Origin of the sequence: Thauera sp. 27 (assembly GCF_000310125.2) — a bacterium.
Classification (GTDB): Bacteria; Pseudomonadota; Gammaproteobacteria; order Burkholderiales; family Rhodocyclaceae; genus Thauera; species Thauera mechernichensis.
On the sequence record NZ_AMXB01000007.1, the window covers coordinates 1 to 54,682 of the forward strand.

Annotated in this window: 63 protein-coding genes (1 of these 63 cut by a window edge); 22 read left to right on the plus strand and 41 right to left on the minus strand. The window is 64.1% G+C overall.

Features of this window, described 5'->3' with window-relative positions; all coding sequences use genetic code 11:
* The 4 genes from mutS to B447_RS04915 all read left to right on the plus strand — a co-directional run.
* The coding region (gene mutS / locus B447_RS04900) for a DNA mismatch repair protein MutS (protein ID WP_002937246.1) at window positions 1-1,620 on the plus strand (1,620 nt) is incomplete at its 5' end.
* Between the two features lie 17 nt (window positions 1,621-1,637).
* Window positions 1,638-2,408 (plus strand): fused MFS/spermidine synthase, encoded by a 771-nt coding sequence (locus tag B447_RS04905; RefSeq protein ID WP_002937247.1) that lies wholly within the window; start codon window positions 1,638-1,640, stop codon window positions 2,406-2,408.
* A 140-nt stretch (window positions 2,409-2,548) separates the two neighbouring features.
* Window positions 2,549-2,752, plus strand: coding sequence for a (Na+)-NQR maturation NqrM (nqrM, locus tag B447_RS04910; RefSeq protein ID WP_002929903.1), 204 nt, complete (start codon window positions 2,549-2,551; stop codon window positions 2,750-2,752).
* A 15-nt stretch (window positions 2,753-2,767) separates the two neighbouring features.
* Window positions 2,768-3,175 carry a CBS domain-containing protein gene (locus B447_RS04915; protein WP_002929900.1) on the plus strand — a complete coding sequence of 136 codons (408 nt, stop codon included), beginning with the start codon at window positions 2,768-2,770 and terminating at the stop codon, window positions 3,173-3,175.
* 17 nt (window positions 3,176-3,192) lie between these two features.
* On the opposite strand, the gene dnaQ is transcribed toward B447_RS04915, so the two are convergent.
* Genes dnaQ through B447_RS04930 form a run of 3 tightly spaced genes read right to left on the minus strand, consistent with a single transcriptional unit; the run spans window position 3,193 to window position 5,159 of the window.
* A complete protein-coding gene (dnaQ, locus tag B447_RS04920; RefSeq protein WP_002937249.1) occupies window positions 3,193-3,918 on the minus strand; it encodes a DNA polymerase III subunit epsilon in 726 nt (241 codons plus the stop codon).
* Window positions 3,919-3,972: 54 nt separating this feature from the next.
* Complete coding sequence (rnhA, locus tag B447_RS04925; protein WP_002929896.1) at window positions 3,973-4,431, minus strand: ribonuclease HI; 459 nt, start codon at window positions 4,429-4,431, stop codon at window positions 3,973-3,975.
* Window positions 4,431-5,159: a class I SAM-dependent methyltransferase gene (locus B447_RS04930; protein WP_037982403.1), complete on the minus strand. Its 729-nt coding sequence runs from the start codon at window positions 5,157-5,159 to the stop codon at window positions 4,431-4,433. Before B447_RS04930 ends, rnhA begins: the two co-directional genes overlap by 1 nt.
* Before the next feature lie 252 nt (window positions 5,160-5,411).
* Here B447_RS04930 and B447_RS04935 point away from each other — a divergent pair, with 252 nt between their 5' ends.
* Window positions 5,412-5,564: a hypothetical protein gene (locus B447_RS04935; protein ID WP_157384635.1), complete on the plus strand. Its 153-nt coding sequence runs from the start codon at window positions 5,412-5,414 to the stop codon at window positions 5,562-5,564.
* 3 nt (window positions 5,565-5,567) lie between these two features.
* Here B447_RS04935 and B447_RS04940 read toward each other — a convergent pair whose 3' ends face one another.
* From B447_RS04940 to B447_RS22500, 3 genes are all read right to left on the minus strand, one after another.
* Window positions 5,568-6,026: a hypothetical protein gene (locus tag B447_RS04940; RefSeq protein ID WP_002937254.1), complete on the minus strand. Its 459-nt coding sequence runs from the start codon at window positions 6,024-6,026 to the stop codon at window positions 5,568-5,570.
* A gap of 82 nt (window positions 6,027-6,108) precedes the next feature.
* On the minus strand, window positions 6,109-6,909 hold the full coding sequence (locus B447_RS21755) for a phage regulatory protein/antirepressor Ant (RefSeq protein WP_002937255.1): 801 nt from the start codon (window positions 6,907-6,909) through the stop codon (window positions 6,109-6,111).
* Complete coding sequence (locus B447_RS22500; protein WP_157384636.1) at window positions 6,906-7,082, minus strand: hypothetical protein; 177 nt, start codon at window positions 7,080-7,082, stop codon at window positions 6,906-6,908. The genes B447_RS21755 and B447_RS22500 overlap by 4 nt, the downstream gene beginning before the upstream one ends.
* 103 nt (window positions 7,083-7,185) lie before the next feature.
* Here B447_RS22500 and B447_RS22070 point away from each other — a divergent pair, with 103 nt between their 5' ends.
* Window positions 7,186-7,767: an Arc family DNA-binding protein gene (locus tag B447_RS22070; RefSeq protein ID WP_198291748.1), complete on the plus strand. Its 582-nt coding sequence runs from the start codon at window positions 7,186-7,188 to the stop codon at window positions 7,765-7,767.
* Here the strand turns inward: B447_RS22070 and B447_RS04960 are convergent.
* Together B447_RS04960 and B447_RS22075 are read right to left on the minus strand one after the other, a co-directional pair.
* A complete protein-coding gene (locus B447_RS04960) occupies window positions 7,698-8,057 on the minus strand; it encodes an antA/AntB antirepressor family protein (RefSeq protein ID WP_002937260.1) in 360 nt (119 codons plus the stop codon). The genes B447_RS22070 and B447_RS04960 overlap by 70 nt on opposite strands.
* Window positions 8,054-8,221, minus strand: a complete 168-nt coding sequence (locus B447_RS22075; RefSeq protein WP_083491420.1) for an Arc family DNA-binding protein — start codon at window positions 8,219-8,221, stop codon at window positions 8,054-8,056. The genes B447_RS04960 and B447_RS22075 overlap by 4 nt, the downstream gene beginning before the upstream one ends.
* 121 nt (window positions 8,222-8,342) lie before the next feature.
* On the opposite strand from B447_RS22075, the gene B447_RS04965 reads away from it, so the two are divergent.
* Entirely contained in the window at window positions 8,343-8,804 is a 462-nt protein-coding gene (locus B447_RS04965) for an Arc family DNA-binding protein (protein WP_083491421.1), read from the plus strand.
* Window positions 8,805-8,839: 35 nt separating this feature from the next.
* Here B447_RS04965 and B447_RS04970 read toward each other — a convergent pair whose 3' ends face one another.
* From B447_RS04970 to tnpA, 32 genes are all read right to left on the minus strand, one after another.
* Window positions 8,840-15,949 (minus strand): LPD38 domain-containing protein, encoded by a 7,110-nt coding sequence (locus B447_RS04970; protein WP_002937265.1) that lies wholly within the window; start codon window positions 15,947-15,949, stop codon window positions 8,840-8,842.
* Between the two features lie 77 nt (window positions 15,950-16,026).
* Window positions 16,027-17,241 (minus strand): hypothetical protein, encoded by a 1,215-nt coding sequence (locus tag B447_RS04975; RefSeq protein WP_157384637.1) that lies wholly within the window; start codon window positions 17,239-17,241, stop codon window positions 16,027-16,029.
* A gap of 48 nt (window positions 17,242-17,289) precedes the next feature.
* On the minus strand, window positions 17,290-18,264 hold the full coding sequence (locus B447_RS04980; protein WP_002937269.1) for a hypothetical protein: 975 nt from the start codon (window positions 18,262-18,264) through the stop codon (window positions 17,290-17,292).
* A gap of 2 nt (window positions 18,265-18,266) precedes the next feature.
* Window positions 18,267-19,658, minus strand: coding sequence for a hypothetical protein (locus B447_RS04985; protein WP_157384638.1), 1,392 nt, complete (start codon window positions 19,656-19,658; stop codon window positions 18,267-18,269).
* Between the two features lie 476 nt (window positions 19,659-20,134).
* On the minus strand, window positions 20,135-21,745 hold the full coding sequence (locus tag B447_RS22835; RefSeq protein WP_157384639.1) for a sialidase family protein: 1,611 nt from the start codon (window positions 21,743-21,745) through the stop codon (window positions 20,135-20,137).
* A complete protein-coding gene (locus B447_RS04990) occupies window positions 21,732-22,718 on the minus strand; it encodes a hypothetical protein (protein ID WP_002937277.1) in 987 nt (328 codons plus the stop codon). Before B447_RS04990 ends, B447_RS22835 begins: the two co-directional genes overlap by 14 nt.
* Window positions 22,718-23,254 carry a glycosyltransferase family A protein gene (locus B447_RS21765; protein ID WP_157384640.1) on the minus strand — a complete coding sequence of 179 codons (537 nt, stop codon included), beginning with the start codon at window positions 23,252-23,254 and terminating at the stop codon, window positions 22,718-22,720. Before B447_RS21765 ends, B447_RS04990 begins: the two co-directional genes overlap by 1 nt.
* Window positions 23,251-23,694: a hypothetical protein gene (locus tag B447_RS05000; RefSeq protein ID WP_002937281.1), complete on the minus strand. Its 444-nt coding sequence runs from the start codon at window positions 23,692-23,694 to the stop codon at window positions 23,251-23,253. Before B447_RS05000 ends, B447_RS21765 begins: the two co-directional genes overlap by 4 nt.
* 12 nt (window positions 23,695-23,706) lie before the next feature.
* Window positions 23,707-24,213 (minus strand): hypothetical protein, encoded by a 507-nt coding sequence (locus B447_RS05005; RefSeq protein WP_002937282.1) that lies wholly within the window; start codon window positions 24,211-24,213, stop codon window positions 23,707-23,709.
* A complete protein-coding gene (locus B447_RS05010; protein WP_002937283.1) occupies window positions 24,210-25,445 on the minus strand; it encodes a hypothetical protein in 1,236 nt (411 codons plus the stop codon). The genes B447_RS05005 and B447_RS05010 overlap by 4 nt, the downstream gene beginning before the upstream one ends.
* A 71-nt stretch (window positions 25,446-25,516) precedes the next feature.
* On the minus strand, window positions 25,517-26,446 hold the full coding sequence (locus tag B447_RS05015) for a tyrosine-type recombinase/integrase (RefSeq protein ID WP_002937286.1): 930 nt from the start codon (window positions 26,444-26,446) through the stop codon (window positions 25,517-25,519).
* Window positions 26,447-26,576: 130 nt separating this feature from the next.
* Complete coding sequence (locus B447_RS05020) at window positions 26,577-26,774, minus strand: hypothetical protein (RefSeq protein ID WP_002937290.1); 198 nt, start codon at window positions 26,772-26,774, stop codon at window positions 26,577-26,579.
* 92 nt (window positions 26,775-26,866) lie between these two features.
* Window positions 26,867-27,298, minus strand: a complete 432-nt coding sequence (locus B447_RS05025; protein WP_002937294.1) for a hypothetical protein — start codon at window positions 27,296-27,298, stop codon at window positions 26,867-26,869.
* A 1-nt stretch (window position 27,299) separates the two neighbouring features.
* A complete protein-coding gene (locus B447_RS05030; protein WP_002937298.1) occupies window positions 27,300-27,734 on the minus strand; it encodes a hypothetical protein in 435 nt (144 codons plus the stop codon).
* 4 nt (window positions 27,735-27,738) lie between these two features.
* Window positions 27,739-29,040 (minus strand): hypothetical protein, encoded by a 1,302-nt coding sequence (locus B447_RS22510; RefSeq protein ID WP_157384641.1) that lies wholly within the window; start codon window positions 29,038-29,040, stop codon window positions 27,739-27,741.
* A 10-nt stretch (window positions 29,041-29,050) separates the two neighbouring features.
* Window positions 29,051-29,230: a hypothetical protein gene (locus B447_RS05040; RefSeq protein WP_037982413.1), complete on the minus strand. Its 180-nt coding sequence runs from the start codon at window positions 29,228-29,230 to the stop codon at window positions 29,051-29,053.
* A 156-nt stretch (window positions 29,231-29,386) separates the two neighbouring features.
* Window positions 29,387-30,103: a hypothetical protein gene (locus B447_RS22710; RefSeq protein ID WP_002937304.1), complete on the minus strand. Its 717-nt coding sequence runs from the start codon at window positions 30,101-30,103 to the stop codon at window positions 29,387-29,389.
* Window positions 30,103-30,438 carry a hypothetical protein gene (locus B447_RS05050; protein ID WP_002937306.1) on the minus strand — a complete coding sequence of 112 codons (336 nt, stop codon included), beginning with the start codon at window positions 30,436-30,438 and terminating at the stop codon, window positions 30,103-30,105. The genes B447_RS22710 and B447_RS05050 overlap by 1 nt, the downstream gene beginning before the upstream one ends.
* A complete protein-coding gene (locus B447_RS05055) occupies window positions 30,438-31,079 on the minus strand; it encodes a phage adaptor protein (protein ID WP_002937319.1) in 642 nt (213 codons plus the stop codon). Before B447_RS05055 ends, B447_RS05050 begins: the two co-directional genes overlap by 1 nt.
* Complete coding sequence (locus B447_RS05060) at window positions 31,079-31,342, minus strand: hypothetical protein (RefSeq protein ID WP_002937321.1); 264 nt, start codon at window positions 31,340-31,342, stop codon at window positions 31,079-31,081. Before B447_RS05060 ends, B447_RS05055 begins: the two co-directional genes overlap by 1 nt.
* A gap of 61 nt (window positions 31,343-31,403) precedes the next feature.
* Window positions 31,404-31,853 (minus strand): hypothetical protein, encoded by a 450-nt coding sequence (locus tag B447_RS05065; RefSeq protein WP_002937323.1) that lies wholly within the window; start codon window positions 31,851-31,853, stop codon window positions 31,404-31,406.
* Window positions 31,854-31,881: 28 nt separating this feature from the next.
* Complete coding sequence (locus B447_RS05070; RefSeq protein WP_002937330.1) at window positions 31,882-32,997, minus strand: N4-gp56 family major capsid protein; 1,116 nt, start codon at window positions 32,995-32,997, stop codon at window positions 31,882-31,884.
* Between the two features lie 53 nt (window positions 32,998-33,050).
* Window positions 33,051-33,287 carry a carbon storage regulator gene (locus tag B447_RS05075; protein ID WP_002937332.1) on the minus strand — a complete coding sequence of 79 codons (237 nt, stop codon included), beginning with the start codon at window positions 33,285-33,287 and terminating at the stop codon, window positions 33,051-33,053.
* A gap of 8 nt (window positions 33,288-33,295) precedes the next feature.
* The gene (locus tag B447_RS21770; RefSeq protein WP_002937338.1) at window positions 33,296-34,216 is read right to left on the minus strand and encodes a hypothetical protein; all 921 of its coding nucleotides are present in this window, start codon (window positions 34,214-34,216) and stop codon (window positions 33,296-33,298) included.
* 24 nt (window positions 34,217-34,240) lie between these two features.
* Window positions 34,241-34,429 (minus strand): hypothetical protein, encoded by a 189-nt coding sequence (locus tag B447_RS21775; protein WP_002937341.1) that lies wholly within the window; start codon window positions 34,427-34,429, stop codon window positions 34,241-34,243.
* Between the two features lie 3 nt (window positions 34,430-34,432).
* Entirely contained in the window at window positions 34,433-36,754 is a 2,322-nt protein-coding gene (locus B447_RS05090; RefSeq protein ID WP_157384642.1) for a portal protein, read from the minus strand.
* A complete protein-coding gene (locus B447_RS05095) occupies window positions 36,751-37,206 on the minus strand; it encodes a hypothetical protein (protein WP_002937344.1) in 456 nt (151 codons plus the stop codon). The genes B447_RS05090 and B447_RS05095 overlap by 4 nt, the downstream gene beginning before the upstream one ends.
* Window positions 37,207-37,259: 53 nt before the next feature.
* Window positions 37,260-38,639 (minus strand): terminase large subunit domain-containing protein, encoded by a 1,380-nt coding sequence (locus tag B447_RS21780; protein WP_002937346.1) that lies wholly within the window; start codon window positions 38,637-38,639, stop codon window positions 37,260-37,262.
* A gap of 1 nt (window position 38,640) precedes the next feature.
* Window positions 38,641-38,862, minus strand: coding sequence for a hypothetical protein (locus B447_RS22445; RefSeq protein ID WP_002937348.1), 222 nt, complete (start codon window positions 38,860-38,862; stop codon window positions 38,641-38,643).
* A gap of 46 nt (window positions 38,863-38,908) precedes the next feature.
* Window positions 38,909-40,528, minus strand: coding sequence for an IS66 family transposase (gene tnpC, locus B447_RS05110; protein ID WP_002937033.1), 1,620 nt, complete (start codon window positions 40,526-40,528; stop codon window positions 38,909-38,911).
* Window positions 40,529-40,557: 29 nt separating this feature from the next.
* Complete coding sequence (gene tnpB, locus B447_RS05115; RefSeq protein ID WP_002937031.1) at window positions 40,558-40,917, minus strand: IS66 family insertion sequence element accessory protein TnpB; 360 nt, start codon at window positions 40,915-40,917, stop codon at window positions 40,558-40,560.
* On the minus strand, window positions 40,917-41,225 hold the full coding sequence (gene tnpA, locus B447_RS05120) for an IS66 family insertion sequence element accessory protein TnpA (protein WP_002937029.1): 309 nt from the start codon (window positions 41,223-41,225) through the stop codon (window positions 40,917-40,919). Before tnpA ends, tnpB begins: the two co-directional genes overlap by 1 nt.
* 981 nt (window positions 41,226-42,206) lie before the next feature.
* Here tnpA and B447_RS05130 point away from each other — a divergent pair.
* From B447_RS05130 to B447_RS05155, 6 genes are all read left to right on the plus strand, one after another.
* The gene (locus B447_RS05130) at window positions 42,207-42,521 is read left to right on the plus strand and encodes a hypothetical protein (protein ID WP_002937354.1); all 315 of its coding nucleotides are present in this window, start codon (window positions 42,207-42,209) and stop codon (window positions 42,519-42,521) included.
* A gap of 2 nt (window positions 42,522-42,523) precedes the next feature.
* Window positions 42,524-42,919 (plus strand): hypothetical protein, encoded by a 396-nt coding sequence (locus tag B447_RS21785; protein ID WP_157384643.1) that lies wholly within the window; start codon window positions 42,524-42,526, stop codon window positions 42,917-42,919.
* A 1-nt stretch (window position 42,920) separates the two neighbouring features.
* Window positions 42,921-44,765, plus strand: coding sequence for a hypothetical protein (locus B447_RS05140; RefSeq protein WP_051018757.1), 1,845 nt, complete (start codon window positions 42,921-42,923; stop codon window positions 44,763-44,765).
* Window positions 44,762-44,977, plus strand: a complete 216-nt coding sequence (locus B447_RS05145) for a hypothetical protein (protein WP_002937357.1) — start codon at window positions 44,762-44,764, stop codon at window positions 44,975-44,977. Before B447_RS05140 ends, B447_RS05145 begins: the two co-directional genes overlap by 4 nt.
* A gap of 52 nt (window positions 44,978-45,029) precedes the next feature.
* The gene (locus B447_RS05150) at window positions 45,030-45,560 is read left to right on the plus strand and encodes a DUF4124 domain-containing protein (RefSeq protein ID WP_002937358.1); all 531 of its coding nucleotides are present in this window, start codon (window positions 45,030-45,032) and stop codon (window positions 45,558-45,560) included.
* 272 nt (window positions 45,561-45,832) lie between these two features.
* Window positions 45,833-46,351, plus strand: a complete 519-nt coding sequence (locus tag B447_RS05155) for a retropepsin-like aspartic protease family protein (protein ID WP_002932483.1) — start codon at window positions 45,833-45,835, stop codon at window positions 46,349-46,351.
* A 7-nt stretch (window positions 46,352-46,358) separates the two neighbouring features.
* Here the strand turns inward: B447_RS05155 and B447_RS05160 are convergent, their stop codons facing one another.
* On the minus strand, window positions 46,359-47,171 hold the full coding sequence (locus B447_RS05160) for an inositol monophosphatase family protein (RefSeq protein WP_002932481.1): 813 nt from the start codon (window positions 47,169-47,171) through the stop codon (window positions 46,359-46,361).
* A gap of 110 nt (window positions 47,172-47,281) precedes the next feature.
* Between B447_RS05160 and B447_RS05165 the strand changes: the two genes are divergently transcribed.
* The 9 genes from B447_RS05165 to hscA form a co-directional block, all read left to right on the plus strand.
* On the plus strand, window positions 47,282-48,022 hold the full coding sequence (locus tag B447_RS05165) for an RNA methyltransferase (RefSeq protein WP_002937359.1): 741 nt from the start codon (window positions 47,282-47,284) through the stop codon (window positions 48,020-48,022).
* Between the two features lie 149 nt (window positions 48,023-48,171).
* Window positions 48,172-48,927: a serine O-acetyltransferase gene (gene cysE / locus B447_RS05170; protein ID WP_002937362.1), complete on the plus strand. Its 756-nt coding sequence runs from the start codon at window positions 48,172-48,174 to the stop codon at window positions 48,925-48,927.
* 141 nt (window positions 48,928-49,068) lie between these two features.
* A complete protein-coding gene (gene iscR / locus B447_RS05175; protein ID WP_037982424.1) occupies window positions 49,069-49,551 on the plus strand; it encodes a Fe-S cluster assembly transcriptional regulator IscR in 483 nt (160 codons plus the stop codon).
* 10 nt (window positions 49,552-49,561) lie between these two features.
* Entirely contained in the window at window positions 49,562-50,725 is a 1,164-nt protein-coding gene (locus tag B447_RS05180; RefSeq protein ID WP_002937366.1) for a cysteine desulfurase family protein, read from the plus strand.
* Window positions 50,726-50,782: 57 nt separating this feature from the next.
* A complete protein-coding gene (locus tag B447_RS05185) occupies window positions 50,783-51,991 on the plus strand; it encodes an IscS subfamily cysteine desulfurase (protein WP_002937369.1) in 1,209 nt (402 codons plus the stop codon).
* Window positions 51,992-52,091: 100 nt separating this feature from the next.
* Entirely contained in the window at window positions 52,092-52,475 is a 384-nt protein-coding gene (gene iscU, locus B447_RS05190) for a Fe-S cluster assembly scaffold IscU (RefSeq protein WP_002932459.1), read from the plus strand.
* Window positions 52,476-52,501: 26 nt separating this feature from the next.
* Window positions 52,502-52,825, plus strand: a complete 324-nt coding sequence (iscA, locus tag B447_RS05195; RefSeq protein WP_002932457.1) for an iron-sulfur cluster assembly protein IscA — start codon at window positions 52,502-52,504, stop codon at window positions 52,823-52,825.
* 10 nt (window positions 52,826-52,835) lie between these two features.
* Window positions 52,836-53,369 carry a Fe-S protein assembly co-chaperone HscB gene (hscB, locus tag B447_RS05200; RefSeq protein ID WP_002937372.1) on the plus strand — a complete coding sequence of 178 codons (534 nt, stop codon included), beginning with the start codon at window positions 52,836-52,838 and terminating at the stop codon, window positions 53,367-53,369.
* 23 nt (window positions 53,370-53,392) lie between these two features.
* A protein-coding gene (gene hscA / locus B447_RS05205; protein ID WP_002932451.1) for a Fe-S protein assembly chaperone HscA crosses the window boundary here: on the plus strand, window positions 53,393-54,682 show its 5' portion. Its footprint extends 579 nt past the window's final position; 1,290 of the gene's 1,869 nt are visible here — the first part of the coding sequence; it begins with the start codon at window positions 53,393-53,395; its stop codon lies beyond the right edge, outside the window.

Genomic DNA, 54,682 nt, shown 5'->3' on the forward strand with positions numbered 1-54,682 from the left:
GAACTCATCGGCGAGGCCGCCGCCTACGGCATCGACAGCCGTGACGGGCGGCGGGCGGCCAACGTGCGCGGCGCGCTGCGCGGCGTCGCGGACGTCGACCGCATCACCGCCCGCATCGCCTTGCGCAGCGCGCGCCCGCGCGACCTCTCGGCGCTGCGCGACAGTCTCGCGCGCCTGCCCGAACTGGACAGCGCGCTTCACGCGTGCGAAGCAGCGCTGCTGCTCGAAATTCGCGCTGCGCTCGACATCGCCCCCGAGCCGCTCGCCCTGCTGCGCCAGGCCATCGCCGATGAGCCTGCAGCCATGGTGCGTGACGGCGGCGTGATCGCGTCCGGCTACGATGCCGAGCTCGACGAGTTGCGCGCCATCCAGACCAACTGCGGCGAGTTCCTGCTCGCGCTCGAAACGCGGGAGCGCGAGCGCACCGGCATCAGCGGTCTCAAGGTCGAGTTCAACAGGGTGCATGGCTTCTACATCGAGGTCAGCCGCACCAACGCCGACAAGGTGCCGGACGACTATCGCCGCCGCCAGACGCTGAAGAACGCCGAGCGCTACATCACCCCCGAGCTGAAGGCCTTCGAGGACAAGGCCCTGTCGGCGCAGGAGCGCGCGCTGGCGCGCGAAAAACTGCTCTACGACACCATCCTCGACGCCCTGGCCGCGCACATCTCCAGCCTGCAGCGCATCGCCCGCGCACTTGCCACGCTCGATGCGCTCGCGGCCTTCGCCGATGCCGCACTGCGCCATGCCTACGTGCAGCCGAGTTTCGTGGACACGCCGGGGCTCGACATCGTCGGCGGCCGCCATCCGGTGGTCGAGCGCCAGGTGGACGACTTCATCCGCAACGACGCGCGGCTGTCGCCGACGCGACGCATGCTGATGATCACCGGCCCCAACATGGGCGGCAAATCGACCTTCATGCGCCAGGTGGCACTCATAAGCCTGCTCGCCCATGTCGGCAGCTTCGTGCCTGCGCAGTCCGCCACGCTCGGCCCGCTCGACGCCATCTTCACCCGCATCGGCGCCTCGGACGACCTCGCCTCGGGGCGCTCCACCTTCATGGTCGAGATGACCGAGGCCGCCGCCATCCTGCATGGCGCGACGGAACACAGCCTGGTGCTGATGGACGAAATCGGTCGCGGCACCTCCACCTTCGACGGCCTGGCGCTGGCCTTCTCGATCGCCCGCCACCTGCTCGAGAAAAACCGCAGCCTGAGCCTGTTCGCGACCCATTACTTCGAACTCACCCGCCTCAACCTCGATTACCCCGAGTGCGCCAACGTGCACCTGGATGCCGTCGAGCACGGTCACCGTATCGTGTTCCTGCACGCGCTCGAGGAGGGGCCGGCGAGCCAGAGCTACGGGATCGAGGTTGCCGCGCTTGCCGGCATTCCCGCAGCCGTCATCCGCGACGCCAAGCGCAGGCTGCGCATGCTCGAGAACCAGGCCGTGGATAGCGGCCCCCAGGCTGACCTGTTCACGTCGCTACCCGAGCCCGAACAGGACGTACCGATGTCACACCCGGTGCTGAGCGAACTTGCCGATATCGACCCCGACGCGCTGAGCCCGCGCGAGGCACTTGAGCGCCTCTACGCCCTCAAGCGCCTGGCCGCTAGCTGAGGCGCACAGAGGCACACATGAACCCACCTATCGAAGTCTCGGAAGAGGCCGGCGTGCGCTACCTGCACTTCGGCTCGGAATGGGTCCAGGGTGCGATGCGCATCCGCAAGCCCAATGCGCTCGAACTCGCATACACACGCGAAATGATGGCTGGGCTGCTGCTGCGCGACGGTCTCGCCGAGGATGGTGCGAGCTGGCCGCGACGCGTCCTCATCATCGGCCTGGGCGCAGCCTCGCTTGCCAAGTACGTATTTCACACCTTGCCCCTGGCGCGCATTCAGGTGGTTGAGATCGCACCGGCCGTGGTCGCCGCCGCGCGCCAGTTCTTCCGTCTGCCGCCCGAAGACATACGCTTTTCGATCCATGTCGGCTGTGGCGCTCAGTATGTGCTCGAGCGCGAGCAGAAATGGGACTACGTCCTCGTCGATGGCTTCGACCGCAATGCGCGCGCTGGCGTGCTCGATACCCAGGCGTTCCACGAGGCGGTGCGTTCACGCCTGTCTGAACAGGGCTTGATGGCGGTAAACCTGTTCGGCCGCGCCCGCGGCTACAAGGCAGCGCTGGAGCGCATCAACCGCGCATTCGACGCCCGCTGCCTCGCCTTTCCGTCCTGCGACAGCGGCAACGTCGTCGCCTATGGTGCCGCAGGCGAGCCGATCGAGCGCAGCGTGGCCGAACTGCGCGAACGCGCGGGCTGGCTCAAAGCCCGCACCGGACTGGATCTTGGCCCCACGGTTACGCGACTGGAGCAGTCGGGGACGCTGCCGGGAGGGCGCGTCGAACTTTGATTGCTACGGAACCGAGCGTCGCGACCTGGATCAGAACCGCAGATGCCCGCGCTCGGAATAGTCAGAACTCACCCGCGCGCGGTATTCTTCGGGTGTGAACGGGGCTCGCAGCGAGCCCGCAAGATGGAGTCAGCATCAACATGAGCACCTTTCTGATCACCCTGATCGTCGTCGCCATCGTCATCGCCGCAATGGCGATCGGCGTCATGTTCGGACGCAAGCCGATCGCCGGCAGCTGTGGCGGCATCGGCTCACTCGGACTGGATTGCGAGTTCGGCTGCAAGAAGCCGTGCTCCAAGCGCCAGGCCCGCATGGAGGCCGCCAAGGCCGAACAACAACATTAAGACCCGGGAGACACCATGCTCAGTTCCCTGCTCGTCAAGGATTACATGATCGGCGATCACCTCGCCTTCGGCGCCCACACCGACCTGTTGAAAGCGGTCCATACCTTGCTCGAGCACCGCTTGAGCGGCGCTCCGGTGGTTGACGAGAACAACCGTCTGATCGGTTTTCTTTCCGAAAAGGACTGCCTCAAGGCGGCGCTCGACGCTTCCTACTTCCGCCGCGAAGCAGGCACGGTGCAGGAGTTCATGAGCAAGGACGTCGTTGCCATCTCGAGCGACGCAAGCGTGATCGACGCCATCGAGATGTTCCTTGGCGAACCCTGCCGCTGCCTGCCCGTGGTCGAGGGTTCGCGCCTGATCGGCCAGATTTCCCGTAGCGACATCCTCAAGGGACTGGAGCAACTGCGCCGCGACGGTCACTGAGACTCCACGGGCCGGGCTCAGCCCGGCGCGGGGGGCTCCTGTGCGGGCGGCAACCACAGGCAGAGCCCCTTGTTTGCCTTGGCGATGTCGGCCAGCATCGCCTCATGCGCGCCAAGCTCAGCAGCATCGGCGCGCACGACGACGATGCTGGCGCGCTCGCGCGGAGCCGCGCCGTCATCGGCAGCGCCCGGGAGTGGCTCGTCGTCGAGGCCTATCATCAGGCTCTCCTGGCCACGCGTCATCGCCAGATAGACTTCTGCCAGCAGCTCCGCGTCCAGCAAGGCGCCGTGCAATTCGCGATGGCCGTTGTCGATTTCGTAGCGGTCGCACAAGGCATCCAGCGAAGCCTTCTTTCCTGGATTCTGCTCCTTGGCCATGCGCAGCGTGTCGATCACCCCAGCGCACAGGGTGTCGAGCCGGCCGCGCCCAAGCAACTGCAGTTCGTTGTCGAGAAAGCCGACGTCGAAGCTCGCGTTGTGGATCACCAGCTCAGCGTCACGCACGAAGGCCTCGAAGTCATCGACGATCTCGGCAAAGCGCGGCTTGTCGGCGAGAAACTCTTCAGTAATGCCGTGTACCGCGACGGCCTCGGCATCGATGCTGCGGCCGGGATTGATATACACATGGAAATGGCGACCGGTCAGGCTGCGGTTGAGCAGCTCGACGCAGCCGATCTCGATTACCCGGTCACCGTTGCGCCAATCCAGGCCGGTGGTTTCGGTATCGAGCATGATCTGTCGCATCTTTGATTCCTGGCGGCCTGCGGCCGCGTCATGAGTTGTCGATGAAGGGGAGCGTCAGCCGTGCACGGCCCCGCCCGCCTTGCGCACGGCATCCACGCCTTGGCGCGCCAGCGCATCGGCGCGTTCGTTCTCCGGGTGGCCGGAGTGTCCGCGCACCCAGAGCCACTTCACCTGATGGCGGGCAGCGGCCTCGTCAAGCGCCCGCCAGAGGTCCGCATTCTTGACCGGCTCCTTCGATGCCGTCTTCCAGCCGCGCGCCTTCCAGCCGTGGATCCACTCGGAGATGCCCTTCTGCACATACTGGCTGTCTGTATGCACGCGGGCCGATACCGGGCGTTTGAGCGCCTCGAGCGCCCGGATCACTGCGAGTAGTTCCATCCGGTTATTGGTGGTGGCTGGCTCGCCGCCCCACAGTTCCTTCTCATGCGCGCCAGCGCGCAGGATTGCGCCCCAGCCGCCTGGCCCCGGATTGCCGCTGCAGGCCCCGTCCGTGTAGATATCCACTTCTTCCATTACTGCGTTGTCCTCGCTCCGGCATCGCGCTGAGCGACCGGAGACAATCGTTTAGAAGCCGACTTGTGCTCGCGCCAGTGAGGCGTGATCAGGCGCATTCCCTGCACCCGCTTCACCCCGTGCAATAGATAGGCGGCGCCCAGCACCGGCCACCACCGCGCCCCCGCCCGGTCCAGGAACTGCCAGCGCTGCAGCCAGCGCTCGCTGCTCACCGGCGGCGCATGGCAACCGAAACGGCTGCCCTGCACCTCGAAACCGAGCAGACTCATCCAGTCACGGATCCGCATTACCGTGCGGTACTGCCCGCACCAGGGCGGTTTCGAGCCACGTCCTGCGAGCAGGCGGCGCACACCCCACAGGCTCAACGGACTCAGACCGCTAATCACCACGCTGCCTTCGGCGACAAGCACACGCTCAACCTCGCGCAAAACCCGATGCGGGTGAGCAGAGAATTCGAGCACGTGCGGCAACAGCACAAGATCCACGCTTGCCGACGCGAATGGCAGTTCGAATTCGTTTGCCATCGCATCGCCGCCGGGGGCACGTGCACAGGTAAAACGATGCGGCATGCGATTGGCCCGCAGCAGGTCAAAACCGGGCAGACCGATCTGGACAGCGTTGTAGCCGAAGATGTCCGCGACCATGCTGTCCAGGACGTCCTGCTCCCAAGTCAGAAGGTAGTGCCCCTGGGGGGTGTGCAGCCAATCCTTGAGGTCGAGCATTGACATCGCCACTCAGGTCCTCAAAATTCGGGGGATGAACATTGTACCTATCAAACAGGGCTGCACCCCTTGTGGTTACAAGGTTTCAGCGTTTCGCCGTCAAATACTTTTCGGCTGAATAGTGCTGCTGTACCCCAGATTCTACGCGATGCATTCGGCTAGTTTTAGACATGCATGAGGTGGCCGGCGAGCGGGACTAGCTCGCCACGCCCCTGATCGCAATACGTTCAAGTGCTCCGCCTCTGCTATAAAGCGTGCATGGCATTCTTCCTCCTCACACTGCTCTTCATTGGCTTCTTCGCGCTGATCATCTATCTGCCGTGGGAAGGCATTAAGACCCTGCTCGCCCTCGTGTGGGCATGCATGGCGCTCTCGGCCCTGTGGGCGCTCGTCTCCGGATTCTTCCGATAGGCCTCAAGCCATTGAAAAGCTCTCGCGCCAAGCCCTCCACTTTTGCACCTGTCCGCCCGCCTGCTTGACGGCGCAAGTCATCGCCGCTCGCTCATCATGCGGAAGGTCAATCATCTTGCGCTCGTGCGCCCAGCGAAGGACCTTCTCGAGCTCCGTGCACAGCTCGGCGACCAGGGCGCGACGTGCTCGATGATCCGGTGTCTGCGAGACCTCCGGAACATCGAGCAGATACTCGATTAGCGCGGCGAAGTCGATCTCCCAGCGAGCCTGATCCGGTTCGACGAGCCTCCCCATCATGACTGCGGCCAGCGTTTTTCCGATCGTCTCACCGGCAATCCAGGTTAGAACCATATCTCCGTCACCCAAGCGCTTCGTCTGGCGCAGCGCATGGGCGGCGATTTGCCGAATCGATTGACGGCGCGGCGCTTGCGCCTCGGGCACTTCTAGGCTATACGTTCCCATGTGAATTCCTTTGCTTAGAGGGGTTTCGCAATCCGCGCCTCAGCGACTGCTATCGCTGGGGCGCTTCCGTTTGTGGGGTAGGTCATGCGTGCGGCCTGGAGTCCTGGCCTCCAATCGAAGGCGGGCGCTTTCCGTTCATCGGCGGAACCATCATGGACAGCTTTGCCAGCCCCTTCGGCAGCACCATCACCTGTTCGCAGGTCTTCTCAGACCCGTCATCGCGGGTGGCAACATAGATCTTGTGCGTGAGGTAGCCGGCCTGGATCTTGTCCTGATAGGCCACAAGCCCGCTCCCGCCGACGCGGCGATAGATCCACTTGTTCTCGATCATCCATTCCGTGAGCCGGCGCGGCTGAACATCGAGATTCTTTGCCGCGTTGGTCAGGTTGAGCCGTCCGTCGGCAATGGTGATCCGGTCAAGGGCCTCGACCTTCGGCGCCTGCTCCGCGACCTTCTCTTCCAGTGCGGTCGCCTTCACCTCCAAGTCCAGCCGCTCCTGCTCGGCCTGCATTGCCAGTTCGATCAGCTGCAGGCGGGAGAGGCTGGCGGGATATTGGGCCGGTTGGCCGCGCAACCTCTCGGCCATCTGCCAGAACTCCTTGACCAGCCGCTTCTTGAAAGCCCGCACGATGTCGCTGTTGCGCATGTAGGTCAGCAGCAGCGTGGATTGCTGCTCGTTGAGGATTGCGACCTCGCGACGCTGGATGCCACCGGCGGTTTCAAAGGGTCGCATTTCAAATGTGACCCTTCCGAACTCTTCCAGATCAGGCAGATAGGTGCGGGCGAGCTGGATCACTGCCTTGTGCTCAACATCGGTGCCCTCAGCAATCGCGAAGGTCGTGGTGACGGCCTGGCCGTCGGTGATGGTGACGAGGGCGTTCATTGCCGGGCCTCCCTTTCCTTCTTCACCGCCTCTTCTCCCTTTTCGATGAGAATCAGCAGTTGCTTGTTGAGACTGCGCTTCTCGCGCGCCGCCATCTCCTTCAGCCGCGAACGGTGGCCGGGCTGTTCGAACCGCAGGATGTAGCGGTCCGCTTCCTTACTTGCTGCAACCATGAATTTCTCCTGTGTCACATGGCTAGTAGCCATGAAGCGAATATTATGGCTCATAGCCACATAGCACAAGCGGAATCATGGCTCATAGCCATCAATTGTTTTTATGGCTCTCTGCCATTACCATAAACCTATGGGAACCACCGAAAGACCGCGCCCTCGTCAAGATGAAGACAAGTACATCGTCCGCTTCCCGGACGGTATGCGAGACCGTCTGAAGGAGGCTGCGCACGCGAACGGCCGCTCGATGAACGCGGAGATCATCGCCCGCCTGCAGCAGACCCTCGAGCAGCCCGCGGACGCTGGAGCCCTCCACGAGAAGATCTCGCACCTGGAGACGCGACTGCGCGACGCTCAACAGTCACTCGCAACCGAATCCGCTCTTGCCTCGATCGTCGCGATCTCGCTGAAGACCCTGGCCAACAACGTCCCGGCCGATCTACGCAGTGCGATAGCCGCGGATGCGGCCGAAGCGGCTGCCGACAGCGTCATCAACAAACCCTTTCCGCGTTGGGGTGACTTGCCCGACGGCAGCGACCTTAGAGCGTTTGTCGAGAACACGGCTCGGCTGCTCGAAGATGTCAAGATGACTGCGCGGCTGATGGACGAGCGAAATACTCAAGCGCGGGCCGCACCGACGCGCAGGCTCAGTGTCCGGCGTCCTTCGCGCGAGGAGGGCGGGGCGTGATTGCCCCCAAGGCGGCGCACCTGCCGTCCCTTCTCGTTGTTCTCGACCATCGCCAGCTCCTTCGCCATCTCGATGGTCAGGTGGTAGTCGATGGTGGTGGCGCGACCGTTGATAAATCTATCAACCGTGTAGTCCTCGCCCTCGGCGAAGCCATACTTCTCGATGCGGCCCTTGATCCAGTTGGCGAACTCCTGCCTGCTCTCGACGAACTGCCACAGGTCGCGGGCGTTGCAGGTCTGTACGGTAGCGCCTGCCAACTCGCGGGGCTCGATCTTGATGAGCTGGTTCATTGCCGTGCCTCCTTTGCTTCTTCGTGAATGCGGGACTTCTCCAGGCGGTGAAGGATCTCGCTGTTCAAAGAACGATGGTTCTCGATCGCGCTGTGCTGCAACCAGCGCTTCAGGTCAGGCGGAACCCGAACAGGAGTCGGGCTGATTTGCTGCGCTTTCTTCATGGCTTCTTTCGCTCCTACGTGATGTGATACGACGTTACGTGGATGAAGATTAGAATCTACGCAATGTGGATGTCAAGAAGAATCTTTTGAAAAGATACGCAGCGATGTCCACAATCTCGGCATGAGCGATAGACACCAAGCCCAGGCGTACCCGCTACGCCTACCTGATGACCTGAAAGCGAGGGTGGCCGATGCAGCCAAGGAAAACGGCCGCAGCCTGAACAGCGAGATCACCGCCCGCCTGGCCGCGAGCTTCGAGCAGCCCGAAATCCCCGCGCTGAAGATCGCGGAGAAGTACGGCCTTGGCGGCAAGGCCTTCATCGACGCGGTTGCTGCGGCGGTATCAGAGGTTGTGCTTCAGAAGATCGACGAAGAGATGCGCCCGTTTGCGGACGTGGTCGACGACGAAGACGGCTCAACGCTCAAGCTGAGCGGCCCCGCGGCGGAGTGGCTTCGCCGGAAGGCTGAGCGTACAAACGTTTCTCCGGAGAAGCTGCTGCGCGACCTGATGTCGGCCCCACTCACACCGGACGATCTGGAGATCACGAAGCACCGCCGCGCCAAGAACAGGCCGGACCCATGACGGCTCCGGCAGTTCTCGCTGACCCCAGGTGATGGTCACTGCGCCGCCGCCGACACCCGCTCGTTGAATCGACGCATGGCCATCGTGATCTGTTCATCGATCACGCGGACACGTGCGGTATCGCCCTGCTCCACGGCGATCCGCTTCGCCTCACGCAGCTTTCGCACCTGGCCCTCCACCTGTATCGGGCCAGCCATCCCGATGCGTGCAGCTGGGTTGTCCCGCAAGTACCCCTGCACGTCTCCGCCATCCTTCCGGCGCCCCTCGATCTCTGCCCGGTGCAGGTTGATCTCGCGCAGGTTGTTGTAGAAGCGCGTCGCCTCACTCGACTGCCCGGAGGTATCGCCGTAGAAGCGCCCCAGCAGCGGGATCTTGTGCGGCGGGAGTTCCTCGCCCGTCCAGAGGCTCATCGCGGTCTGCTCCGTCTTCAGGTACTCGCGGCCAACACCGCCCGTGATCTGGCCGATAAGATAGTCGATCTGGTCCGGCGTCGGGCTAAAGATCCCGGGCTTGTAGTCGGTGCCACCCGACGCAAGGTTGATCCAGTACGCGAGCGCCTTCGAAATCTCGCTGGCCGTATCCTTCGCGCGAGAAAACCCGGGCGTCGGTCGCAGGCTGTTGAAGTCCTCTTGCGCGATCGGCTTACCGGTCCAGTCTCGATTTTCGGATAGTGCTGCGAGCGGATCGAGCGCCGTCGGCGCAAGGGTCTGCATGCTCCAGCCTGCGTTCCCGATCGGGTTGAATGTATCCGCGAAGAGCGCAGCGAAGTCGCCGAACCGCTTGGTCGTGTCGCGGAACCCCGAGAGCGCCCACTCGGTGAGGATGCGGCTCGTGCTCGGGATTACGTGGAAGCCGAGCGGCATCGGGATCGATGCGTACTTGCCATCACCGAGCGGGACCACGATCGAGCGCTCGCGCACAAATTCAGGCGGCTCATCGTCATCGAACCCTGCGGCTGCCAAGGTGACCGCCTGCAGTGCCCCCAGTGTCAGCCCGCCGAGGATGATCTTGCGACCCGCTGGGCCCTTCAGGGTCTGCAGCATCCGGGTTGTGCCCTGCATCGCAGCGTTGAAGAAGGCGTACAGCGCGCCCGCCTGCGTGGCGATCTGGCCCTTGCGGTTGAAGTTCACCGTCAGGTTTTTCGCGATGCTGGCTGCCTGCGCATTCGACAGCCCTTTCGCCTTCGCCTCCATGTAGGCCGAGAGGCGCACTGCATTCTCCAAGGTGTCGTTGTAGTCGGACAACCAGTTGAAGAGCCCGCCTGCCATCTTCTGGGCCCGCGCCATCGGCACGCGCAGCACGCCGTTCGCAGTGAAGACCTTGCCGAGCGGGCTTTCCATCCAGCCTTCGGGGTTCAGCTCCTTGGCGAGCGCATCGGCTCGCTCCTGGCTGTTCGAGAACATATCCCGGTAACCAGTCTGCCCGCCTTCGTTGCGGAACTCGTCGAAAGCCTGCGCCCACGGCGAGTTCGGTAGCGCCTCCCCTTCCCGTTCGGCACGCAGCGCCGCGTAGATGCCGCGCATCGCCGGCAGCACGTTCTTCAGCACCGCTTTTTCAGAGCCGCGAATCGGCGTGGTCGAGAGTTGCAGAAGCGCCGCCTGCGTGTCTCGAGTCAGGTTCACCACACCGAAGACGGGGTTCCACTGCGTATTCACCGCAGCGAAGAAGCGTGTCAGCTTCGCCAGCACGCCGAAGACGTGCCCCAGCTGGTCGGCGTCCAGGTTCTTCAGCGCATGCACCATGCGCTGTGCGCGCTCATCCTTGCGGTTGAAGAACACATACCGGTCCTTGCCGTCGATCCGCAGGGATAGCACGTTGTCTGCGCCGCGCAGCGCTGGGTTGATCCGTTCTGCAACCAAGCCGGTACGCGGATCCACGTAGCGCTGTACGGGCTCCTTCACGAAGTTCTCGGCATCGGCTGGGTCCAGCCCCATCCCGACCAGCTCGGCAACCATGCGGGTCTGCTGCGCGGGTGTGTAGGCTTTCGCCTCGTCGGGATTGACCGGCATCCAGAAGTCTGTGTTCGGCGCCTTGATCGCAAGCGCGTAGTTCGCCTGAGCCACACGATTCTTCTCGGCGCGCACAATCGTGCGCTCGCGCTGCAAGGCGATGTTGGCCAGGATGTCGATGACCGCCTTCTTGCTCCCAGTCCGGCGCTTCGAGGCTGGCCCGCGGACTGAGTAGCCTTGCCCGACCCCTAGTCCGCCAGATTCCACATCCTCACGCTGCAGGGGCACGTAGTGCTGATACGCCGCCTCCCAGGCCTGGATCGTCTCGGCGGTCTCCAGGCCCGAATCGACCATGAGCTGGCGCGTTTTCGCGTTGATGGCATCCACCTGCCTTGCAAGCGTATCGAGCACTCGGCGCCGATCGGGGGCGATGCCTGCCAAGTGGCTGGCGGCCTCCTGGTTGGTCATCCCTGAGCCCCCATCCTGAAGGTCAGGCTCGTTCGGGTTGATCTTGGCAATGTGCGCGTTCGCCTCAGGGGCGTGCCGCGCGTGCAGGTAGCGTTCAAGCTCGCCCATGTCCACGCTGCTGCGCCGCATCTGCGTCAGGAGCGGACGCATCTCATGCGCCAGGAAGTCGCGCACGCCTTTTGCGCTACGGCCGTGGAACAGCTCCTCCTGCAGGTACGGGTTCCACTGATCCTCGATCTCCCCAACCTGCGCTTTCACCGCGTCGACCACGCGCTTCAGGTCGACCTGCTTGTTCTGCAGGGTATAGATGAGGCTGTCCATCTTCGACGGCTCCGGCGCCTGCCACGCCGCGGCGATGGTCGAGGGCGAGCGTGCCATCCGGCTGAATCGCATCCGCGGATCGTCAGGGCTGAACGAGCCAACGTTGTCGGTCGTCTTGAACTGGGTCGGCTCGAAGGCGACAAGCGCCCACAGCTTGCCCTGATCGTCGAGCATCGCGACGCCGTCGTACCCCTGACGCTTCAGCTCCTGCCGGCGCTTGGCGGAATCCTCCACGCTCTCGAAGCTCTGTGCCTCCTCGAGCTGCATCGTGTAGGGGCGCTCCATCCTCAGGTAGCCACGATAGATCGTGCCGCCGTCTGCATACCGCTCCGCCGTTGCCTGGCCGCGCGTAAAGAAGTGGCCAAGGCCTGCTGAGGTGTGAGTAGAAGCTCCGGCCAGTTTGGAGTTGTCGAAAGCGTCGAAGCGCGCCGGCGAGCCGTGCATCACCACGATCGGCGAGCCGTCCGCCCTTCGGATCTTGCTCTTGCCGAACCAGTTTCGAAACGCCTTGCTGTCGGTCTTGGGTGCAACGCTGAAGCCACCATCAGCACCGGCCGCGCTGGCAGCCACGTCACCGCGAGCCATCGCACGCACGTTCGCCTGTGCGATCGCAACCAGGTCATCCACGGTCGGCGTGAAGCTGAAGCCGTTGCGAAGCGCCCACGCGCGGATCATCGCCACGAACCCGCGAACGATGTCGCCAACCGGTTTTCCGAGCCTCATGTCGACCCAGTTCAGCAACTTGCCGTCCACCGCACTGAAGCCAGCCTGGCGACCTTCGGTCACCGCCTGCTCCACAACGTAGGATGCGGCCTCCGCTGAATTGCCGGACTCGCCTGCATCTTCCATGCGCTGCGACACGCGCCCCAAGAAGTCACGCAGCGGCTTGGCGCGCGTGCTGCGGTTCTCGATCAGCTTCAGCGCCTTGCGGTCGATCTCGCCGCGCTGCTTGCCATGGGTTGCCTCGTGCAGCAGCACGGCCGGCGCCGTCTCGGCAGTGAGGTTCGGCGCCACCATGAAGGTCAGGCCGGACTTCGGGTCGAAGAAGCCTTGAATGTCGCCGCCTTCGCTGAACCTGACAGGCGAAGATGTCTCGTGCTTGACGAGATCATTTTCGTTGAGTACCTTGTAACCAACGCCAGCAAGATCGGATGCACCTAGGGGCAACTGTAGCCCGGTCTCCGATGCAAATTGCTGGCGTTTTTGTTCGTTCACATACAGAACCTTCTTGCCGTCACGGATCGTCGCGGCAATTGTCCCAAGAATGTTGTCCCGGGCATGAATGCTGGCAATCTTGTTCAGCGAGTATTTCATGCCGTCAGGCTCTAGATGGACGGCGACAACGACAGGGCGGCCCTTATCGAGCACTTCCGTCAGTACAACGAGCGCCCCCGACTCGGTGCGAGACTCGATAACCGCAATCGGGTCACCAAGATGCTCAACAGCGCCTACGATGGCGTCCTCCGAGAGGCTGTGCTTCCTTCCTGGCTTGGCTGCATCAGCTAGTTTCTTCGGATCCATTTCAACTGGCAGGGGTTGGGCGCCAGCCATTTGGAGAACCGCGGGCGTTGGTCCGAACTTGATCCACTCTCCAGAGAACGGCTTGTTGTCGACGAATGACTGGACAACGCGTCGCAGCCGACTGACTCCGGCCTGATCCATGCGGCGGCCCAGGGCGACGCTCATCTGTAGCGCATTGCGCGCCTCGTCAATCGTGCGCCCGGTCTTGCTCGCAAACGTCCCTGCAAGGTCTTCCGCGCGCTCGACCACAACCACGCCACCGCGCTTTCCTTGGTCGCCGCGCTTGAGCATGGCATCAATCGACTTGGCGAGTCCAGGGAAGCGATCAACGATGGACTGACGGATGGCGTCGCGGGTGAGGCCCGATCCACCTTCGCCGCGACTGAACAGCATCATCGCCTGCGCCATCTCCGGCGTGATCTCACCGAAGTCGATGGAGCCATCTGGGGCTGAAACGAACGCCTCGGGCTGACGGGCGCCCTGATCCCCTGTCGCTCCATTTCCACCCTCGGTCGTCTGCGCGTCGCTTTCGGTTGCCGCAGCGGCCGTCTGAGCAACATCCGCTGCGCTCGGGATCTCCGCTTCGCTCTGCCCCTGCGCCGCATCGGCTACTGCAGCCCGCCCTCCGCCGGCCTCTCTAACAGGTTCAGCCGACGCGCCGCCGGCCACAAACGCTCCGGCAGCGGGCTCCATGTCGCCGTTGGCGGACACATCAGGCTGTGATGGTGCAACGCCTGCGCCTCCTCCCACGACAACGCCTGCTTCTTCAGCGCGCGCCTCAACCATACCGGCATCGGTACCGCCAGGGACTGCGCCATTGGCTTCTCCTTCTGCCGGATCAAGGTCATCGGTCACCACGTCCGGCAAGTCAGCGTCCGATTCGCGCACTGCTTCCGTTTGCGGAACCGGCTGCTCAGGCTCAGATGTCTGGCTGGTCGCCGCCTGGTCGGTCAGCGAGACAGCCCGTGTCGGGACCACGGCGAAGCGATCGCCGCGCCGGGGATGCGGGACCACCGTGAAGGGCTCCTGCCGAGCGTTCGACAAGCGCTCAGCCTCGCGCTGCGCGGTCTGCTCCGTGTAGGGAACTGTCCGCGCGGCACGAGCCTCGGCATCGGTGCTCACAAAGCGCGCTTGTTCGCGTGCGCGGCGCATCTGCTCGCGTCGAGTGGCGCGCAGATCGGCCATTTCGTCGAACTGCTGGCGTGTGCCGACGTCACCCTCCGGCGTGGCGCGCAGCGGCTCGTTCGGCCGCGGACGAAATTCGATCGCTTCGCGCGGCTCCGGTGCCTGCAGGGACTCGGCGCGATCAGGGCTAGGAAGAGCACGCGTCGGCGCGCGTTCGCGGTCCAACACCTCTCCTTCACCTGCGCGGATCGGATTGAGAGTGTCGTAGTCCTGCGGCAGGATGCGCTCGAACGGAACGGCATCTGCGTTGAACTGCTCGCGCTGCTGCGCCCGCTGATCGGCCTCAAACGCACCTTCGGCAATCAACTGATCACGTGCAGTGCGCATGTCCGTGCGCACGCCTGCCCGCTCCAGTCCGTCACTATCGGCAGCGCGTGTCCGTAGCGTCTCGAGCTCCGACGCCTGCTCGCCGACGAAGCGATTGAAGTCGAGGTTCTCGGCCTGCGCTTCGACACCGGTAGCGCCCGCAATCTCGGTCTCAGCCGCATCCTGCTGTGCGGCCTGCTCGGCTGCCCTGACACGTTCGGCAGCAACGGCAGCGGCTTGCTCTTGGGCGCGCCGCGCCTGCTCCGAGGACCAAGCAGCATGCGGATCGCTGGCGATCGATCCGGTACCGGCCTCTTCGTCGACAATCCGCTGCCGCTCGGTCATGGCAGCCTGGTTCGCCTGCGCCAGACTGGCGGCTCTCGACAGCGGACCGGTGTTCGGGTCGATGGCGGGAGGCTGCGTTTGCTGCGCGCGGCCGGCTGGCATCACGTTGGCGCCAGCACCCATCAGACCGCCAGCAATACCGCCTTCCACGGCTGCGCGCGCCACGCCTTCACCGATCGGATTCTGCTCTGCCCAGTTCTGCGCAGCCTGTTCGGCGACGCTCTGCGGCATTTCCTCGAACAGACCTTCAGCCGTTGCGCCGCCTGCCAGGCGACGAGTAAAGCCCATCGGCGCGCGGCCGGCAGCCGCGACACCTCCGGCGATTGCGGTTTCCGGGTCGATCACGCCAAGGCGACGGGCCAGCATGCCACCGCCCACGCCCAGGCCGGCACCCACCAGGCCCGCACCAGCAGAAGCCGCAGCGGCGCGGCGCGCATCTACGTCTTCGCTGATGTTCGCCATCGACTGACCGGCGATCATCGCACCTTCGCCGCCTGCGCCGGCAATCACCGGAGCCAGGGGCGCAGCAGCCGCAGACGGGGCAAGGCGCGCCGCACCGGCAAGGGCAGCACGCCCGACGAGGCCGCCGGCCACCATAGACGGCAACGACTCAGCCACAAGTCCGGCAATGTTTCCCGGATTGCTAAGGTACGCGCCGGCAATGTCCGCAGCGCCGCCGCCCTGCCACGCGCGCTCAATCGCCTCTGCACCAGCCTTGCGCCGCGGGCTGTACTCGTTGGCAGCGGCTTCCGCCCACTTGCCCGGCTGGAAACCCGTGGCCTCGCCTAGCGCGTCCGCTGCTCGAGACACGTAGCGTTCGCCCGTGACGGCGGCTACAGGAATGTCAGCAAGGCCAGTGAGCACCCCAGGGAGCTTTTGCACGCCGCGCTTGATGTCGGTCGCAAGGTCGCCCGCGAGGCCGGTGTTCTGCTTCGGCGCAGCCTTCGCGTCTACGAGCTCGAACTGATCCCAGTCGATTCGCTCGCCTGACTGTTGCGCAGCAGGCGCAGGCGTCTGCACAAGCTCAAACTCATCCCAAATCGTTGCCATGCCATCCAGCCCCTTGACTCAAACAGGCACGATGATGGCTTGGCAGTCAGTAAAAGCCCGTGCGCGGTCAGCTGAGGCTACTGGATTGGAACTGGGACGCCACCCTTGACCTGGTACATTCGGCCATCCTTCCCGCGCAGCATCGCGCCTTCCTGCTGGCGCGCATCCCCTTGCGCGGCCGGCGGCACATCCACATACCGCTGCGTCTGAGTGTCGAAGACGCGGCTTGGCGCGGTCATAACCCCCATGCCGTCGGGCGTGGAAACCTGTCCGCCCTGCACGGTGATAAAACGATCACGGCCGCTGCTCGCATCGCGCCCAGAGAGAATGCCAAGGGTCCGCTCAAACTGAGCACGCTTACCGGGGTCTTGTTCGTCGATGAGGCGATCCTGCAGGCCACGGATGCGACGCTGCTGATCGAGCTCGGCGCGGCTGACGTTGACCGATGCTTCCGCGGTCATCCGGTCAGCATCCGCGCGCTGCTGATCGATTGCCGTGCGCTGGCGCTCGATGCCTGCGCGCTGCTGATCCTCCATCAACTGCACGGCCGCTTGACGCCCGCTCCGACTCTGCCCGGTCAGCATGTCGCGCGTGATCTCGTCCTGCGTCTTCTGGCGGGAAAGCGCACCGCCTGCGTTGAAGTTCAAGTTGTCGCGCAGGGCCGTACTCTCCTCGCGCAGTGCGCGCATGCGGTCGGCACGCGAGGAGAGCTCTTGCGCCAGCGAACTCGGAGCACCCTGCGCACCGCCTTGCGCTGGCAGCGTGTTTACCCCTGGCCGCATGCCCCCCTCGATCCAATCGGCCGTGTTGGCCAGGTCGTCGGTGTAGATAGTGCGCCCGCGTCCGTCGATGCGCGTCACGCCAGGAGCCCCCTGAACCGAGCGCGTCGCATACCCCATGTCCGTCACGCGATCACCGGACGTTTGGCCTTGATTCTGGATGGCAGGACCGAAGACCGAGCGCCGGAACGCTGGCGTCTGGCCGATCTGCGGAACGTCAGGCACTGTTGGCAATCGCTCAGTCACGCCACCGGGAACGGATGCGACAGGCGGGCGGGCGGGTGCGACAGGCGGGCGGGCGGGTGCGGCCGGCGCCGCGTTGCGCTGCCGAATCGCGTCGGCGTCCGAGTTGTACAGGAATGCGTGCTTTAGCGCGCCCGTCACCCTGTCTGTCATCGGCGTCGGATTGCGCTGCGCCGGCTCAGGCTGCCCTAGCTGGGAAGGAGCGTAGCTGCCCATCCCGGACGCCCGGTCAGGCAGTCGCCGGCGCAGTTCATCAGTGTTTGTCGCCATCTCGAATCCTTCGGTGTTATTGCCGCGATGATAGGCAGCCAGCCAGCATCAATTCGCCTCCCCTTGCACCGCAACCTGCGCAGACGCGTGCACGGCGTTGAGTGCTGCCGCAGCTTGGTCCCCTGCCGCACGGGCTGCCGCGGCCAATGTTTCCGCTCTCGCTCGCAGCCGATTCGAGAACTCCCGAACGTCGTTCATCCCTACGTCGTTGCGAGCGTCCGCGTTGAACTTTGCGACCTCCAACTTGAGCTCCTCGACGGAGATACGATTGCGGTAATACTGGCTTGCTGCGCTGATGAGCTGCGCCTGCGCGCCTGCCGCGGAGGTAGCCAGCCGCGTCGCAAGTTCAGGGCCGAGAGCGATGGTCTTGATGTAATCCCCTGCCGCCTGGATCCCTTTGATTCGATAGTCCAGCGCGTTCTGCACGGCGAACTTGATGTTGTCGATGAGAATATCGACGTGCTTAATTGCGACGTCGCGCGACTGTTGCGCGATCTTGTTTTGTGCGTCTTGCTGGGCCATATGCATCGCGTGCTGCGCCGCACCGCTCGGCAGCGGGAAGCCTCGTGCAGCGGACCCCGCTATGATCTCCTGCTGCACTCGGCCAACTTCGTTCAGCACCCGCGAGCGGTCCCGCTGCCAGATCTGATCTTCGACGTGCAGCGGGATCGCTCGCCCGCCGTTGAGCATGTCGCACAGGCTGCGCTGGGCTGCGGTCAGGTAATCGCACTCGTTCGGAAAGTAGTCAGTGAAGAACTGGCTGAACTTGGCGGTCAAGTCTCCTACGACCTGGCCGTACGTCGAGTTGTACAGCGCACTATCCACGCCCGCGGCTGACCGGGGAATCGACACGACCGGCTCAATGTTGCCGGGGTTGAAGACGATCGACTGTGGCGAGAACGACGCGAAGCCCGACGATGCAGACACCGCCTGGTTTGCGAAGCTCGACGCTTCATTCGACTTCTGGGCGGCTACCGCCAGCGCCTGACTGATTACCTGCCCGACAAAAGCCTCTGCGCTCATTGTTAAATCCTCCTCGACGTGGGTATGACCGCGAACTCGACGGACGCCAGCTCGAAGTCCTCCCCGTCTGCGTTGTACAGCTCAAACTCCAGCCAGCTCATGCACAAACCTTTACCGGTGTCGATGCGCTGCATTTGCAAACGCTCGTCGTAATTGCGCGCGGCATACACATACTCTGCCCCGTCCGCCAACACCTTCAAGAACAGTTTCCCCTCTCCGCTCACACCGACGTACGCATTCGTGATGCGCTTGCGCACCGAGGTGCCGAAGTCCTGCTTCCCAAAGCTCACCATCGCCTGGATCGCCTCTCCGGCGTCGGTATCCCCCTCAAGGAGATACACCCCGTCGTCTCGGCAACCGTAGTAATCCTGACCGATCTTGGCAAAGCTGTTGAACGAGAACCCCTCGTACCGGGTCGAGCCTCCAGACCCCATGTTGGTCACCCACACATCAGAAGGGGGCCCCGAGTCTGCGTCTATGTGCCCACCTCCGAGTACGGTCCACACCGTCGCCGCGTGGGTGGATGAACTGGCCAGTGTTGTGAGCACCGTCGCAAACGACAGCGCAGATGCGTCCGTCTGTTTGGCAATCACCAGGACCGTGACCGCTCGCATGTTGGACGAAACCGACACCCCGATGACCAGAGGTGCGCGCGCCGAAGCCTTTACTCGGACCGCTTCGTACATCGATGCGCTATCCGCACCCTCCTGCCCGTCCGCAAATCCGCGAAGAGGCTGCAAAACGCCGCTGGCCGCACCGTACGGGCGATCGGATGCCTGACCCAGCAGCCCCAAAAGGGCGCCCTCTCCAGTGCCAACGGTCCCGGTCTGGCCGGTCGCGCTGCCGGTCAGCATCGACACGACCCCGTCTGCCAGCGCGTAGCTCGGCACCAGGTCTCCTGCATCAGCGATACCCTCGAGAGGGCTCAGGCTCCCTTGTGCAGACGCATAGGCATAATTGGATGCCAGACCCGTGAAGGCCGCAAGCGAACCGTACGCGCTGTTGGCTACACCGGCCGAGCCGGTCAATGCCGACAGCGCTCCTTGCGCTGCACTCAGCAAGTAGTTCGATGCAATGCCTGACAGGGGTAGGAACGCCCCGCCCCCTTCGGTCAGCGCTGTCAGAGATGGGTTGTCGACCGTGTCGCCGGCTGAGTAGAGCGCGGCGTCCAGGTGCATCGGCTCAGCGCTGTTCGAGCTCTCGTAGACCAACGTGTCGTTGATGTAGTAACGAACCTTGCCCGCTGCACGGTCGATGCGGAACACAGCCCCTTCTACGTAGGCACCGATCGTATGCACGACCTCGCCGCGCTGCATCACGCGTGCGATCCCGTTGCTCAGGTAGAAAGCGAACCGGATATCCCGGTACCCGGTCGGGGAGTAGCCTGTGTTCAACCCAACCACTGCCCCGACAGCCGACCTCGACACTTGGAACGAGGTGCGGACCCCACCGATGACCGTCTTGCGGGATCGCGCACGACCGGTCCAGCCGAGCTGGAAGTCCTCCGTGATGTGCGCCGCCGTCGGCGGAATCGCTGCTCTCGGTGGGATGAATGGCTGCCCCGGCCGGAACACAGTGTACGAGTACGTCCGGCATGAGTAGGTGTATGGAATCTGAACGCTTGTAGCACCCGACGGAGACACCCAGATCCACCGCCCTGTGCCGCTGCCTGAAGACAACCCCCCAGATACGACATACTCTCGTGTCCAGCCAGCGGCGAGGGCCGCGCCTTCGTCCGCACTGCGCGTGCAGACCCGCTCGGACACGACGACGTAGCCGGCGGGGATATACGGTTGCCCGGCATAGGCGGGCACGCCTGGTGTGCCGGGTACGTAGCGCCGCCGCGAGACCTTGTGAAGTGTGTTGCCCATCATGCCTCCCTTTCGGCGTCATACCGCCACGGCGCTACTTCACTCGCTGGGCGAGGGCGCTTTGCAGGTCCGACCCACCGAACGCCGTTGAAGCTCACGGGCAACGCCTCGTTGTCTTGCACGCTACCTATCTCGTCGAGCCGGCCTTCCCGTCTGTTTGATTTACCAAGAGATGCCTTAAAAAGCCAAGATTCCCCTGAGTCCACAGACCGATAGATCGTGTACGCCTTGCGCCCTTCGTCCCAAGCAGTGATCAGTATTTCCCCTTGGTCCGCGGCATTTACATACGGGCGCGTGACAGTGAACTCTCCAAGGTCGTGCACTTGCAGGGACGGCAGCCCAGTGGGGGAGATAACAGACCATGAAATCCCCCCGTCCTCTGTGCGGACGAACGATGCATTCGGGGTCATGCCTGCAACGCTGCCCCGTCCGAATGGGCGCCGCTTAGCTATGGCACGAAGTCCGCCTAGCACCACACAGCTGTTGGGTTGCACGACGGCAGGAGCGTCTGGGAGCCCAGGAATAGGTGGCATCACATGTGCCGTCCACGTATCGCCCGCGTCTGTCGTACGCAAGGCTAGGTGTAGCCAGTCGGGCACCCACCTAGCGCTGTTTCCTGTAAAAATTACCACCAACGCTACAAAATGCTGCGGAGTAAACACCAGCCAATCTGCATCCGCCAAGCCACGGATCGAATGGTTAATCGGCTCTGCATACCTAGCATCTTCGCCAACTCGTGCAGTCGCATTGTCTGCCAACTTGTCTGCAAACAGGGACAATACCTCTACTATTGTCCAGCTCTGCCCTTCGTCGTCACTCACGTACATGAAAGCCTGGGCATCTACAGCTACGGTCGGCTCGACCCTTGTGAATGCATACGATGCCACGAGCGCTACTTTTCGACGGGGTGTCACCGATGTGAACGCAGGGACTATGAACTGGCTTTGCGCTGTTGATGACTCTCGCGGTAGGAACGCCTCCACCTCTGCGGCTTCCGTGTCGAAGTTGACGATACGAATAGCTGGGCGAACAACCGGGTTGTTCAATGGGTCTCGAGCGGTTGAGTGGGGCCACGTAAACATGAACGCCCCTCTACTACCACCATCGTGGTCAAACCCGAAAAAGTCCAAGCCAAAGCCAGGGTGCTCGGTAGCCCACCCCGTTGGGACAGCGACGACGCCTTGGGCCGTGGCATCGACGTAAGGCGAAGATCCGCGACCTTTTCTGAAGCGGAGCAGTGCCCCCATCTCGAACAGCCGAAGGCCGTTGACATCAGATTGTTGAATATTCCATGTAGCGCTCTGCAAGAATCGATTCCTACCTACGTGCCATCCGACTATGCGACGGGCGGGCGTAGCTACGACGTCTTTCAGTTTCAACCCCCTCATGAGGTCCGCAACAACCTCAACCCCCTCTTTCGTACGAACAACGGTCCCAGAGGAGAACAACTCTTGCTCGTCTCCCTGAAACACCTCCGACCGGCCACCCATCTTGTTCGCGTGAACATCCCCAGCCTTCGCGCTGAGGAACGGCGAGCGAACCCGCTGCAGAGAGCGAACCAGCGCCTCGCCGAGAGGGGATGTGCCGTTCCACAGCTTAGGGTATTTCATATGTCAGATTGAAGCTGGTCCAGAAGAGCTGAACGGGAATCTCCCCTCCCGGCAGCACCATGAATGACGCTGTCCCGCCGAGGTAGGCCGTGATTTCCAGCACCGGGTTGGCTGTGCCAGAGACCGGGTCAATCTCGTAGATCCAGGGCACCCACTCGCTGTTGAACACGGAAAGGTAGAGAAAGCCATCCACGTAGTAGGCTGGACCAGAGGCTAGTGAAAGCCCGTCTATAACGTGAGCCAATGTGAACCCTGCACTATCGACGCGGTATAGGCGCAGCCCTGCAGGGAGAGGAGGATCAAAGTCGGGGTCTGGGTCAGCCAGAACATACGTGTGGTCGAGGTTGGCCGTGGAATAGAACCCCAGCCGGATGTCCCCAGCTTCCAGAGGCTTGTCTGCGATCTTGATCGCCGCACCCGACGAAGAGACAGACCAAGCCGCTCCGTAGGTGACAACACCAGTCTCGGTCCCGTTTCGAAACGTCGCAACGTGTTGGCCTGGTTCGGGCGACACGGTTACCCAGGACGCCGCATCTGTGGATACCTTGAGCGTGTAGTCGCTGTCGATCAGGTAGATCCCGTTGCAATACGCAAGGCGATCAAACTCGTCCGACACCAGAGAGAAGGTTCGCCCGTCGGTGGCCTTGTAGGCACGCCCCCACGGCGACACCGCGTACAGACCATCGTGTCCTTGAAACGAGTAGGTGGGCATGTCCGCATAGTTGTAGTCGCTGTACAGGACGGAAGCGGTGTCCTGGTAGGTCACGAAGTCGTCCGTGACCACGATACGGTTCGGCCCACCCTCTGCCCCGCTACCCACGCACAAGTACCCTGCATCGGACAGACCGAAGCAGCCAAACCCAGTAGGCGTCGGAGGGAGTACAAACTCGAAGGCCCCGGCCTGCCCTCTCACGACGATCGTGTCTCGAAAGGCTCCGAAATACTGACTCGGGTTGTGGACGATGGTGGGCATTACTGCATCTCCGCGCGTCGAAGTTCCCGCAATACCCGGGCTTCGGTGGTCAAATCCTTGCGGATTTTCAGCCGGCTCTGTGTGCCGTCCAGCCGCCACACGTAGCCCAGCATCTTCACGCGTGCTGGACGAAGGTGATATCGGAGCACCGCTTCTGGGTGGTGGTTCAGCCGGGCGATGGAAGGGAGCAACGGCAGCACAGCTTCTCGGCGAGCGACGTAGAGATGATGCAGCGAGTGCTGCGCCACCTCTACGTCGCCGACCGTCGCAATCTCATCCGTGCACACCGCAGCGTGGTGAATGAGTGCGCTCAAGCAGGCCGCCATCGCCCCTGGCAAAACGTAATCATCTGAATCGACGTAACCCACGTACGGGTGCTCACCCAGGGAAAACCCTGCAGCCCTGCCCTGCCCGATGTGACCCTCCTCGCCCGACACGACATGTACCGTGCAAGGTTGGTCACGCATCGAGGACAGACACTGCTCCAGCCAATCATCTCGAGTGCCGGAGTGAGTCAGTACGTGGATGTCGATCACAGCGTCGGCAGGGCCACGGTGTAGTAGTCGATCGACTGCGGAGCGCCCGCCGTCAATGTCGTACTCGAGAGGTTCAGGAAGGCACCGGCGACGCCGACCGTACCCTGCAGGCGCGGCGCAGTCGCAGATTCCGTGCCGTCGTCCGCGAGAAGGACGTGACGGCAAAAAGTTGCCGTGCCAGACGCCGCATTGACGCCCGACCACACCTCCCCGCTTGCCTTGGAGAGCGTGCCCCCCGCAGGCGTGTCACTGAACGTGACGCCAGTGCCGGTCCCGCTCGCTGTGATCGAGCACAAGAGCACGGCAGAGCCAACCGCGGCATCGGCAGTTGCCGGAACGGACCCGCCGTAGATGTCGATCCGCCCGCCGTCGAGGGTGGCTTTGAGCGAACCGGTGGCCAACAACGCGTTGCGCAGGCCGGTAGAAGCCTTCAGTGTCATGAGTTTGTCCTTTTACGAGAGGGACGCGAACTCGATACCAACGAGCACGCGCAGGATAGATTCAGGATCCACGACTTTCGGAGATGCGAACTTCACGGCCGACAGCAAGATGCCAGCAGCCGCGCCCTTGGTCGGCGTCGAGATGAGCGCGGCACCCTGCACCGTCGTAACCGCCGGGAAGTTCAGCTCCACGCGATTGGCGTCGTTCGTGACGGTACCGCCAGACGCGGCGCCGGTTACGACCGCAGGGCGGGTCGCGCCTGCATACGTCGTGATCTCGCCCGCCAAAGCCGGGAACGTCGCGGCGGTGTCCGAGGGTTGAGGGGTGTAGTTGTTCCCGAAGGGCAGCAGGTACCACTGAGTGACCTGAGACGCACCGTTCAGCAGCACATCCAGGGCATGATGAATGCCGGTTTCGGGCATCAAGTTGTGGACGGTTTCCGAACTCAACACCTCGCCGGTACGCCGGTCGAGCACGTCGAGTCGATATGTGAAGCCAACTTTCGTCGGATCGATCACAGCATGCTCTCCTTTCGCACGATCTCTGCCACCATGAAACTCCTTGCTGCGGCGCGCGTATCTTCGGCGCCGAACACAGACGAGATCACTTGTCGCATCCCGTCTTCTTCGCGCAGCAGTGCTGCGCCTTTTCGCCCAGGACGAACCGCAAGTGCGTCCTCCTGGAGATTTTTGACCTGCCCCTGAGCCCCTCCAACTACGAGGCCTCGCGCGCTGAACCACATGACGCTTGTGCTGTTGTCCGACCGGGCCGATGACCCGAGCACCGCGCCATAGGGCAGGATCTCGACCAGGCGCTCCGGCTGATCCACATCGGCGCCCGACAACCACCACGTCTTGTCTGCGGTCGCCAAGTACAGCCCACCATCGACGGGTTCGACCAGCGTCAGGCCCTCAATCGGAATACGGTTACGCAACGGGTTGTAGAGCCAGTGTGCGTACGGCTCGGAGTAGCAGAGCTGATTCGCGTCTGCAGTCAGCAGGCGCCCGTTGTAATACCGCACGATCCTTCCGGGCGGCAGCGGCACGAGGCCGATCGTGTCGAGCTGGCGACCCAGCGCGGGTATCAGCGGAAACACGAAGCTCGAGGCGCTGGTCGTTATCGCGTGATACAGCGTGTCCCCGTTGAGCGGGGACACGTAGATGTTCACTGGTGTACCAGGGAGGCCAGACACCTCGATTCGACCGTTCTCGGGCGCCTGAACCTGCACGGGCCAAGTAGCGCCGGACTCACGCCCTTCCGTGTCCAACGCCGTGACCGCAATCTGGTAGCTGCCTGCACGAAGCGAGCCTCCGGCAGAGGTCGTGACCGTCGGTGCCGGATTCGGCGTGACCGGCGGCGCTGCGCTCACGCCCCGTTCGATGACGCCGAGCTCCGCGCCGTTCGACCAGGCCACTTTGTCGTCTGGCAAGCGGCACCACGACACGGGCCTGCCGTACGCCAGGCCAGACCGCACGGTGTTGCCTGATGGCAGCGCTTTGATCGCGCCACCGTCGACAAAAAACGCCTTACCGCCCTCCGACCACAAGCTGTGACAGTCCGACCCCGGATGTACGCGCGTCGAACCTTTACGGCGTTGCAGCGTGCCTGCGTCCGTCAGATCCACATTCACCGCGTTGCGCAGGTAGTCGCCAACCTTCCGACCACGCTCGACAATGTTGAGCGCGTGATCGGGCAGACGGTTGTTCATGCCGGCGAAGGGGCCGAGAGGGGCTGTGGGCTTTGCAGTCATAGAGGTCTCAGTGCTCCGCGCAGTGTAGAGTGCGAGTCAGCACCGCGTCCTGATGCGGCTGTTCAGGCCCCTCAAACAGCCACCTCGCGCCACTTTCCGCTGCGCCGATCCAGCCCTCTGTCGTCTTTGTACAGCGCGGTCATTGCTGCATCGGTATGGCCAAGCAACGTCTGGATGTCAGCGATCCCTTGAGCGTCATATAGCCTCGCCGAGAGGGAGCGGCATTCATGCAAGCTGGCCGGACTACTGTCCGCGTCGTCGTGAGCACCCAGGGCGCACTCCCTCGCTTGTTCGAAACGCCAACTCATGCTTGCCCCTACTGGGGCTGCGCCAGTCGTCTTGCGCAACAGCAGAGCTTCGTCTGTATCCACGAGAGGTGCGTAGCTGCGGCATGCGTCAACAACCTCGCCGACGGACAGATCCAGCGCGCCCAGGCGCAACGACAATGGGATTGCGATGCGCTCCCCCGTCTTCTGCTGGACGACGTGCAGCAGCCCCGCCCACACGTCAGAGAACTTCATCTTGCGCAGATCTCCCCTGCGCTGCCCGGTGACGAGAGCTAGAGCCAGCATATGTGGCACCCACGGCGGCTGGTGTTCGACAGACCAGCGGTACATGGCCTGCCACTGTGCAAGCGTAAGTCGAGCGCGCGCCACTTTCACGCGTGGGGTCTTGACGCCAAGAGTCGGATCTCTGTCGATCCAACCGTAAGCCACGGCCTCACGCAGCATGTCTCGCGCCTCAATCAACATCCTCCGGGCGAGATGAGGGTGCTTCGCTGCGATCTCGTTGATGTATGCCGCGAAGTCGTGCGCGCGTAGCGATCCAATGCGCCGGTCCCCGAGCTGATTCACGATGCGCCGAATATGGCTTGCCCGGTTCTGCTTCGTCTTGGCCTGAATGGGCTTGGCCTGCACGACCAGCGAGTATGTCTTCGCCCACTCGGCCAGCGTCCGATGTTTCGGAAAGAACCGGCCGAGTGTGGATGCGATGAAGTTCATGGCTTGACGGGCGCTTGGTGGGGAGTCGGCGCGCGAGGGGGATTAGATCAGGTCGGAGCTTATGAAGTGGGTCGGCGCCACGGTGCCGCTCGCCGAGAGGCCCGACATGGCCGTGCCGCAGCCCGCCGGGTCAGATTCGGCTGCTATCGTCAGCCGATAACTCTTGATAGCCCATCCGTCGTTGTTGGGCATTGATGATGTCGATCGCAGACCTCCCGTCGAGCCATCGCTCGGCGATGGCGCGAGCCGTATCGCCGTCGCCCATTTGGATTTCGCTACAGTCCATCAGCCACTCAAGCTCTCGCCTCGGGATCGTCACAGCCGTCACTTTGGTCGCTCCTTCGGAGCAAATGCTCCAAAAACATTGTAGCGGACGTTCCGCCGCCGCACTCCGATCAATCGCCGTCACGCGTGAGTGGATTATATCGTAAGTGCAGCTCGAGCATGGACGTACTCCACGAGCCCGTTGGGGTGATACGACTCCGGCCTCGGTAGCCCGAGCATTGCTGCGCACAACTCCGAGCAGAGGACCCCGCGGCCTGTGATCGGCAGCCGCAGCACATGCTGCGCGAATAGGTCATCCCAGCCGTAGGGGAGCCCCTGCATGCTGCGATAGACAGCCAGCGCGTGGCGCGCGTCGGCCCACGGGACGGGGGTGACAGTCCAGTGCGGCGCAGACGTCTCGATGCGTTTTACTCGCACACCCCCATCTCGAATGCTCGACGAGTAGCACAGTCCGTCGATGATGATCTCGCAGTGCGAATACGGGCCGCGCGTCCAGGCCGCGATGATGCGCCCGCCGATATCCGACCAGCGATGCGGGCGATACGCCGCGAGCTGGACGAGCGACACGTCACAGCTCCGACATCATTGCAAACGCCGCATCGACCTGCGCGGCGGCCAGGCCGAACGTACCGGACATCGCAATCAGATGCGGATTTGCGCGCTCGAAATGCAGGCTCGCGTCGTACCAGTCGATCAAATCCTGCTCCGCGGGGTCGGCGGGATCGAGCCCCGCGCGCCAAGCGGAAACCGGCCCGCGCAAACCCAACCGAGTCAGCCCCTGCAAAAACTGCCTGCGAGTGACTTTTTCGACATACGGCGACGGGCGCGGACCACTGAGCACCTCAACCCGGCCGTTGCCCACGACCATAGCGTACTCGCCCTCGCCCGGCGCGGGCGCATCGGGGACAGCAACCCACCCCTCTGGGATGCCTGCGTGGTCTTCGATTTCTGCCACTGCGCCGGTCCACACGAGCGCGGAATCAGTCTGGATAATGGTCTGCATGATGTCAGCGTCCTGCGTAGATGAAGGGGCGCGCGTGTCCGCTGATCGCCGCGGGCAGATCGGGCAGTTTGAATTGCGTGGCCGCGTTATACGTTGCAGCCGGCGAGCACGTCATCACGCCGTTGCCGGTGCCCGTGCTGGCCACTGCGCAGAACCGCCCCAACGCGGGCGACCACGCGATGCCGAACCACTGGTTATTTGCCGCGGGCGTGCGGACGAGCCAATTGAGCCCGTCCGGGCTGGTCATCACGCCGTTACCTGTACCTGTACTGGCTACAGCACAAAACAACCCCAGCTCCGGTGACCACTCGATACAACGCCATTGGTTCTCGGCCGCACTCAGTAGGGCGGTCCAGTTTACGCCGTCCGGGCTCGTCATGACGCGGTTTGTGCCCGTGGACGCCACCGCACAAAATAACCCCAGAGCGGGCGCCCAGACAATGCCGCGCCACTCATTGTCTGCTGCGCTGGCTCGGGCGGTCCAGTTTACGCCGTCCGGGCTCGTCATGACGCGGTTGCCGGTGCCCGTGCTGGCCACTGCGCAGAACAAGCCCAACTCGGGCGACCATGCGACGTCCCGCCACTCGTTGGCGAGCCCCGCAGTGCTCGCCGTCCAATTTATGCCGTCCGGGCTGGTCATCAGGCGGCTGGTAGTGCCCGATGCGGCTACAGCGCAAAACAGTCTCCGCGCGGGCGACCACGTGATCGCAAACCACGCGCTCTCTGTCGAGCCGTTGCGGGCGGTCCAATTTATGCCGTCCGGGCTGGTCATCACACGGTTGCCGGTGCCCGAACTCGCTACCGCGCAAAACAAGCCCAGCTCGGGCGCCCAAACGACATCGCGCCACGCATTGTTCGCCGTGGGTGTGCGCGCAGTCCAGGTGATCCCATCCGGGCTCGTCATGACGCCGTTGTTTGTGCCGTTTGCTGCGACCGCACAAAACAAACCCAACGCGGGCGACCATGCAACGCTGTTCCACTGCAAGTCCGCCGCGGGCGTGCGGGCGGACCACGTCCCGATGCCGTCTGGCACCGTCCCGATTGCCTCGCGCAGCTCGGGGTACGCGGCGCGCGTATAAACCGCGCCGTTGGCGGGCAGATAGCCAGGATGCTGGCGTTGTGCGTAAATCACAGCGCCGACGCCCATCTCCGGCCGCGGGAGTCCGATTGATTTCACAATCCTCCCGCCCGGGCCCCTTGTGGCGGTAACGAGTTGTCGCTCACCGTCCCCGAGGATAATCTCACCAATGCGCAGCGTATCTCGCTCAAACTGCGTGTTGATTCCGTAATCATTCCGTCGTTCCATTTACTTTCCCTCACATTCCGAAATACGTGCGCAGCAGGATGCGCGGCCAGAGGAAGGTCAGCGTAAAAGCCGCATCGACGTTGGCCCTTAGTGCCGCTTCGACCGCTTCGTTCCAGCGGCAGTAGTCGATTACCGCTGGGCGCGTGCGCGAAGCCTTCCAGTCGTCAAGTTTCGTCACGGACGCCGGCACGGTGTTGCTCCTCGAAGTTGGGGTGTCGGGCGGTTTTCCACGCGCACACCTCAACCATCGGTTTGACTTTGAGGCACTTGTGAGACCAGTCCGGGTAGATGTACTGACTGTGTCGATGCGCGCACTGACGACAGGACATCGGGAGTTCCTGGTAGCTCACCGCAGCTTTCTCCGGGCGTCGTCCCACCGCGCGTAGATAGTCAGCGCCACGCCGGCCAGGGTGGCGATCGGCGACAGGTACTGAAGGATCGAGACGCCCAGCAGCGGGGTCAGCACGCCCGCGATAACCGTCACATCCTCGGCAGTGATCGGCAGCCCTGCGGCGACCTCGGCCGTCTCCGGCGCGCCGACTGCGACGCCTACTGCTGCGCCCGCGGCGGCGATGACGGCACCAGCGACGGTGCGCGACTTCACGAGGGGTTTCGACGTCGGTTCGAAGCCAGCCATCACCGCGGCACGGTCGAACACGTCGTCGCCGTACCATTCCTTACGGCCGTACACCGTAGGCTCGCCGTTCTCGTGTCGCACGATGGCGCGGGCCAGCGCAATGTTGATCTCCCGGTCGAGGAAGTCCAGCGGCTCGTCCGGGTCGAGCCCCGTCAAACGAGAGACGTGTTGCACGTAGGCGCTGCTGTTGTTCTCGCCCGGTGGCGCCCAGCGGTTGATCGCATCGCGCAGCGTCTTGATGTCGTGCCGCTCCTGGTAGTTGATGAGAATCCGCATAAGCGCACGGATGCCAGCCTCGGGGGTATCGAAGACGAGGAATCGCGTGTCGGCCGACTGGTCAGCGCTCATGCCCAGCCAGCGGTCCTTGCCGCGCTCGACGTTGCCCGGGTTGTTGTTGCGGATACCGCGGGGAAGCTGCTTGGTCATCACTTAAGCCCTGCCTTGTGCGCAATGAACATGAACGCCGTCGCAGCGCTCGCAAGCACGAATGCAACGACCCACGAGGAGGTTTGCCGCTGGCCCGGCATCTCCTTTTCGATCGCGGCAACGCGCTGCTCTATGGAGGTCAGCTTGCCGTCGATCTTGTCGATCTGCTTGAAGGCGCGGCCCAGCGCCTCATTGGTCTGCGACTGGCGCTCTTCCACGAGAGCGAGGCGCGTCACCGCACTGGCGATCTGGCGCAATGTCTCCTTCAGCTCGCCGACGTCGTCCGAGAGGAGCCCCAGGCGGGTGATGACGACGTTGATGTCAGATTCAGGCATCAGAACCACGCTCCTGCGACGAAGCGCCGCACGTTGATGCGCTTCCTGCGCATGGCTTTCTCGTCGACCAGCGGGCCGAAGTCGGCCTCGAACGCCGCTGCGTACTGCGCCGCCTTGTTCGGGTCGAACGAGTCGGCATCCTGGCGGCTGTAGTACTGGGAGAGCGCGAAGTTCAGGAGCTTCAGGTGCGTGCGCGCCGGCAGGCCGGGCTCGTCGGAGCCTGCCGCCATCGGATGGCGTGGCACACAGAAGCCCGCAACGCGCGCAGTGCCGCTCGAGTCCGGGATCGGGTAGAGGCGCAGCTTCCCGGAGACCTCGTAGCAGGCGATCGGCTGCCCGGTCGCTGACTCCCACTGCTCGCCCTCCGCGGCGTCCAACATCTCGCGATCGACGAGCTGCAGTCGGCGGCCAGCGAAGAACACCCGCTGCACAGCCCAGATGTAGGCCGGATACTCGGCCAGCGGCTCACCCGCGACGACATCGACCTCGATGGCCTCGTCTTCGATCAAGCGTCCGCGGATCGCGGCCTCGTCCTGCGCCTCGTTGAGCCAGTCGCGCCAGTCGTCGTCGGCGGCGAAGTACGGCACGACAGAGTCATGCGTCACGAGCCGGCCGCGCCGAATGAGCTCGTCGAGCTGCATTACTGCGCGCCCTCCTCGCTCGCCTCGGCTTCCTGCTTGCGACGACGGCCACGAGTCGGCTTCTCAGCGGTCTGCGCGCCCTCCTCGCCTGTCTCGACGGCCCCCTCGGCCACCCAGCTCTCGGGATGCGCGAGGAGCTTCTCGGCGTGCGCGTCGTTGGCGACCTCGCAGACGTGATCGTTCTGGTCGTTCCAGCGGTACGTCACGCCTTCGATCGTCTGGCTGGAGCCCGCTTTCCGGCGGATGATGCAGCGGATTTTCATGGTGTCCTCGCACGAACAAAGCCCGCCCCGGCATCAGCGCAGGGGCGGGCTTCTCACGGCATTACGCCGAGCGGTACAGCAGGGTCAGACCGATGGTGCCGCTGGTCGCGGTGGTGTCGGTCGCGATCTTGATGCCGATCGGACGGTTCGCCGACTGGCTCGGGGCGCAGCGCGACATGGCGCGCAGACCCGCCGAATCGGCACGCAGACCGGCCGCGGTGGTCACTGCACCGCCGGTGAGCCATGCGGCACCGCCTGAGGCCGCGGTATCCAGATCGCTCTTGTCGGCGTTCAGCAAACCGACGGAGACCGTGCCCGCGCCCATCGCATCGCCGTCGAAGAGGACGTCGACCGGCACGTGGCCAGCCGGCAGGTTCATCATTTCAACGATGTCGCCGACGGCCAGGTCGCCGGTCAGGGTGAAAGACGCGCGGCAGGCGACCACTTCGCAGGCAGTCGCCACCGGGGTGGGGATCACGCCACGGGCGTGAGCGGATTGCTTCAGGGCCATCTCGTTTCTCCTTCAGGTCTGGGCCGGGTTAGCTGGGATCCGCGCACGCGACGTCGAGCGCGATCGCGCCGAAGTCGTAGCTGTTACCCTCGATCGTGAAGCGCGACTTCTTCACGCCGAAAATGCTGGCCGTGGTGATGACGACTTGGTTGCCGCGGTCTTCGACTTCTTCGTTCCAGTCGAAGCGCAGTCCAGTCCCGGGCGAACCGAAGGCCACCACACCGGCTTGGCGGCCCATGAACAGGTTCCGAGCGGCAGCTACGGTGCCCACGCCGTAGTCCGAGAAGCGGATCACCCCCTTGTGCTTGTGCAGGATCACGTTGTTGTGCATGCCCAGGCCGCCCTTCATGATCGGGCTGTTGCGCCCATCGCTAGTGGCGATCGCCTTCTGGATGTCGAGCCAGCCGCCGGTACCGGTGTCGGTACGCAGGTCGAACTCGCACCAGGGGTGCATGACGAGCGCGAAGTGCTCTTCACCGTCGATCATCACGGGCTGGATCGCGGGAATGCCGGTCGTGCCACCGCCCATGACCTCGGCGCGCGCCACGGCTCGGTCGATGAGCTTGAGCGACATCTTGTCGCCGGCATCGAGCGAGCCCTTGCTGTTCGCGTCACCGCCGTACATCAGGTGCTGCGCGTCCGGAGCGGTCAGCGGGTTGCCCGCGTAGCCGGCGAAGTCGGTGTCTTCGATGTAGTCCGGATTGATCCCGCGTGCGCCCGACAGGTAGATGAACAGGGTCTCGTCGAAGAGGCGCGCCCACCAGTCCGACTGGCGCACCCGGGCGATCTTGCGCAGATCGTGAATGGTGCGCTTGCGGGTCATCTTTCCGCCCGTGTTCACGCCGCCGCGCAGTTGGTCGATGTAGAGGGAGTCCGTGTAGAACTTCAGATCCTCTTCCTTGCCGCGCAGGATGTTGTCGCCCTGGACCGGCTTCATCTTGAGCTGCATCACCAGGTCGTAGCTGATCTGGTCGCCGGCGTCGTTCTCGAGGTGCGGCAGGGTCTGCAGGGGCGTCTGGGCTTCCTCGCCCACGCCCATGAACTTCTTGTTGAAATAGCTCTTGCGGCTGGTGTCGACCGCCAGGAAGGCGGAGTACTTCTTGACGGCTTTCGGGTCGCCAGCACCCACGACAGTACGAGGCATCAGAATCTCCTTGGAAATACCTCAATCCAAGGCGCACTCTTGCGCACCCGTTTCTACGAGGCCTGACGCTGCAGGCCCTGCAGGCTGGTTATATCGTGCCAGCCAGCATTTTCAGCACCGCGAGCGTCGTCGAGCCCGCAGACTTGCGCGCTCCGTGGCAACTGGATCTTCACCGAATCGTCGGCCTCCACGCTGATGCGCGCCCGCTGGCCCGACTTCTCCAGCAGCGTGACGACAATGCGGCCGCCATCGAGGCGCAGCGCCTCGCCCACGCGGAGGTCGACTTTCATGCTCACGGTCAGGCCACCCCCAGATAGCGCGCTTCCTGCTCGGGTGTCAGCTTGCGCAGCGCCGCCTCGTAGGCCATCGGATCCTTGTCGGCAAGCTTCTCCAAGTAGGCGAACTCGTCGGCACCAGTCTCCGAGAGCTCGGCAGCCGGCAGGTTGGCCAGCGTCTTGGGCAGGTTCGACAGGTCGGGCTGCTTGCCGCCCTTGCGATCCCGGCTCTGCCGCTGCGTCGAGCCGAGATTCATTCGTTCGCGCACCTGGCGGTCGGCCTCCTCCAGAATCCATGCGTCGGAGCGCTTGGCATTCGCTGGATCAGCGTCGAGCTGGCGAACGGCCACATCAAGCGCGGCCTTGAGGATGGGATCCTTGTAGATCGCCGCCGATTCCCCGGAATAGAAGCGCTCGACCTCCCACTTCCAGCGCTGCTCGCGCTGCGCCGCGTTCTGGCTGGCCGCCCACTTCGCCTGCTCCTCGGCCAACTTCAGCGCCATGCGCTCATCAACCAGCGCCTGGTTCTGCACGACGTAGTCGGCGACCGAGATCTCGCCGTCCTCCAGCTTCTGCTGCAGCTCGCCGAAGCGCTGATTCACGCCTTCGAGGCGCGCGGCAAGATCCTCGGGAACCGCGGCCGTGAATTGCGGCTGGAACTCGGGGGGCGCTTCATTGTGAACGGTCGGCGCAGGCTTGGCGGGCGCATCGTCGACGGTCTCTTCACCCGTATCCTGCTCGCCTTCTTCGCTCTCGTCCTCGCCCTCGTCCTCAGCGTCTTCCGCTTCGTCGTCCTGTCCGTCGTCGGATTCCTCGCCTTCGCCTTCGTCGTCAGCGATGTTCTTCAGGATTTCGGCCTCGTCGTCGCTGTCTTCCAGCGCCGCGCGCTCGTCATCGGACAGGCCGGCCAGTTCGTCGGCTTCAAAATCGTCTTGCTTGGGCATGGTGCTCTTGCTCCGTGGTGTGGGTCAGTCTTCGTCGGCTTCGGCCACTACCGCAGCCATTGCCATCATTTTCTGCTTGGCGAGCGCCTGAACCTTGGCCTTCCGCTTCGGGTCTTTGCAGATGCGCTCGTATTCCATCATCGTGTCGAGATCGTTCTTTGCCTGCCAGTCGTCATTCGATACGACCATCACGTTGGTTCCTTTCTTCGCCATTTCTCATGCTCCTGTCTGGCTGGGCTGCACGCCGTCGGCGCGCTGGGTCTCGATGCCCTCCATGGCGCCCACGCCGGGAGACGAGGGCGCAGCCGGGAACATCGGGCTGGTGTTGGTCGGGAACTCGACCTGCGGCGCGGTCGCGCCGGCGGGAACAGGGAAATTCGGGTCGTGGCCAGCGGGCGTCGGCGGCTGATAGCCGAACGCGCGCATCAGCTCATCCGCGATCGGCGCCACAGCCGGCATGGTCGCAATCACCTGTCCGGCCTGCATCGAGGCGTAGCCCGCCTTGATGCCCTTCTCCAGCGCCGCTGCAACGATGTCGCGGGTCTTAGCCTTGATCTGGTCGAGCTCGGCGCGTGCGCGATCAAGCTCGAGCTGTTTCGCCTCAGCCTGCTGTGCTGCAGCTTGCTGGTCGGCCTGCGTCTCCTCGGGCGTGGGGTCGGCATCCGGGTCGCGCTGGCCGTTGATCTTCCGGATCCGCGCCACGAGCTCGTCGCGCCCCGGCAGATCGGCCATCTCGACTACGAGGTCCAGTAGGTTGAGCGCCACCTGCGGATTCATCTGCGCAAGCCGGCCCACGATGTCGAAGAGACTCTCGAACATCGCCTCGCGCAGGGACGATCGGTAGTCCTGCTCGCTGATGACAAAGTCCGCATGCGAGGCGGTCACGTCATTGAGGATCTCGCCGGTGTCGGGGTCGAACCGGTTGATCTGCTCGTACTTCGACGCACCGCGCTCGCCCAGGATGCGGATCACCTTCGGCGCCGAGTAGAACTGCTCGATGCACGCGAGCTCGATCTCGCCAGCGAGCTGCATCGCCAGGCGGAGGTTGTCGAAGACCTCTGCGGTGACAACGCTGCCTTGCTCCTGTTTGGCGAGGATCGCCTTGCCGCTCCTGGCGTTCGTGTCGCGCCCAAGGTTCTCTGCGGTCACGCCCGCCGCGTTGCGGATGTGCGCCGCGTCACGATCCATCAGTAGCAGCTGCTCCTCGGCGAGCTGCGCGTCGCGGTTGATCTTCAGCTCCCGACCGCGATTCTTGATGATGATGCCGTCCGGGCGCGCAACCTCGGCGCGCAGTTCCTCGATGTCATCGACCGCGCCCTCTTCCATCTCGACCTGGTTGGTCGACAGGATCCATTGCGCCTTCGAGTGGCGCTTGTTCATGTCGTCCTGCGGGTCTCGCAGCTGGCGGATGGCGCCATAGGGCGCGTTGTCGCGCTGCCGGCGGTAGCACCACACCGGCACGAACGGGAACTTGCCGTGACGGAACGGCGATGCGCCCTCCCACACCATCCCGGCCGATGTGAAGATGGCGCAGCGAATCTCCATCTCGAGCTTGTCGAAGAGCCCGTAACCGGCCTGAAGCGCCTCGACGTGATCCGGGTTCTTGCCGTCGAACACCTCGCCAACGAGATCCCCGCCGGCGAACTTGCGACGCAGCACAGGCTGTCGATACCAGCACTCGATCATCTTCACGCGAGCACGACGTGACCATGCAAGCGCGGCATGGTCGATCGGCGAGTAGCGGCCCACGCTTGCCCCGGCATAATCCTGGCCGGGTGCAGTCACGCGGGCGCCCAGATACCAGATCTCGTCATCGTCCTCTGCGGTGATCGACACGCCATCAGTTACCGCCTGCCGGATGATGTGCTTACGATCAGGGAAGTAGGCCTCTGCCACGTCCTGATCGAGCCACTTCCAGCGGAACACGTAGCGCGCCTCGGACAGATCCAGCGTGGCGTCGTTGCTGTCGTAAAGCATATTGCGCCACGACTCGGCACGCACAAACAGCATCTCTTCGGTCGGGTCGCCGCGAAGGCCGATCTCCAGCCACCCCACGCCAGCCCGAAGGGAATCCGCAAAGGCATGCGACCGATGAAAGCGGGCCTTGTTGGTGTCATCGAGGTACTTCAGGAGTTGCGTCTTGGCGAGCGCGGAATCGTTGTCGCTCTTCTCTCGCCCCAGAACCTTGTAGTCGATCCGCGTGCGGCGCTCGGTACCGATCATCCAGTCGATCGTCGGCTTGATCTCGTTGAACACGAGCGGCGCCTGGTTTCGGTCAAGCAGCACCTGGGCGTCGTCTTCGGACCACTGCAGGCCGTCGTAGTAGTCGCAGTCGAGCGCCATCTGAAAGCGGTTTGCCGCCTGGCGCTGACTCTCTTGATCGAACCACTCGCGCAGCTTCGTGAAGCGCGCCTTCATTTCCTCGCTGTCGAGGTTATGCCTGCGCTTGGGCTTTGCGGCGACAACCTTCGCCGTGCCGCCCATCCGAGTCGGATCATCGAACGGGCTCGATGCCCGGACATTCTCGAACCCGTTCATTGCAGGGTCACCAGCTCGTCCATCGTCGGGGCAGAGACCTCACGCTCGGCGATCGTCTGCCCGTCCAGCTTGATTGCAAGCTCGCCGACGGCGGCTTGCTCCTGCGCGTTGAGCCCGGTCGGCTCAGGCGGCATCGCAACCAGGTCAGGGAGGCTGTCGACGATCACCCCGGCGATCTTGCGCGCAGCAAAGGTATCGGTCCGCGCGAACCCAAGCTGCGACGCCGCGGCTACAGCCTGGCGGATCAGGTACTCCGTCGGCGCACCGGTTTTCGAGTCGGCGTAACGGAAGGCGGCGGAGAGGCAGATTACGTAAGCCCCTGCGCCGGCAATCGAGCGACGCGCGGGGAAAAGCACCATCGCCGGCTCTTCGTTGATCCACTGGAACGACACGCCGATGTCGCCGTGCTGGCGCACCTTCCAGGCTTTGGCGCCTCCAATCATGACCGCCATGGCAGCCCCTTGATGTTGCAAACAGGGGCGATTGTGTTCGGCCAGCCAGCATTTCAGGCCGTGCGCCAGCTCCCGCTGGAACGCCGCCTATTCGGCGAACTGCCGCGCGCAGCCGGCTGATCGAGCTGCCCCCACTGCCTCCACGCATCGGCGTAGTTCGAATATCGGTCGTGCAATGGCTCATCCAGGAACACGTCAAGCTTCTCGCTGTACCGCTTCTTGTAGTTGTCCAGAGCCGCAATGCCGTCCGCGCACTCGGTCTCATCGATATAGACGTTGCCGGCCATCTTCATCCGGGTCTGCTGAATGCCGACGTTCACATCCACGATCCGGGGAATGACATTGAACCGATGGCTAGGCAGGAGCTCGGACAGCATCTGCTCGAACGTCACGGCATCTTCCGTGGCCTTGGTCAGCCGCTCATAGCCTGCGTCGTGCGGGAGATGGTGCGTTCCATAGACGTAGCCGCGGCTGAGCAGGTAGCTCGCATAGTGGTCCAACGCCTCGCCGCTGTTCTCGTAGGCATGGATGAAGCGATGCTCGCCAGCCACAAACTGGTGAAACCAGATCGCGGTCGTGTCGTTCCGCCCCAGATCCCAGAAGGTGTTCACCGGCACGCCCGGCTGATACGGCACGCGGCGAATGCGCCCGTTCGCCCTCAGCTTCTGCATCTCGTTGAGGTAGTAAGCCCCCTTGACCTTGCTGCCTTTCCACAGCCCTTTCAGCAGCGCTTCGCGCTCTTCGGGCTCCATCTGCAGCAGCGCCTCACGGTAGCCTGTGCCAGCCAAGTGCGGGTTGTCGGATAGCCTCGCCGGAATGAACCGACGGCGCAGGGTCGTGATTACGCCGACTTCGTCATCGACCACATCGACGGGGATGTTCGTCTCCCGTCCATCCTGCTGGATGCCCCAGCGCTCCATCACCCACTTCTGCCCCGGCCCATCGGGGTTCGTTGTGGCCCGGATGTAGCGCGGCAGCGTCTTGTCGGTGCTGCGGCAGCGCGAGAACAGGTAGAGGTAGCAAACCGGCGTGGCCCATAGCGTCAGCTCGTCGAAGCCGATGTAGTTCCAGGCCCGTCCGCGATACTTCAACCGGTCGCTGTCGTTTTGCAGGTAGCCGAATTCGATCTTCGCGCCACTCGGGAACGTCCAGATCTTGTCACCGGTGTGGTACGTCGCCCCAGGCACAATGAGCGGATAGATTTCCCGCGACCTGTCAATCAGGTCGCGCAGTTCCGGAAACGACCGCCGAAAGAGGATGGCACGGTGGTGCGGGTTGTCCGGCCCCTCGTGCTGCAGGCACAGCGCGTCGATCAACAACGCATCGGACTTTCCCCCACCAGCCGCTCCGCCGTACAGCACCTCGAAATCGTCGCAGGACAGGAAGGCCGACTGTCGCTCGGTCGGCCTCCAGATTTCCTCTTGCGCGCCCATCTCAGTCTTGGTCGTCCCGCTGAAGTGGCTTCGTCTCCACGACCGCGGGGATCTTCGCAGGCACGATCACCACCTTCGTGACAGACTCCGACTGGATCGGCCCTCCGTCCTTGCCGGTGTGCTCCACCTTGTCCTTGAACATTCCTAAATGGCGACCCACGTCGACCAGCGCCGCGCGCTTGTCGTGGAACTTTACACGCAGCCCCTCTTTCGTTTGCGCCACCTCGGAGATTGCTGCAGCGTAAGCGGTAACCGAGCGGCGTTCTTGCCTACTTCGAGCGCGGGTGGAGATCGGATCGAAGCGGATTGGCCGCGAAGTGTTGCTTCCACAGCCTTGGGGTGAGTTGCGCGACATCGGCGGCAGGGTGCTGGCCGACGCGCTGGAGCACATCGACCAGATAGGCATAGGGGTCGATGTCGTGCAGGCGACAGGTGGCGATCAGGCTCTGCGCGATCCCCACGTATTTCGCGCCGACCTCGGTCCAGCAGAAGAGCCAGTTGCGGCGGCCCATCGGCACTACGCGTAGCGCCCGCTCGAGGTGGTTGGTGTCGATCGGCACCTCGGGGTCGGCGAGGTAGACCTCGAGGGCGGCCCGGCGCTCACGCACGTAGGCCAGGGCAGTGGTCAGCGGTGAGCTCGGCAGTAGCCCCTGGGATTCGAACTGGGCGTCGACCCAGTCGAAGAACCGGTCGACCATCGGCTTGGCCTGGGCGAGCCGGTATGCGCGGCGTGCCTCGCCGATGAGTTGTGCCTCACGGATGTGCTGCTCTACCGCGTAGAGCTGGCCGATCATCTCCAATGCCTGCGTCGCCCGTTCGGGCTCGATCGACTGGGCCTCGAAGAATTTTCTTCTCGAGTGCGCCCAGCATTGCGCGCGCGTGAGCCCGCATTTTTGTGCGTAACGTTCGTAGGCCGCGTAGCCGTCGGTGAGCAGCACCGCCCCCTCGGGCGGTGGGTCGGTCCCCAGGGTCTGCGCAATGTGTTTGCCACTACGCCCCTCGTGATAGGCGAAGCAGATTTCGTCGCGCTCGCCATACACCGGCCAGAAGTAGCCGCCCTTCATCTTCCCCGGGCCGGCGCGCCCGGCCTTGATCGGGGTCTCGTCCATCGCCTTGATGCGACTTGCGCGGATCGAGTCGAGCTGGGCCGTAAAGACCGGCTCGAGCAGCGCGAGCGCCGCGTGGGTGAGCTGCGTGAGCCACGGGCGCGAGACCCGGATGCCGTTGTCCCCGAGCCGCTGATGCTGGCGGTACAGCGGCTGGTGGTAGCAGAACTTGTCGGTGATGAGCCCGGCGATGAAGCTCACGTCGGCGCGGCTACCGTCGATCACCCCGGCGGGGGCCGCCGGGCAGTGGATCGTCTGCGTGTCGCGGCGCTTGATGACCGGGCGTACGTACTTGAGGATCACGTAGCTGCCCGGGCGCTGCGCCAGGCGATGGCTCACCTTCTCGCCGATCACCTCGAACTGTTCGGCGGTGAGGCCCTCGGTCTCGGGGTTGGCGAGCGTGATCGTCTCGACCGGGACGCGCGTCTCGTCGAAGAACAGCGCCGAGTCGTCCTTGCTCTGGGTGAAGTCGGTGCGCGACGCACGACGGGTGTGTCCCGCCACGGTCTTGCCGGGGACATCGGGCTGTGTGTCGGGGATCGGCAACTCGCCCAGATACATCTGCGTGGTGTCGGGTGACACCACGCGCTTCTCGCTCTTCTGGCCAAAGAGCTGGCGGCGGAACCACTCAAGCTGATGCTTGAGTGCCGCAAACTCGAGCCGCATCGCATCCATGTCGCGCTGCAAGGCGACGTTCGCCTGCGCCATCTCGACGATGCGCTCGGGCGCCCACTGGGCGGCCTCGGCAAGGGTCGGAACGGGGGTGCAGTGCGGCGCGGGCATGGCGCGTATTTTACCGCAGAACCCAGCATTCATGCGGGTTGCACGGCGTTTGCGGGCAGTTGGAAACGGCGCTTGGTGCGGGCCGGCTCGATGCCTTCGAGCAAGAGTTTGAGCCCGGTCCAGTCCATCTGGCGCGTGCGGACCTGCGCCCAGTTCGACACGAAGCGCCCCTGCTCGAGACGCTTGGCCCACACGCAGAATCCGGTGCGATCCCAGTACAGCACCTTCATCTGCGTGCCGCGTCGGTTGATGAACACGAACAGCTCGCCCGACAGCGGATCGCAGCCGAGCGCCTGGCGTGTGAGCGCGTACAGGCCGTCGAAGGATTTGCGCATGTCGACCGGGCGGCCATAGACATGGACCCGGACCGCGCCTTCGGGGAAGAACATCAGCCGCGCGACAGGTGAAGGATCACGCCGTCGCCCAGGTCGAGCCGCAGTTCGAGGCGACCCGTGCCGCCGAGTTTGAGCGTGCCGGCGTCGACGAAGCCAGTGGCCTCCATCGCCAGCGCGGCAGGCTGCGTACTCGGCTCGCCCAGCAGGCTACGCCAGCGCCGGAAGCTCGACTCGCTGAGCCCCTCGCGGGCGCAGAACGGCTCGATCCCCAGGCCGCTCGCGGCAAACCGCGCAAAGACGGTTTCCCACTCCTGGCGGCTACGCCGCCGCCACTTGTTGTTGGTCGCTGTCGCCCTGGTCACTGCCGGCTCCTCCCTGATGAATGTGGGAGGGATTGTTCCGCGTGGGCGCGGGCGGGCAAAGAACGCCGCTCAGTGACCGGTTACGGCGCATCGGGGAAGCGCAATCCGCGTCCTTCACGTTTGACTGTCCCGGCGTTGCAGACGGAACGGTTACGGGCGCCTCAGTCAAACGCGCCTCTGCCGGGTGGTTGAAGCCGTTTAGCGACATCCAAATTGGGGTCTACCAGTCCGCCGATCCGGCAAGTACGCAACTTTACCTGCAGGTAAACGACAGCAATGGTCGCAACGCGCGCTTGCGAGGCTATGAGAACATGTCGAGCGCCCTAGAAGGTGAAGGCCCTTTCCCCACCTTCGCACAACTCGTAGAGGGGGTTACGTGGGCGAAAAGCAACGCTGCAGACGCAATCGCAAAACGATGGGCGCTTTTTGCGGACGGGTCGCTGGTGTATTTCTACCAAGCCACATACAACACTGCGAACCCCACAGTGGGGGCCTTTGGCGACTTTGAAACCTTTGTCCCGGGGGATCGGTATAACTGCATTATTGCGGGGTCTGAGACTTACCCCAACACAGTATATCCAGGGTTCAATGCCGGGTTTTTAACCCCGTCGAGCACACTAGGGGTTTATCTGGCCCGCCGCGCCAATCAAACCACGCGCTCAGAGCCTTGGTACAGAGTGGGGGTGCAGTGGTCCGTTCAGGGGGCCCGCCCGTTTGGAAATAACACTAATATGGTGAGCGGAGCGGGCGCTGTTTTGCGCCAGCCTGTTTTCGTGTCGGATGGCATGCAAACTGCAGTGTTCCGGGGGTTTTTGCCGGGGTTGCTCGAACCCATGCACCGCGCGTTCGCAAACACCGCAACAGAACCGTTCGACGGGAGCGGGCCATTCAGCGGTCGCAGGATTGTCGGCTACTCCGTAGGAGCGGTCGACCAGTATGGCTCGGTTGCGTTCGACGTAACCGGGCCGTGGAGGTAGTCTCATGAGATTTTACGGCGCCATGCGCATTGTGCCCGAACCACTCCCTGGGAGGTTGTTTGGCTCGACAAAAATCGCCGGAAGTCCCGACGTGCCGATCAGGCGCCGTGTGCAGATTGTTTCTGCGGTAAGCAACGCCCACGGGCACGTATTCCCGAACAGCGAATCTTCCGTTACGTGGACATGGGCCGACGAAGACGGCAACTGGGAAGTGCAAAACCTCAACCCCTCCCTTAAGTACCACGTCATTGCCTACGACCACACCAGCGTCTACGACCCGGTGATCAAACTCAACCTCGTCCCCACCGTCGATCCGTGATCTTGTCACCATCCCACCTCGCCGCGCGTGCCGCCGCTGCTCGTCTGCCGGCGCTGTATGCCTCGCTCGCCATGCTTGACAGCGGTGTCGGGCGCGCGCGTATCGAACTGCTCGACGCAGGGGCAACGGTGCTTGCCGTGGTCTGGATGCAGGACGGCGCGGGGGGCGTCGATGAGTCCGCTGCACAGCTTGTGCTCACCACGCCGATGGAGGGCGCCATCGCCGCGGCGGGCACACCGGTCGCCGCGCGCATCCGCGACGCCACGGGCGCGCTGTGGGCGGACGGGCTCACGGTGTCCGATGACGGCCCGGAGAGCGCGGGCGACATCCGCCTGGCAGACACTGATCTCGTACCGGGCCACTTTGTCCGCATCACCTTGGCCGTGATACAGGGGTAACGTGACCACGCCCGTCGATATGCGCTTTGCAGCGCTTGTCACCCCCACGCCGGCCGCGGTCGATCTGCTCTTTGGCGCCGAGAGTGTGTTTGCGCCGCGCGTCGAGGGCACGCTCGCCGCTACGCTGCCGCCGGCGGATCTGCCTGGCCTCTCGCTGGTCGCCGATGGCGTGCTGTGGGCCGAACTCATCACCGACGTTGGGCCCGTAGTGGGCGCCCCGCACGGCCGGCGGCCCGCCCAGGCCGCCGCGCTGGGCGTTGGCCAACAGGCAATGCAGTCTGCGCAGACGTCTGCAGCGGCGCGCCATGCCGCTGCGGCGCCAGTCAGAGCGCCGATGGTGCTGCGGCAGTCCAGCATGCAGCCGTCCAGTCGTGCGAGCGTGATGCGGGCGCAGCAGGCAATCCCGCTGGCCGCCGGGGTTGGCGTGGCACAGCAGGAATCGACGCGGCAGCAGCAGGGCGCGGGTGCACGGCATCAGCACGGACTGCCGCTCGGCCAGGGCGTCCGCAGCGACCACCAGGAACGTATCCGCCTGCGCCGCCGCCTACGCACCGATCAGCGGCAGGCCGAGTCTGTGGTCACCCGCGGCACGGTCGGCCACCAGTCGGGCAGGCCGCTGTACCAGGGCGTGACCGTGCGCCACCAGCAGATGATCCCTCTGCCGCTCGGCTGGTGGCAGATCGCCTACCCCTGGCCCGAACCCCCCTTCGACCCCAACGCCCCCAGCAGCCCGGTGGCGCTCAAGTTCTGCCGGCTGGCCGATGGCACCACGGCGCTCGTGTTCGGGTGCCGCCCCTATGTGCCGCCCCCGCCGCCGGGCGAGGTCGTTGTCCCCATCCGGAGAGCCTATATCGTGCTCAACACCATCACCCTCGTGCGTGCAAGCGACGGCGCATCGCTCGACGCCACGGCGCTCACACTACAGATCGATGCCGACTCCTGGACATGGGGCTGGGACGCCACTATCCCTGGCGCGCAGCTTGCCCTGGTCGAGCCGGCCGACTACGGCGAGCCCGTCGAGCTCATCGCTAACATCAACGGGCAGAGCTTCCGCCTGCTGGCCGAGCGCATCGCCCGCGACCGCCGCTTTGGGCAATCGCGCCTGCGCGTCAGCGGCCGGGGCAGGGCGGCCCTGCTCGCTGCGCCGCACAGCCCCATCGTCACCCGCCACAACGACGCGGCCGCGCGCACCGTGCAGCAGCTGCTCGGCGACGCCCTCACTGACAACGGCGTTAGCCTGGGCTGGGCCATCGACTGGCAGCCCGCCGACTGGCTCGTGCCCGCGGGCGCCTGGCACCACACCGGCAGCTACATCGAGCACGCGCAGCGCATCGCGGAGGCGGCAGGCGCCTACGTCCAGGCCGACCCCGTTACAGACACGCTCCGCATCCTGCCGCGTTACCCCCTGCTGCCCTGGGAGTGGGCTACGGCCACGCCCGACATCGAGCTCCCCAGCGCGCCCGTGGTGCGCGAATCCATCGAATGGGTCGAGCGCCCGGCCTACAATCGCGTGTTCGTCACCGGCGCCACGGCCGGAGGCATCCTCGGCCAGGTCACGCGCGCCGGCACCGCCGGCAACATCGCCGCCCCAATGGTCACCGACCCCCTTGTCACCCATGCCGACGCCGCCCGCGCGCGTGGCCGCGCCATCCTGGCCGACACCGGCCGCCAGGCGCGCGTCACGCTCGACCTGCCCATACTGCCCGAGACGGGCATCATCGCCCCGGGAAAGCTCATCCGCTACACCGACGCCGGCGTCGTCCGCATGGGTCTCGTGCGCAGCACTGCGGTACGCGCACAACTCCCCACTGCGCGCCAATCCATCGAGCTGGAGACCCACGCATGAGCAACCTCTACCGCAAGTTCCGCGCGTTGATCCCAGACGCCCCTCTGCTGGTCGGCGTTGTCACCTCGGCCGCCCCCGTCCGCGTCCAGCTGCCCGACGGCAGCCTCATCGCCCCGCGCGGCTCGGCCGAGCTGGGCGAGGCGGTGTTCGTGCGCGACAACGCGATCGAAGGCCCCGCGCCTGCGCTGCCGGTCGAGCTCATCGAGATCTGACGCCCCCTCGCACGCTACAATGCAGGCGGACTATCGCAAGGAGACCGCCTGCATGCCTTACAACCCCATACTGCGCTTGGCGTGCGGCGCCATTCTTGCCGCGCTCTCCGTGGTTTCGACAGGCGCTCATGCGCAGGTCTACAAGTGTACAGTCGGCGGGCGGGCCGTGTTCTCTGATCAGCCATGCGCACCAGATGCCAAACCCATCAACGTACGCCCCGCAACTGGCGCCAGCAGCGCGAGCGCGTCGGCCTCGGAATCGGACCCTCGGCAGATCAACATGTCGAACAATCCGCAGGCGGTACTTTCCAGGCTTGAGCGCGAGCGCCGCGTCCGCGAGACAGAGCACGAGCTTCGCGATATCCGGGACCGCATCGTCAACGAACAGGCGGAGATGGACCGCGAGCTCGCTGCACTGCGTCTCCAGAAAACGCGCGCCAACAACAACCTGGCCGGTGCCACCTGGGAGAAAAGCATCAGCGAGGAGATGAGCGCCGTAGTCGCCCGCTACGACCTGCGGATCAGAGCGCTGCAGGATGATGTGCGCCGGCTCGAAGGGGAGTTGAGCGAGATGCGGCGGTAAGGGGCAATCGGCTACATCGCCAATTTGGCGTAGAAAATGGCGTAGCTTTTAAGGCTGGTCAGCTTAGGGGTAGATAATTCAACAGAGCACACTGCTGCATCATGGGAGTGTGGGCGGCGATTTCCGCTTCGCTCAATGCTGCGCCGGCGTGGGTGGTCGAATCGATGGGAGTGCGTGCTGCCAACAGAAACCTCTTGCGCGCTGTATTGTCGTGAGTGAGGGCGAGATTATCGCCCCGGACAGATCGAATACCGCCCCCAGGGGAGACAGCCATGAACGACCGCGATCAGGAAACCCGCAGCCTTGGCCGCAAGCTTGGCGTGCTGGCCACGCTCGCCTTTCTGGCGCTGGGCTGGGTGAGTTTCGATTCGGTGCTTGAGCGCCGCGACAATCCAAACCGCAACCTGGTCGTCACTCAGGGGGCGCAAGAGCTGGTGCTCAAGCGCAACCGCTTCGGCCACTACCTGGCGCCAGGCGAGATCAACGGCCAGCCGGTGGTTTTTCTGCTCGATACCGGTGCGACCCAGGTATCGGTGCCCGCCCATCTTGGCCCCCAGCTCGGGCTGCGGCCCGGCGCCGCGGGCTCGGTGATTACCGCAAATGGCAACGTCACCGTGCACCAGACCCGCATCGACACCCTGGCGCTCGGGCCCTTCGAGGTACGTAACGTGAGCGGCCATCTAAACCCCGGGATGCAGGGAGCGGAGATCCTGCTCGGAATGTCGGTGTTGCGCCACCTCGAATTCACCCAGCGCGGGGATACGCTCACCTTGCGCATCCCCGGGGCTTAGCGAAACCTCAGGCCTGCATGCTGGCCGGTCGGTAGGCCTGGATGATCGGCAGCAACTGGCCGAAGATCTTCGGTGTGCCGGCGACGACGTTGCCGGTGGTGAGGAAGTTGCCTTCGCCCGAGAGGTCCGAGACCAGGCCGCCAGCTTCCTGGATGATCAGCGCGCCGGCTGCCATGTCCCACGGCGACAGGCCCATCTCCCAGAAGCCGTCCAGGCGTCCGGCGGCGACATAGGCGAGGTCGAGCGCAGCTGCGCCCGGGCGGCGGATACCCGCTGTCTTCTGGGTAAGCTCCTTGAACATCGCCAGGTAGGCGTCGATCTGGTCGAACTTGCGGAACGGGAAGCCGGTGCCGATGAGTGCTTCATTCAGGCGCGCACGTCGCGACACGCGAATGCGGCGATCGTTGAGGAAGGCGCCGCTGCCGCGCGAGGCAGTGAACATCTCGTTGGTGTTCGGGTCGTAGATCACCGCGTGTTCGAGCACGCCGTTTTTGGTCTGTGCGATCGACACCGCGTATTGCGGGAAGCCATGGATGAAGTTGGTCGTGCCGTCGAGCGGATCGATGATCCAGTTGAACTCGCTCTCCTGACCATTGAGGGGGCCGGACTCACCCGACTCCTCTGCTAGAATCCCGTGCCCTGGAAAGGCGTCGCGCAGCACCTCGATGATGGCTTTTTCGGCAGCGTGGTCGACCTCGGTAACGAAGTCGTTCGGCGACTTGGACTGCACTGCCAGCAGTTCGAGCTGGGTCGAGGCGCGATTGATGACGGTCGCTGCGCGACGGGCGGCCTTGACGGCGATGTTCAGGGTGGGATGCATGCGAAGCGGTCTCGGTTAAAGAATGCGGGGCCTTCATTGCGGTAGCGCGCCTGGCGCGCGCCGCGTCAGTCGGGCTGACCGGCAGAACTCGGAAAACACAGAATTTTAATATGAATCGCCCACTTGCGCTTGACCGCATCCGTATCGTGTTGTCGCGCACCACGCACCCCGGAAACATCGGTGCCGCCGCCCGCGCGATGAAAGTGATGGGCTTGCACGAGTTGTGGCTGGTGGCGCCGGAGTCCTTTCCCGACGAGGTCGCGAGCGCGCGCGCATCCGGCGCCGGCGACATCCTGGCGACGGCGCGGGTAGTGGACTGCTTGCAGGACGCACTTGCCGACACCGTCTTCTCGGCAGCGCTCACCGCGCGTCGGCGGGAGCTGTCCTTGCCGCGCATGCAGGCTCGCGACGCGGCGCTTGAGATCGTCGGGCGCTGCGCCGACGGACCGGTGGCGCTCGTCTTTGGTAACGAGACCAGTGGCCTGACCAACGAGGAGGTGGGGTTGTGCAGCCTGCCGGTGACCATTCCCACCAATCCCGACTTCTCTTCGTTGAACCTGGGGGCCGCGGTACAGGTGCTGGCGTATGAGTTGAGAATGGCGGCGATCGGTGCCGAGGCCGTGCTTGAGCCCGACACCTTTGGCGAGCCCGCAACCCACGCCGATTTCGAGGGCTTCATGGCCCACCTCGAGCGCGCGGTGACGGCAAGCGGCTTTCATGACCCGGCCAACCCCAAGCGCCTGCTGCCGCGCATCCGCCGCCTGTTCAATCGCGTCCGTCTCGAGCGTGAGGAGGTGGCCATCCTGCGCGGGATGCTGACGACTTTCGAGCAGCCCCGGCGACGTGGCTAGGCTTGGGCGCAGTCGCGCGCGCCTGTCCAGGCGTCGCAACTCGCCCCGGATGACCGGGCTTTGAATTCATTGCCTAAAGTCGATTAAAATAGTCGGGAATTGGTTCCGTGCCTTCCCGGCCGCAATCCTATCCGGAGTGTTTCTCGAAAATGTTCAACCGCCTGCGTGAAGACCTCGCCAGTGTCCGTGAGCGCGACCCCGCCGCGCGTTCGACCTTGGAGGTGCTTACGTGTTATCCGGGCATCCATGCGTTGATGTTCCATCGTCTTGCGCAGGCCGCGTGGACGCGGGAATGGCATTGGCTGGGGCGCTTCATCAGCCACATCGGGCGATTTCTGACCGGTATCGAGATTCATCCCGGCGCAGTGATCGGGCGTCGCGTCTTCATTGATCACGGCATGGGTGTGGTGATCGGCGAGACTGCGGAGATCGGTGACGACTGCACGATCTACCAGGGCGTGACCTTGGGCGGAACCTCGCTCTACCGCGGCGCCAAGCGTCACCCTACGCTTGGCAAGGGCGTCGTGATCGGTGCCGGTGCAAAGGTGCTTGGCGGTTTTACCGTGGGCGATGGTGCAAAGGTCGGCTCCAACGCAGTAGTCGTCAAGCCCGTTCCGGCGGGCGTGACGGCAGTGGGCAATCCTGCGCGCCTGATCGATCCCGAGCGTGATGCCGCGCGCGAGAACAAGGCCGAGCAGATGGGTTTCAGTGCCTACGGCGTGACACGCGACATGGATGATCCAGTGTCCAAGGCGCTGCACGGGTTGCTGGATCACTCGGTGGAAACCGACAGGCGACTGCAGGCCATCATCGCCAGGCTGGAGGCGGCCGGGGTGAAGCTTGACGAAGCGGTCGAGCGGGCCGATGACTTCGACGCGAGCCGTTTGTCGAGGATGGTGGACTGAGCGTACAAGGCCTCGTAGCCTGGCTGGCGAGTAGTTGACCGTTTTTGTCGGGATACGTATAGTCGACCGAAACGTTAAGGTATTCGCAGTGCGCGGCATTCATGCAGTCGCAGCGGGGCCGTTGGACATCCAGGAGCCGACATGAGATTGACGACCAAGGGACGTTTCGCCGTGACGGCGATGATCGATCTGGCCTCGCGCCAGGCCGAGGGGCCGGTTACGCTCGCCGGAATCGCAGAGCGTCAGCACATCTCGCTTTCCTACCTCGAACAGTTGTTCGGCAAGCTGCGCCGGCATCAGATCGTCAGTAGCGTCCGCGGCCCCGGTGGCGGCTACCGGCTTGCGCGCGAGATGGACGCCATTACCGTGGCCGACATCATCATCGCCGTGGACGAGCCGCTCGATGCCACCCAGTGTGGCGGCAAGGAAAATTGCCATGATGCGCATCGCTGCATGACGCACGACCTGTGGGCCAACCTCAATAAGCGCATGTACGCCTATCTCGACTCGGTCACGCTCGAGGCCTTGGTGAATCGTCAGGTGCGCCCTGATGCCGACATGGCAGTGCTCAAGAACATCCGCCGTCGCGCTACGCTTGCGCTGCATGCAAGCGCGGTTGCCTGAGAGTTCGTCGATGAGTTTCGCACCGGTCTATCTCGACTGGAACGCCACCACGCCGCTCGACGAGGTCGTGCGCGAGGCGATGCTGCCCTGGCTGGGTGTGGGTGAGCAGGCGCGCTTCGGCAATGCATCGAGCCGGCATGAGTACGGCCGCCAGGCGCGCGCCGCGATAGACGAGGCGCGGGTGCGCGTGGCATCGGCGGTCGGTGCGCATGCTACCGAGGTGGTCTTTACCAGCGGTGGCTCGGAAGCCAACAACCTCTTCCTCAAGGGCGCGGCGGGAGTGTTCAAGCCGGCGCTGCTTGCGATCAGTGCCATCGAGCACCCTTGCGTACGCGAGCCAGCTCGCCAGTTGCAGCGTGGTGGATGGGCGCTGCGCGAGATCGGCGTGGATGCGCAGGGGCTGGTCGATGAAGCCTCCTGGCAAGCAGTGCTGGCAGACCGGCCGCGCCTTGTCTCGGTGATGATGGCCAACAACGAGACCGGTGTCGTGCAGGACCTTGCACGCATTGCTGCGCAGGCCCGCACCGTGGGCGCATGGGTTCATACCGATGCGGTACAGGCCGTGGGCAAGCTTGAAGTCGATTTCCGTACGCTCGGCGTGCATGCGCTGAGCCTGTCGGCGCACAAGATCGGCGGCCCGCTCGGGGCGGGAGCCTTGATCGTCGACAAGCGGGTCGAGCTCATGCCCCTGATCGCAGGCGGCGGCCAGGAGCGCGGATTGCGCTCGGGCACCGAGAACGTGGCCGCGATCGTGGGCTTCGGAGTGGCCTGTGAGCGTGCGCGGGCGGCCCAGGCGCAAGAAGCGCAGCGGCTTGGCGCGCTGCGTGAAGAACTCGAGCGTGGGCTGCTGCAGTGCGGTGCATCGATCTTCTCGGCTCAGGCCCCGAGGCTGCCGAATACCGTTTTCTTTGCCATCGGTCAGATCGACGGCGAAACCCTGGTTGCCAAGCTCGATCGTGCGGGCTTTGCCTGCGCAAGCGGTTCGGCCTGCTCAAGCGCCAATCCCGAGCCCTCTCACACACTGTTGGCTATGGGTGTGGAGCGTGGCCTGGCGCGAGCGGCGGTGCGCATCAGCCTCGGTCGCGACACGACGGCGGAGCAGGTGCGCGCTTTCCTGGCCGCGCTTGCAGGTGTGACCGACAATCTCAGGAATCTGGCCTCGGTTGCAGCCTGACCGCGACTGCCCGGCACGACACCCAATACTCGAACAACGACTCTGCGGAGAGACTGAATGAAGTTCCCGATCTACCTCGACTACTCGGCCACGACCCCGGTGGATCCCCGAGTGGCGGAACAGATGATTCCCTGGCTTACCGAGCACTTCGGCAACCCGGCCAGCCGCTCCCACGCCTACGGCTGGGCTGCGGAGGAGGCCGTCGAGACGGCGCGCGAGCAGGTCGCCGCGCTGGTCAATGCCGACCCCAAGGAGATCATCTGGACCTCGGGTGCGACGGAGTCGAACAACCTGGCCATCAAGGGTGCTGCGCACTTCTACAAGGGCAAGGGCAAGCACGTCATCACCCTCAAGACCGAACACAAGGCCGTGCTCGACACCGTGCGTGAACTCGAGCGCGAAGGCTTCGAGGCGACTTATCTCGACGTGCAGGAGAATGGCCTTGTCGATCTGGAGGCCCTCAAGGCTGCGATTCGTCCCGACACCATCGTGATCTCGGTGATGTTTGTGAACAACGAGGTCGGTGTCATCCAGCCGATCGCGGAGATCGGTGAGCTGTGCCGCGAGAAGGGTATCGTCTTCCATGTGGACGCCGCGCAGGCGACGGGCAAGATCGGGATCGACCTTGCTGCGCTCAAGGTGGACCTGATGAGCTTCAGTGCCCACAAGACTTACGGTCCCAAGGGCATTGGCGCGCTCTATGTTCGGCGCAAGCCGCGTGTGCGCCTGGAGGCGCAGATGCACGGCGGCGGCCATGAGCGCGGCCTGCGCTCGGGCACCCTGGCCACGCATCAGATCGTCGGCATGGGCGAAGCCTTCCGTCTTGCGCGCGAGGAGATGGGTGTGGAGAACGAGCGCATCCGCCGCTTGCGCGACAAGTTGCTGGCCGGGCTCACGGACATCGAGGCAACCTATGTCAACGGCGACCTCGAGCAGCGCGTTCCGCACAACCTCAATATTTCCTTCGCCTACGTCGAGGGCGAGTCGCTGATCATGGCCATCAAGGAGATCGCCGTGTCCTCCGGTTCGGCCTGCACCTCGGCGAGCCTGGAGCCCTCCTACGTGCTGCGCGCATTGGGACGCAATGACGAGCTTGCCCACAGCTCCATTCGTTTCTCGATCGGGCGCTTCACCACGGAAGAAGAGGTGGACTACGCCATCGACCTGCTGCGTCGCAAGATCGGCAAGCTGCGCGAGCTGTCGCCGCTGTGGGAGATGTACAAGGATGGCGTTGACCTCGACACCGTGCAGTGGGCCGCGCACTGAGATCGCTGCGAACACGGCTCGAACGAAGCTGAAACTCGAAAGCGCCGCGGCAGATGGCCGCGGTCGGAATAAAGTAGATATCCCCTGACGGAGAAAGAACATGGCCTACAGTGAAAAGGTCCTCGACCACTACGAAAACCCCCGCAATGTCGGCTCCTTCGGCAAGGACGAGGAGGGCGTGGCCACCGGCATGGTGGGCGCGCCGGCCTGTGGCGACGTGATGAAGCTGCAGATCAAGGTTGGCAAGGACGGCGTCATCGAGGACGCCAAGTTCAAGACATACGGCTGCGGCTCGGCAATTGCGTCGAGTTCGCTGGTGACCGAGTGGGTCAAGGGCAAGACGCTGGACCAGGCGCTCGAGATCAAGAACACCGAGATTGCCGAAGAGCTCGCCCTGCCGCCGGTCAAGATCCATTGCTCCATCCTCGCTGAGGATGCGATCAAGGCGGCGGTTGCCGACTACAAGAAGAAGCACGAAGCCTGAGCTTGTCTACGAACACAGGAGGAACCATGGGCGTAACGCTGTCAGAATCCGCTGCTCGTCACGTGTCGAACTTCATTGCCAAGCGTGGCAAGGGTGTCGGCATCCGGCTCGGCGTGAAGACCTCCGGCTGCTCGGGCATGGCCTACAAGCTCGAGTTTGTCGACGGTACCGAGGACGAGGACCTCGTCTTCGAGAGCCATGGCGTCAAGGTTGTGGTCGACCCCAAGAGCCTGGCCTATCTTGAAGGCACCGAACTGGACTTCGTGAAGGAAGGGCTCAACGAAGGCTTCAAGTTCAACAACCCGAACGTCAAGGACCAGTGCGGCTGCGGCGAGAGCTTCAACGTCTGAGCCGCACACGATGAGCATCGACCTTACGCAGGACTTTTTCGCCCTGTTCGGCCTGCCGCGCCGTTTCAAGCTCGACGAAACCGCGCTCGAGCAGGCGTGGCATGGCCTGCAGGCTCAGGTGCACCCTGATCGCCACGCCCACCTGTCCGACCTCGAGAAACGGCTGTCCATGCAGTGGGCGACGCGGGTGAACGAGGGCTTCCGCACTTTGCGCAAGCCGCTTGCACGCGCTCAGTACCTGCTTGAGCTGGCTGGCGTCGATACAGCGCTCGAGACCAATACCGCCATGTCGCCGGCGTTCCTGATGGAGCAGATGGAGTGGCGCGAGGCGGTCGAGGAGGCGCGGGCGGCCGCCGAGATCAGCGAACTCGAGGACTTGCATCGGCGCCTGCTCGCCCATGCGCGCGAAGTGCGCGCGCAACTCGCCCAACAACTCGACGACGATCACGACTTCGAAGGAGCGGCCGACACCGTGCGCCGGCTCATGTTCATCGACAAGCTCCAGCAAGAAATCGACGAGGCGCTGATCGCCCTCGAGAACTGAAAAGAACGCACGGAAACTAGCTGATGGCCCTGTTGCAGATCGCTGAACCCGGCATGTCTCCCGAGCCGCACAAGCACCGGCTCGCGGTAGGCATCGACCTCGGTACCACCAATTCGCTCGTTGCGACCGTCCGTAACGGGATTGCCGTGTGCCTGCCCGATGAGAGTGGGCGGACGATGCTGCCTTCGGCGGTCCGTTACCGCAGCGACGGCAGTCTTGAGGTCGGCCGGGCTGCGCTCGAAGCCCAGGCGGTCGATCCTCGTAACACGATCGTCTCGGTCAAGCGCTTCATGGGTCGTGGTCTCAAGGATGTTGCGCACATCGAAGCCATGCCTTACGACTTCGAGGACAGCCCCGGCATGGTGCGCCTGAGGACCGTGCAAGGCGTCAAGAGCCCGGTCGAGGTTTCGGCCGAGATCCTGCGTCGGTTGCGCGAGCGTGCGGAAGCCAGCCTTGGCGGGCCGCTCGTAGGTGCGGTCATCACGGTGCCGGCCTATTTCGACGATGCACAGCGCCAGGCGACCAAGGATGCTGCGCGCCTGGCCGGGATCGACGTGTTGCGCCTGCTCAACGAGCCCACTGCCGCGGCAGTTGCATATGGCCTGGACAATGCTGCCGAAGGCGTCTATGCGGTCTATGACCTCGGCGGCGGCACATTCGACCTGTCCATCCTCAAGCTCTCGCGCGGCGTCTTCGAGGTGTTGTCGACCAACGGCGATGCGGCCCTGGGCGGCGATGACTTCGACCACCGTCTGTTCTGCTGGATTCTCGACAAGGCGCGCATCTCGCCGCCTTCGCTCGAGGATGCACGTCGTCTGCAGATGAAGGCGCGCGAGGCGAAGGAGCTTCTCACCGCCTGCGAGCAGGCACCCGTCCACGTCAGGCTGGCCTCGGGCGAGGAGGTGGATCTTGTCGTCAGCCGCGACGAGTTCGCGGAAATGACCCAGCCCCTCGTGCAGAAGACCTTGGGTCCGGTACGCAAGGCCTTGCGTGACGCGGGGCTCGCTCCGGACGAAGTCAAGGGCGTGGTCATGGTCGGCGGCGCCACCCGCATGCCCCACATCCAGCGCGCCGTGGCGCGCTACTTCGGCCAGGAGCCGCTCACCAATCTGGACCCCGACAAGGTCGTCGCGCTGGGCGCCGCGATGCAGGCGAACGTGCTTGCCGGCAACCGTGCGGCGGAGGACGACTGGTTGCTGCTCGATGTCATTCCCCTTTCGCTCGGTCTGGAGACCATGGGAGGGCTGGTCGAGAAGGTCATTCCGCGCAATTCGACGCTCCCCAGCGCTCGCGCGCAGGAATTCACCACCTTC

Excerpts from the sequence above, each read along its gene's own strand:
- rnhA (WP_002929896.1), bottom strand. The coding sequence starts at position 4,431 with ATGGAAGAAGTGGATATCTACACGGACGGGGCCTGCAGCGGCAATCCG.
- B447_RS05090 (WP_157384642.1), bottom strand. The coding sequence starts at position 36,754 with ATGAACGGGTTCGAGAATGTCCGGGCATCGAGCCCGTTCGATGATCCG.
- B447_RS22075 (WP_083491420.1), bottom strand. The coding sequence starts at position 8,221 with ATGAAGAAAGCGCAGCAAATCAGCCCGACTCCTGTTCGGGTTCCGCCT.
- B447_RS05010 (WP_002937283.1), bottom strand. The coding sequence starts at position 25,445 with ATGACTGCAAAGCCCACAGCCCCTCTCGGCCCCTTCGCCGGCATGAAC.
- B447_RS21770 (WP_002937338.1), bottom strand. The coding sequence starts at position 34,216 with ATGCCCAAGCAAGACGATTTTGAAGCCGACGAACTGGCCGGCCTGTCC.
- B447_RS04930 (WP_037982403.1), bottom strand. The coding sequence starts at position 5,159 with ATGTCAATGCTCGACCTCAAGGATTGGCTGCACACCCCCCAGGGGCAC.
- B447_RS05065 (WP_002937323.1), bottom strand. The coding sequence starts at position 31,853 with ATGGCCCTGAAGCAATCCGCTCACGCCCGTGGCGTGATCCCCACCCCG.
- B447_RS05165 (WP_002937359.1), top strand. The coding sequence starts at position 47,282 with ATGAATCGCCCACTTGCGCTTGACCGCATCCGTATCGTGTTGTCGCGC.
- B447_RS04970 (WP_002937265.1), bottom strand. The coding sequence starts at position 15,949 with ATGGCAACGATTTGGGATGAGTTTGAGCTTGTGCAGACGCCTGCGCCT.
- B447_RS05150 (WP_002937358.1), top strand. The coding sequence starts at position 45,030 with ATGCCTTACAACCCCATACTGCGCTTGGCGTGCGGCGCCATTCTTGCC.
- B447_RS21780 (WP_002937346.1), bottom strand. The coding sequence starts at position 38,639 with ATGGGCGCGCAAGAGGAAATCTGGAGGCCGACCGAGCGACAGTCGGCC.
- dnaQ (WP_002937249.1), bottom strand. The coding sequence starts at position 3,918 with ATGCGACAGATCATGCTCGATACCGAAACCACCGGCCTGGATTGGCGC.
- B447_RS21775 (WP_002937341.1), bottom strand. The coding sequence starts at position 34,429 with ATGGCGAAGAAAGGAACCAACGTGATGGTCGTATCGAATGACGACTGG.
- B447_RS04965 (WP_083491421.1), top strand. The coding sequence starts at position 8,343 with ATGAGCGATAGACACCAAGCCCAGGCGTACCCGCTACGCCTACCTGAT.
- tnpC (WP_002937033.1), bottom strand. The coding sequence starts at position 40,528 with ATGCCCGCGCCGCACTGCACCCCCGTTCCGACCCTTGCCGAGGCCGCC.
- B447_RS05000 (WP_002937281.1), bottom strand. The coding sequence starts at position 23,694 with ATGACACTGAAGGCTTCTACCGGCCTGCGCAACGCGTTGTTGGCCACC.
- B447_RS04975 (WP_157384637.1), bottom strand. The coding sequence starts at position 17,241 with ATGGCGACAAACACTGATGAACTGCGCCGGCGACTGCCTGACCGGGCG.
- tnpB (WP_002937031.1), bottom strand. The coding sequence starts at position 40,917 with ATGTTCTTCCCCGAAGGCGCGGTCCGGGTCCATGTCTATGGCCGCCCG.
- B447_RS04935 (WP_157384635.1), top strand. The coding sequence starts at position 5,412 with ATGGCATTCTTCCTCCTCACACTGCTCTTCATTGGCTTCTTCGCGCTG.
- B447_RS05095 (WP_002937344.1), bottom strand. The coding sequence starts at position 37,206 with ATGGCGGTCATGATTGGAGGCGCCAAAGCCTGGAAGGTGCGCCAGCAC.
- B447_RS22070 (WP_198291748.1), top strand. The coding sequence starts at position 7,186 with ATGGCTCTCTGCCATTACCATAAACCTATGGGAACCACCGAAAGACCG.
- cysE (WP_002937362.1), top strand. The coding sequence starts at position 48,172 with ATGTTCAACCGCCTGCGTGAAGACCTCGCCAGTGTCCGTGAGCGCGAC.
- iscA (WP_002932457.1), top strand. The coding sequence starts at position 52,502 with ATGGGCGTAACGCTGTCAGAATCCGCTGCTCGTCACGTGTCGAACTTC.
- iscR (WP_037982424.1), top strand. The coding sequence starts at position 49,069 with ATGAGATTGACGACCAAGGGACGTTTCGCCGTGACGGCGATGATCGAT.
- B447_RS05145 (WP_002937357.1), top strand. The coding sequence starts at position 44,762 with ATGAGCAACCTCTACCGCAAGTTCCGCGCGTTGATCCCAGACGCCCCT.
- B447_RS05030 (WP_002937298.1), bottom strand. The coding sequence starts at position 27,734 with ATGCAGACCATTATCCAGACTGATTCCGCGCTCGTGTGGACCGGCGCA.
- B447_RS05015 (WP_002937286.1), bottom strand. The coding sequence starts at position 26,446 with ATGAACTTCATCGCATCCACACTCGGCCGGTTCTTTCCGAAACATCGG.
- nqrM (WP_002929903.1), top strand. The coding sequence starts at position 2,549 with ATGAGCACCTTTCTGATCACCCTGATCGTCGTCGCCATCGTCATCGCC.
- B447_RS05070 (WP_002937330.1), bottom strand. The coding sequence starts at position 32,997 with ATGCCTCGTACTGTCGTGGGTGCTGGCGACCCGAAAGCCGTCAAGAAG.
- B447_RS21755 (WP_002937255.1), bottom strand. The coding sequence starts at position 6,909 with ATGAACGCCCTCGTCACCATCACCGACGGCCAGGCCGTCACCACGACC.
- B447_RS22510 (WP_157384641.1), bottom strand. The coding sequence starts at position 29,040 with ATGGAACGACGGAATGATTACGGAATCAACACGCAGTTTGAGCGAGAT.
- B447_RS05060 (WP_002937321.1), bottom strand. The coding sequence starts at position 31,342 with ATGAAAATCCGCTGCATCATCCGCCGGAAAGCGGGCTCCAGCCAGACG.
- B447_RS04905 (WP_002937247.1), top strand. The coding sequence starts at position 1,638 with ATGAACCCACCTATCGAAGTCTCGGAAGAGGCCGGCGTGCGCTACCTG.
- B447_RS05055 (WP_002937319.1), bottom strand. The coding sequence starts at position 31,079 with ATGCAGCTCGACGAGCTCATTCGGCGCGGCCGGCTCGTGACGCATGAC.
- B447_RS05130 (WP_002937354.1), top strand. The coding sequence starts at position 42,207 with ATGAGATTTTACGGCGCCATGCGCATTGTGCCCGAACCACTCCCTGGG.
- B447_RS22835 (WP_157384639.1), bottom strand. The coding sequence starts at position 21,745 with ATGAAATACCCTAAGCTGTGGAACGGCACATCCCCTCTCGGCGAGGCG.
- B447_RS22500 (WP_157384636.1), bottom strand. The coding sequence starts at position 7,082 with ATGGTTGCAGCAAGTAAGGAAGCGGACCGCTACATCCTGCGGTTCGAA.
- B447_RS05180 (WP_002937366.1), top strand. The coding sequence starts at position 49,562 with ATGAGTTTCGCACCGGTCTATCTCGACTGGAACGCCACCACGCCGCTC.
- B447_RS22710 (WP_002937304.1), bottom strand. The coding sequence starts at position 30,103 with ATGACCAAGCAGCTTCCCCGCGGTATCCGCAACAACAACCCGGGCAAC.
- B447_RS05155 (WP_002932483.1), top strand. The coding sequence starts at position 45,833 with ATGAACGACCGCGATCAGGAAACCCGCAGCCTTGGCCGCAAGCTTGGC.
- iscU (WP_002932459.1), top strand. The coding sequence starts at position 52,092 with ATGGCCTACAGTGAAAAGGTCCTCGACCACTACGAAAACCCCCGCAAT.
- B447_RS04980 (WP_002937269.1), bottom strand. The coding sequence starts at position 18,264 with ATGAGCGCAGAGGCTTTTGTCGGGCAGGTAATCAGTCAGGCGCTGGCG.
- B447_RS04960 (WP_002937260.1), bottom strand. The coding sequence starts at position 8,057 with ATGAACCAGCTCATCAAGATCGAGCCCCGCGAGTTGGCAGGCGCTACC.
- B447_RS05185 (WP_002937369.1), top strand. The coding sequence starts at position 50,783 with ATGAAGTTCCCGATCTACCTCGACTACTCGGCCACGACCCCGGTGGAT.
- B447_RS05075 (WP_002937332.1), bottom strand. The coding sequence starts at position 33,287 with ATGAAAGTCGACCTCCGCGTGGGCGAGGCGCTGCGCCTCGATGGCGGC.
- B447_RS05160 (WP_002932481.1), bottom strand. The coding sequence starts at position 47,171 with ATGCATCCCACCCTGAACATCGCCGTCAAGGCCGCCCGTCGCGCAGCG.
- B447_RS04915 (WP_002929900.1), top strand. The coding sequence starts at position 2,768 with ATGCTCAGTTCCCTGCTCGTCAAGGATTACATGATCGGCGATCACCTC.
- B447_RS04940 (WP_002937254.1), bottom strand. The coding sequence starts at position 6,026 with ATGGGAACGTATAGCCTAGAAGTGCCCGAGGCGCAAGCGCCGCGCCGT.
- B447_RS05050 (WP_002937306.1), bottom strand. The coding sequence starts at position 30,438 with ATGCCTGAATCTGACATCAACGTCGTCATCACCCGCCTGGGGCTCCTC.
- B447_RS04990 (WP_002937277.1), bottom strand. The coding sequence starts at position 22,718 with ATGCCCACCATCGTCCACAACCCGAGTCAGTATTTCGGAGCCTTTCGA.
- hscB (WP_002937372.1), top strand. The coding sequence starts at position 52,836 with ATGAGCATCGACCTTACGCAGGACTTTTTCGCCCTGTTCGGCCTGCCG.